The following is a 57,064-nucleotide window of genomic DNA, read 5'->3' on the forward strand; positions in this document are numbered from 1 at the left end:
GATCTGACCCTTTGATCTGACCCTTTGATCTGACCCTTTGATCTGACCCTTTGATCTGACCCTTTGATCTGACCCTTTGATCTGACCCTTTGATCTGACCCTTTGATCTGACCCTTTGATCTGACCCCTGGGTCAGAACAAAGGGTCAGATCAGACGGGGGGATCAGGCGGCCTGGGATTGGTCGAGCGCCTTCTGGATCAGCAGCTCGACACTGAGCAGGTCGGGCACGATCGCCGGGTCGTCGTTGAGCATCACCCTGGCGTGCACGCCCAGCGGCAGCTCCTTGATGTCGTGTTGCGCCACCAGGGCCGGAGCCGAGACCGTGACCAGGCGCGGGAAGCCCTGCGAGAGCACCGCGAAATAGGGCATTTTCGGATTGCCGCCCAATGCTTTCAGCACGGCGACCTTGGCGCCCATGTGGCCATCCTCGGCAACCCCGTCGGCCAGGCGTGCGAACGAGACCAGTGGCAGGCGCCAGCCGCGCCAGCGGACGCGGCCCATCAACCAATCGGGCGCGTCGGCCACCGGCTCGGGCTCGGAGAAGGTGATGACTTCGGCGACGCTGGCATTGGGCAGCAACAGGCGGCCGCCGGTGACCGAGATCATGACGCCTCGGATGTCGCGCTGGGTGTTCATGCGTTTGCGTCCTCCAACGCCGGGCTCAGGCCCAGGCTTGCTTGATCCGCTCCGGCAACTCGGCCGGGGCGGCGGCGACCGCACCTTCGGCGATCACCGCCTGGGCCGCCGCCGGGTCGAAACAGGTGCCCGGATCCTGCGCCCAGACCCGGGCGCCGGACTTGCGCTTGGCCAGCACCGCCGGCACCAGGGCCGGATCGGCACCGCTCAGCACCACGATCCCGCTGTGCTCGGCCGGCAGCGCGGCAACCACCGCCGCCAGTTCTCCGCCCTGGGTGAAACGGGCGCCGGATTCGTCGGCACGCAGCCCGACCCCCGGGGGAAGCACCGCCACCCGGCCCTGCAGGGCCAGCTTGCCCGCCTCGGCCAGATCCACGGGCCAGGCGCTGGCCTTGGAAAGCTGGCCGACCAGACGATCGTGCTTGCCGGTGTCCAGGTGCTGGTACAGCAGCACCGGCAGGGGCAGTTCGGCCGGGAGGCGGGAGAGCAGTTGCCGCACCGCGTCGGGGCCGCCCAGGCCGGCGATCACCAGCAGCACGCCTCGCGGCACGTCCTTGCTCCAGCTCGGAGCGGAGGATTCGCCTTCCAGCGGTACCAGGGACAGGTCTCCGAACAGGGATTTGCCGGTCGCGGCGGCGGGCGCGGCCGGCGATGACTCCGGCTCGGCGAGCGACAGGCCGACCGGGTCGGTGGGCGCGGCGACGCCGGCCGGGCCTTCCGGCGAGAGCCGGAGCGGGCCCTGACCGGGCGGCGCGAGATCGGGAGCCGGCCGGTCGAAGTCGGGCTCGGGCAGCGCCTGCCGCCCTTCCCCGGCGGCCTCGAAGGCTTCGAGCTGGGCCGCCAGCGCTGCCACATCCTCGTCCACCAGGCTATCGCCGGCAGCGGCGTCGTCGCTGGCGAAACGGGAGAAATCGACCGGGCCTTCCGGAATCTCCAGGTCGGCGAGCAGCGGCTCGTCGCCGGCCGACGCAGGCTCGGGCTCCTCCGCCACGACCAGGCGCGCGCCTTCCTCCGGCAACGCAGACAGATCCATGTCGAGTTCGATCTCGCCGACATCTTCCGCGCCGGCCACTGCCTCGTCCGACGTGCCGAAATCGGCCTCGATGCGCCCCAAGGCCTGCTCCAGATCGCCCAGGTCGATGTCCAGGCCGGATTCGGGCTCTGCCGGGGCGGCAGTCGCAGCCGGCGCATCCGGCACCTCCGCCGCTGCCAGCGAAGGTTCGCTGGGCACCCACTCGGCCAACTCCGCCGATTCGGCCAGATGGTCCTCGAAACGGGCGTCGGCCATTTCCTCGGCAGGACTGCGCGGCGCGCCCGGCTCGGGCGCCAGGTTGGCCTCGGGCACCGCATCGGCGCCGCCCGGCGGTGGCGGCAACACGTCGCCGCCGACCAGCTTGGCCGCCAGATGACGGGCCCAGCGCGCCAGGTCCCACCCGTCCAGCTGTCGAGTGACCTCGGCGTCGTCGTACATCACCTCGATGCCCGGTGTCGCCAACAGGGCGTCGAATCGCTCGAGTGCCTCCTCGACGGCCGGTTCCAGGCTGACCAGCACCACCGAGGGCCGACAGCCGGAGACGGTATCCGGATCGAGCTCGCCCGGATCGCCCTCGGCCACCAGTTCCGCGCCGAGGTCGGCCAAGGCCCGGCGCAACTGGTCGCGGGCATCGCCCGGTCTGGCCAGCAGGGCGACGCGGACCGCCGGCTCAGCCATTGACCGGCTCCATGCCCAGCATCTCGAACACGTTCCGCATCAGTTCGACTTCCTGGTAGGGCTTGCCCAGGTAGCGGTTGACGCCGATGTCGAAGGCGCGCTGGCGGTGCTTCTCGCCGGTGCGCGAGGTGATCATGATGATCGGCACGTCCTTCAGGCGGGCATCCGAGCGCATGTTCTGGGCCAGCTCGTAGCCGTCCATGCGCGGCATCTCGATGTCCAGCAGCATCAGGTCCGGAATGCGCTCGGCCATCTTCTCGATGGCATCCACGCCGTCCTTGGCGGTCATGACCTCGAAATTGTGGCGTTCGAGCACACGGCCGGTGACCTTGCGCATGGTGATCGAATCGTCCACCACCATCACCACCGGCACGCGCCGCGCCGCCGGCGCCGCGACCGGGGCGGCTTCGGCCTTCTCGCGCTCCAGGCTGGCCTGACGCCGCACCAGCGGCGCCACGTCCAGGATGACCACCACCCGGCCGTCGCCCATGATGGTGGCGCCGAAGATGCCCGGAATCGAGTTGACCTGCGGGCCGACCGGCTTGACGACGATTTCCCGGCTGCCCAGCACCTGGTCCACGCAGATGGCGGCACGCAGGTCGCCGGAACGGGCCAGCAGCAGGGGCATCTGCAGGCTGTCCTGGGCCTTGGCCGGGGCATGGCCGATCAGCCGGCCCAGGTCGTGGATGGCATAGGACTCGCCGGCGTAGGTGAAGCTCGGGTTCTCGCCGGCCAGCTGCTTCTCCAGCTCGGCCCGGCCGATGCGGCCGACGCCCTGCACCGAGGCAATCGGCACCGCGAAGCTGGTGTCGCCGATCTTGACGAACACCGCCTGGGTCACCGCCAGGGTGAACGGCAGGCGGATGGTGAAGACCGTACCCTTGCCGGCCTGCGACTCGATGCCGAGCGTACCGCCGAGCTGGCGGATCTCGGCGTAGACCACGTCCATGCCGACGCCGCGGCCGGCGAGCCGACTGACCGAGGCGGCAGTGGAGAAGCCGGACTCGAGGATGTAGCCGTACAGCGTCTGGTCGGTGACCTCGGCGCCGGCCTTGAGCAGGCCGCGCTCGATGGCCTTCCTGCGGATCGCCTCCTTGTCCAGGCCGCGGCCGTCATCGCTGATGCGCAACACCACTTCCGAACCTTCGCGCAGCACCTGGATCCGGACCGTGCCCTCCTCGGGCTTGCCGGCCTTGCGCCGCTCGGCCGGTGCCTCCAGTCCATGCGCGACCGCATTGCGCAGCATGTGCTCCAGCGGTGCGGTCATGCGATCCAGGACGTTGCGGTCCATTTCGCCGCTGGCGCCGTCCACCTTGAGGTTGACCTGCTTGCGGGTCTCGCTGCCGGCCTGGCGCAGCACGCGGCGCAGACGCGGCACCAGCGCGTCGAAGGGCACCATGCGCGTACGCATGAGGCCTTCCTGCAGGTCGGAGCTGACCCGCGACTGCTGCAGCAGCAGGGTTTCGTACTGGCGGACCAGGTCCTCGAGCGAGCCCTGCAGGCTGGCCAGGTCGGCCGCCGACTCGGCCAGCGAACGCGACAGCTGCTGCTGGGTGGTGAACCGGTCCAGCTCGAGCGGGTCGAACTCCTCGTTGCCCTGCTCGCCCTCGCGCTGGTAACGGGCGATGATCTGCGCCTCGGTCTCGATGTCGAGCTTGCGGACCTGCTCGCGCAGGCGGGTGGTCAGCTGGCCCAACTCGCCGAGGTTGCCGCGGAAGGCGCCGAGCTGCTGCTCGAGGCGGGCGCGGTAAATGGCGACTTCGCCGGCGTAGTTGACCAGGCGGTCGAGCAGATCGGCACGGATGCGCACCTGCTCCTGCGGCGCGCGCACGCCGGCGCCCTCCTCTTCCTCGCCGAGGTCCTCGATCGGCGCCGAGAGCGGGGTCAGGCCGGTCGTCGAAGGCACCGGCCGGACCACCGGCGTCTCGACCGAGGGGGCCGCCGGCACCGGCCTGGGCTCGGCTGGCTTTTCCGCAGCCTTTGCCGGTCCGGTCGCAGGCGCCGGCACTGCCGGCTCGGGAATGGAGTCGAGCGGTTGCCCCTTGGCCAGTGCGTCTATCCGGGCGATCAGCCGCGCCGGCAGGCCGATGGCGCGACGCTGACCGACCCGAGTGACCATGCCATGCAGGCGATCGAAGGCGTGCTCGAGCACGCTGACGCCGGTCGGGTCGAGCTGACGCCGGCCCTCGGCCACGGCCTCCAGCAACGACTCCATGGCGTGGCCCAGCTCGCCGACGGCAAAAATGCCGGCCATGCGGGCACCGCCCTTGAGGGTATGCAGGTCACGCTGCAGGGCAACGATGCGCTCGAGATCAGCAGGGGCGTCACGCAGGCCCGCCAGCAGCCCGTCGGAGTGATCGAGCAGGTCCGCGGACTCTTCCAGGAAAATGTCCAGCAGATCCTCGTCGATGTCGGCGGTGTCCAGCGGCGCGTCCGGATCGGCAGGGTCCTGGGCATCGTCGGCCATGGCCGGCAGGGATTCCTCGAGCCCGAGGTCGGCCTCCTCGGCTTCGGCGGCGGCGGCTTCGGCGGCGGCGGCTTCGGCGGCGGCGGCTTCGGCGGCCGCGGCTTCGGCAGCCGCGGCTTCGGCGGCGGCAGCTTCGGCGGCGGCAGCTTCGGCGGCAGCGGCTTCGGCGGCAGCGGCAGCGGCAGCGGCTTCGGCGGCAGCGGCTTCGGCGGCAGCGGCTTCGGCGGCGGCGGCTTCGGCGGCCGCGGCTTTGGCAGCCGCGGCTTCGGCAGCGGCGGCTTCGGCGGCAGCGGCTTCGGCGGCAGCGGCTTCGGCGGCGGCAGCTTCGGCGGCGGCAGCTTCGGCGGCGGCAGCTTCGGCAGCGGCAGCTTCGGCAGCGGCAGCTTCGGCAGCGGCGGCTTCGGCGGCAGCGGCTTCGGCGGCAGCGGCTTCGGCGGCAGCGGCTTGCATGGCCGCCTCGGCAGCCGCCATCTCGTCCGCGGAAACACCTGCTTCTTCGGTGCCAGAGAGCGAGAACGCCGGCTCTTCAGGCTCTTCCTGCAGGAACGCCTCGAGGGAAAGATGCTCGGGCTCGGGCTGGTCGGCCGGCATCTCGCCCGCAGCCTCCTTCTGCTCGCCGGGCCCGTCGCCGGACAAGTCCAGCATCGCCTCGTCGGGAAGCTCGCCGTCTGCCGGCGCGAACGACGACGGCTCCTCCGCCGACGCGGCCGGAAGGTCCATGCCCGTGCCGGCGGAATCGTCCTCGAACACCGGCAGAGCCGACAGGTCGGGCGCCTCCAGGATGACCGGCGTCGGCATCACCTCCGGTTCGGCGGGCTCTTCCGGCGCCACCGGCATCACCGGCGCCGTCGGCTCCGGCAGGCTGTCGCGAAGAGCCGCGATGCGCGCGGCCAGATCGGCGTAGCTGGCCAGGGGCGCCCGCTGCTCGAGGGCGGCAATGGCCTCGCGGATGGCGTCGGCCGCCTCGCGCACCACCGCCACACCCGCGTCCCCGGGTGGCCGGCGGGCAGCGAGTGAGCGCTTGATGAAGCCCTCGAGGGGCGCGGTCACCTCGCTGAGCACGGTCACCTCGGTCATGGCGAACGCGCCGTTCATGGTATGCACGGCGCGCAGCAAGGGGTCGGTGACCGGCTGCGGCTCGGGGATGCAACTCGCCAGCCAGGCATCCAGGGTTTCCAGATGGCCGGCGACTTCGGGCTTGAGAATCTCGAACAGGACCGGGTCTATGGCGAAGTCCACATCGCCCTCGGCCGGCTCGGCCACCGACGCCTCCGTCCGTGCCTCTGCCGGGGGTGCCGGCGCGGCATCCGCCGGCGCCGCCACCGGCTCGAGCGCCGCCGGCGACTCCACTTCGGTCTCGGCCCGGGACACCACAGGCACCGCCGCCCCGCTGGCGGCTACGGGCGGCTGATAATCCGCTTCCTCGCCGGCGGCGATGCGGTCGGCAACCGCCTCGATACCGGCCAGATCGGCGTACACGGTCTCGCCCTGAAGCGCGGCACGCAGCAGCGGCAGCGTGTTGAAGGCGTGCTCGATCAGGCCGACCACCGCCGGACTGGCCGGGCGGGTGCCGTCGAGCACCCGATTGAGCATGTTCTCCACCTTCCAGCTGAACTCACCCAGGGTCTTGGCGCCCACCAGGCGCCCGCTGCCCTTGAGCGTGTGGAAAACCCGACGGATCGGCCGCAGGCGCTCGAGATCCTCTGGCCTGGTCCGCCACGCCGGCAGCAGCTGCTCGAGATTGCCGATCTCCTCCTGGAACTCCTCCAGGAAGACGTCGCGTATCTCGTCGTCGATGTCGCTGCCGCCATCGAAACCCGGGATCGCCGGCAACCCCGGCACCGGAGCGGGCGCATCGGTGCCGGCGGAAGCGGAGACCACCTCGTCCACGGGCTGGGATCCGGCAGCGGCCGGTTCGGCCGGTTCGGCCACCTGCGGCCCGGCCTCGGGCAGCGCCTGCAGCACCTCGGCGTCCAGCGGGATGCCCAGGTCGGGCATGGCTTCCGCGGCCGGCGCCGGTTCGGGCGCCCTGGCATCCGCCTCGCCGGCTTCGGCGGGCGCCGGCTCGGCAGGGGCTGCAGGTGCGGGCACCGCCGCGGTCGCTGCGCCGGCGCTGGGAATCGCCGCCGCGGGGCTGGCCGGCAAGGCTTCCTCCGGCGGCAAGGGCCAGTAGCCCAAGGCCTCCAGGTTCTGCCGTGCGACCTCCAGGATCTGTTCCCGACGCGGCCGCCGGTCGCGCACCGCCTCCAGGAAATACTCCAGTCCGGCCAGGGCATCGGCCAGCCGGTCCATCTGCTGTCCATTGGGCACGCGGTGACGGCGCAGCAGTTCGTTTTCGGTGAACCGGCGCACCGCTGTCAGGTATTCGGGCGCCTCCTGCATTTCCAGGATGCGCAGGGCGCCGGCGACCTCCTCGAGCAGGCGCGGCACATCGTTGAGCTGGGCATGGTCCCAGTGCGTCTCGACGAATGCGACGAAACACTGACGAGCCTGGGCGAAGTTGGCGATGGCCTCCTTCACCAGCACCTCCAGCACCTTGCGGGCCTCGCTGCCGGGAAGCATCGGCTCGGCGGCGGTCGTCGCCCCGGCCCCGGGCTCGGCCTCGGTCTCGGCTTCGCCCAGGCGGCTCACCTGGTCGTCCAGCGAGGCCTCGACGTAGAGCAGGGCGCCGGCGATGTCGAGCAGGCTGGCCTCGTCGGCCTGCTTCTGCCCGGAGACGATGGCGTGGATGGCGTTCCGCTGGTCCTGGACCACCCGGCGCGGCATGCCCAGGCCGAGCATGCCCAGGGTGTCGGCAACGCGGTCCAGGGCCTCGACCTGGTCGGACAGGCTGGCCGCCGCGGCCTCGGGCGTGCGCAGATGCAGGTCGAGCGCATCCTTGACCCGCAACAGGTCTTCCTTGATCGCGGCGGCGACCGTGGACAGCAGGGCGCGGTTGCGGCCGGTCAGGCTGCCGCGGGCGTGGGCCAGTTCCGACTCGCTGGGCAGGTAGTCACCCAGGCCGAAGACCGCCCGGATCTCGCCGATGCGGCCATGGTCGGTGGGCGCATGCGCCACGTAATAAAGCAGCTGCCGGGTCAGCTCCAGCGGCGGTTCGGAGCGGAAGGCGGCATCGCCGCCCTCGGCCAGGCGCTTGATCTCGCGCTCGACCTTGGCCAGGGCCTGCTTGAGCGGCTTGCCTGCCTCGAACGCGCCCTTGGCCAGGGCGTCGAGCGTGCCGGCCGCGACCCAGAACAGGCGGCGCGCGTGTTCGGCGCCGGTGATCGGCACCAGCTGCTCGCAGACATCGGTCAGGTCGCGGATGGTGTTGGCGCTGTTGTCGTCCTTCAGCCAGCGCAGCAACGCCGACTGGAAGAGGCCGCGCAGGGTCTCGGCGCGACGGCGCAACTGCTCCGGCGGCAAGGGCTCGGCGGGGCCGGCTGCCGAGGGTGGCAAGGGCCGGGACAGGTCCGGCGAGAACAGCACCGCCTCGGACAGCCCCTTCTCGCCGCGCACCTCCCGCAGTTCGTTGAGCAGCGGCAGCAGGACGATCGGAATGTCCCGATGGCCGCTCTGCAGGCGCTCCAGGTAGTCGGGCAACTGCACGATGCCGCGCATGAGGGCCGCGTAGCCGGCCTCCCGATCAGCCACCTGGCCGTCCACCAGGGCCTTGGCCAGTTGCTCCATCTCCTCGGCCACCATCGCCGCGCCGTACAGCTCGACCATGCGCAGGGTGCCCTGCACCTGGTGCAGGAAGGTGGCGCAGGCCTTGAGCTGGCCGGGGTCCTCGCCCTCCTCGACGTAGGCCTCGAGGGCCTGCCGGGCCTGGCGGAGCGTCTCGTCCAGCTCCGGCTTGACCCAGGTGAGGGTGGTGAAATCGATGTCTTCGTTCAGCCTCATGCCGAGGTCCCGTCAGGGCAGGTGCTCCGGGGGAAAGCCGCCTGCCGGATGTGTGCCAGGGGCGAACCGCAACCGGACATCAGCCCGGCAGCTTGAAGTCCGCGACCGAGCGGCGCAGGTCCGCCGCCAGCTGGGCCAGGTTTCCGATCGACTCGGCGGTCTGGTTGGCGCCCTGCGAGGTCTGCGTGGTGATCTCCTGAATCACGCTCATGGTGGCGGTGATGTTGGTCGCCGCGGTGGACTGCTGGCGCGCCGCCTGGGAGATGTTCTGGATGAGGTCGGCCAGGTCGTTGGACACCTTCTCGATCTCGCCCAGGGCCAGGCCGGCATCCTCTGCCAGGCGGGCACCGGCCACCACCTCGGCGGTGGTCTGCTCCATCGAGCTGACCGCCTCGTTGGTGTCGGACTGAATGGTCTGCACCAGCGCCTCGATTCGCTTGGTGGCGTTCGAGGCACGCTCCGCGAGTCGCTGCACTTCGTCCGCCACCACCGCGAAGCCGCGGCCCGCCTCGCCCGCCGATGCCGCCTGGATGGCGGCGTTCAGCGCCAGGATGTTCGTCTGTTCGGAAATGTCGTTGATCAGTTCCACGATCGAGCCGATTTCCTGCGAGCTTTCGCCAAGGCGCTTGATTCGCTTCGAGGTCTCCTGGATCTGGTCACGGATGTTGTCCATGCCCTGGATGGTCTGCCGCACCACCTCGGCGCCCTTGGCGGCGATCTGCACCGAGCGCTGGGCCACGTCGGCCGATTCGGCGGAGTTCTTCGAGACCTCGTCGATGGACGAGGCGATTTCGTTGATCTGGGCCGAGGCGCTGGTGATCTGCTGGGCCTGATGCTCGGCGGCCTCGGCCAGGTGCATGGCGGTGGCCTGCGTCTCCTGGGCCGATGCGGCCACCTGCACGGCGGTCTCGTTGATCGTGCCCACCAGTCGGCGCAGCTCGTCCACCGTGAAGTTGATCGAGTCTGCGATCGCACCGGTGATGTCCTCGGTCACCGTCGCCTTCACCGTCAGGTCGCCTTCGGCCAGGGCGCCCATTTCGTCCAGCAGGCGCAGGATCGCCTCCTGGTTGCGCTGGTTGAGCTCCTGGGTGGTGGCCAGTCGCTTGCGCTGGTCGCGGAAGATGGTCACCAGCAGGAAGAACAGGCCGACGATGGCGCCGACGCCGCCACCGATGGCGAAGTAGTTGTTCGGAAACAGGCGCTGGTAGTTGATGGTGTCGAAGCTGGAGAACAGGGCCTGGGCGTTCTCGAGCAGGACGTTGGATTCCTCGGAGATCCGGTTGGCCGCCTCCTGCACCTCGGCGAGGTTGGCGGAGGCGCCAAGCACGATGTCCAGGTCGGCCTGGGCCTCGGCGTACAATTGCTCCACCGCCGCCAGCGCCTGCTGGCCGGCCTCGGTGGTGATGCGGTTCACGCCCAGTTCGGCGTTGCCCTCCTTGAAGCCCTGCAGCACCTGCGCGAACACGGTGGCGTCGCGGGCCAGCGCATCGGCCGCCGAAACGGTGTTCTGGCCGCCGGCGACGATTTCCGTGACGCGGCGGGACATGCGGTCGGCCAGCACGATCTGGCGGTTGGCGATCGAGATCTGCGAAGCCGGGGCATTGGCATTGGACAGGGCGCGCACCACCTCGTCGAGCTGGAAGGACAGGCGCGGCACGCGGGCGGTGAACTGGGCCGCCGTGTCGGCCAGGTTCAGCACCTCTTCTTCCGAAGCGGTGATGCGCTCGGCGGCCTCGGCCATCGGGTTCCAGGTGTCGGTGACCTTCTCCAGGGCGCTGGCGACGCCGCGGGCGTTCGGGTCGCCCTCATAGCCGACCACGCCCTCGGTGGCGCTGCCGCTGCGCAACGCGTTGACGATGGCGTCTATGCGGGCCTTGGTGGCCTTGAACTCGGCGAAGGCATCGGCGTTGCCGTCCACCGCTTCCTGGGTGTACTTCGCCAGCTGCTGCGAGAGCACCTGCAGGTCCGCGGTCAGTCCTCGGGCGTTGTTCTCCTGGGCGTTCAGGTAGGCCGCGTAGATGAAGTTCGCGCCGAACAGGACCAGCGAGGCGATCAGCACGAACGCCCAGAATCGCAGGCCGAAGTTCGTGAGCTTGTCGGTGACGGAACGCGAATTGGTGCTCATGGCTTGACCTCGACCCCTGGTTTGAAGACTTGCAGTTGCAGGTTGTTCGTTATGGCGGCCACCGTCATGCGGTGGCCTGGCGGAATTCCGGGGTGCGCGTCAGCAACGACATGCTGAACACGCCCCAGGTGTGGTCGGCCTGGGCATAGGCCCGGTCGACGAAATGTCCATAGCGCCCCTCGCCCAGGCTTTCCGGGCGGTCGGCGCGGTGGGAATCGTTGAAGGTGCGCTGGCCGAACAGCTCGTCGATGGTGACCGCGACGTTGCCGCCCGACTGGCGCACGACCAGCACGCGCTGGCCCTCGTGCACGACCGTGCGCTCGCCCTCGAGGAACTGCTTGAGGTCCACCACCGGCAGCAGGTTGCCGCGAACGTTGGCCACGCCCAGCATCCAGGGCTGCGCGCCCGGCACCGGCGTCACCGGCGGCAGCGGCAGTATCTCCACCACCTCGTCGAAGGAGGCCACCAGCCGGCGCTGGCCCAGCCTGAAACCGACCCCGCGCCAGTGGCCGGGCGCCTCCACCATCTCCGGCCGGCCGGCCTCGTGCGCCAGAGACCGCTGCTCGTAATCGAGCAGAATCTCGAATGGACTGGCGCGCTTGGCGGTCTGCTGCGGCTTGGACATGGCGTGGTTCAGGCCCCCGGCACGTACTTGCGGATGGCCGAGAGCAGCTCATCGCGGGTGAAGGGCTTGGTCAGGTACTGCTCGGAGCCGACGATGCGGCCGCGCGCCTTGTCGAACAAACCGTCCTTGGACGAGAGCATGATCACCGGCGTCTGCTTGAACATCTGGTTGTTCTTGATCAGCGCGCAGGTCTGATAGCCGTCCAGGCGCGGCATCATGATGTCCACGAAGACGATCTGGGGCTGGTGGTCGGCGATCTTGGCGAGGGCCTCGAACCCGTCCGTGGCCGTCACGACATCGCAGCCCTCCTTCTTGAGGAGGGTCTCGGCGGTGCGGCGGATGGTCTTGGAATCGTCAATGACCATGACCCGCAAGCCGGCCAGTTGGTTCTCGTCCATCGGTTTCCCCGTATCCAAGCGCTTTCCCTGCCCTCGCGGCGCCGTTCGGGCAGCCGCAATGGCTAGCTTATATCCCAGCCGCGACCAATCGTGTCAAGCAATTCCCGCGCCAGGCCCGGGCCGCGCGCGGCCGCCGGAACGCCCTGATAGTCTAGTCGCCCCCGGACATGGAGACGATGGCGGCGATGGCACTCGACGTTGCCGTGGTGATGGACCCGATCGAGAAGATCAAGGTCGCCAAGGACACGAGCTTCGCCATGATGCTCGAAGCCCAGCGGCGCGGCCATCGCCTGCATTACGTGCTGCCCGGCGGACTGTACCTGCAGGATGCCCGGCCGATGGCCCGGCTGGCCCCGGTCGAGGTGCGGGACCGCCATGAGGACTGGTTCACGCTGGGCCCGGCCCGGGACTTGCCCCTGGCCGCCCTGGATGTCGTGCTGATGCGCACCGATCCGCCGGTGGACGGCAACTACCTGCACGACACACATATATTGAGCATGGCCCGGGCCGAGGGCGTGCTGGTGGTGAACGACCCGCAGGGCCTGCGCGACCTGAACGAGAAGCTGGCCGCGCTGCTTTTCCCCCAGTGCTGCCCGCCGACGGTGGTCTCGCGCGATCCGGCCCGGTTGCGGGCCTTCGTCGCAGAACAAGGCGAGGCCGTGCTCAAGACCCTGGACGGCATGGGCGGGCGCTCGGTGTTCCGGGCCGCCCGCGGCGACCCGAACCTGAACGTGATCCTGGAAACCCTGACCGGGGGCGGCCGGCACCTGGCCCTGGCCCAGCGCTACCTGCCGGAGATCCGCGAGGGCGACAAGCGCATCCTGATGGTGGACGGCGAGCCGGTCCCCTATTGCCTGGCACGGGTGCCGCAGGGCGACGAGTTCCGCGGCAACCTGGCCGCCGGCGGCCGCGGCGAGGGCCGCCCCCTGAGCGACCGCGACCGCTGGATCGCCGCCCAGGTCGGCCCCGAGCTCAGGCGCCGGGGCATGCTGTTCGTGGGCCTGGACGTGATCGGCGACTGGCTGACGGAGGTGAACGTCACCAGCCCGACCTGCGTGCGCGAGCTGGACGCCCAGTTCGGCCTGAACATCGCCGGCCTGCTGTTCGAGGCCATCGAGGCCCGACGGGCCGGCGGGAGCGGAGCCTGAGCCCATGGCCACGCCGGCCCCGGTGATCGGCCCGGGCGAACGCCTGGGCGCCACCCTCACCCTGTCGGCGGCGCTGTTCGGGGTGCTGATCCTGGGCGTCGGCTTCGCCCGCGAGGCGGCAGCGCCCATCCTGCCCACCCTGGACGTGATCCTGACCGAGACCCGGAGCGAGAAGGCGCCCGACGACCCCGATTTCCTGGCCCAGGCCCGGAACCAGGGCGGCGGCGAGAGCGAATGGCCGGAGCGGCCACGCGAGGAACAGTTGGCCCCGGTCCCCAAGCCCGATGCCGGCCTGAGCCCGCACCCCATGGTCGCCCAGGCCCCGCCGCCCGAGCCGGTGCCGGTGCCGCGGCTGCTGTCCACCGTCGGCCCCAGTCCGCAGACCCTGGCCATGCCCGAAGACCAGCGCGAGACCGAGCCGCTGCCCTTGCCCTCAGGCCGCGAACTGGTGGAACAGAGCCTGGAGATGGCACGGCTGGCTGCGGAGATCGAACGTCGCCAGGCCCTGCTGGCCAAGCGGCCCCGGCGCAAGTTCGTTTCGGCCAGCACCCGCGAGTACGAGTACGCCGCCTACCTGCGCGCCTGGGTCGGCAGGGTCGAACGGGTGGGGAACCTGAACTATCCGGAAGAGGCACGTCGGCGCGCCCTGTCCGGCCGACTGGTGATGACCGTGGCGGTGCGCCGCGACGGCAGTGTCGAATCCATCCTGATCAACCGCAGCTCCGGTCTCGGCGTGCTGGACCGGGCCGCCCAGGAGATCGTCCGCCTGGCCGAGCCTTTCCCACCGCTGCCGGAAACGGCCGAGAATGTGGACGTGCTGCACATCACCCGCACCTGGCAGTTCAGCAGCGGCAACGTCACCAGCGAATGAGCGGGCGGGCCGGCGTGGCCGTCCCGGACGTCCAGGCCGAGGGCAGGACCGGCTCCGGACCCCGGCGGCTTCAGCCGCCCAGCAGCGCGTCCAGCACCGCCATCCGCACCGGCAGGCCGTTGGCCACCTGGCGCAGGATCAGCGACTGCGGGCCGTCGGCCACCTCGCCGGCGATCTCGACGCCGCGGTTCATCGGCCCCGGATGCATCACCACCGCGTCCGGCCGGGCCCTGGCCAGCCGCTCCGGGCTGAGACCGTAGTCGCGGTAGTAGTCCTCGAGCGAGGGCACCAGGCCCTCCTCCATGCGCTCGCGCTGCAGCCGCAGCATCATGGCCACGTCCACGCCGGCCACGGCCTCGTCCAGGTCGTGGAAGACGCGGCAACCGCGCAACACCTCGGGACCGGGCAGCAGCGTGGCCGGACCGCAGACCCGGATCTCGCCGCAGCCCAGCGCCCGCAACGCATGCAGGTTCGAGCGGGCCACCCGCGAATGCCGGACATCGCCACAGATCAGCACCTTCAGGGCGGAGAAGTCGCGACCCTTGGCCTGGCGCAGGCTCAGCATGTCCAGCAGGGCCTGGGTCGGGTGGGCGGCGCGGCCGTCGCCGGCATTGACAAGACGGGTGTCCGGCCGCACCCCGGCCGCCAGCTCGGCCACGGCGCCCTCGCTGGCGTGACGCACCACGAACAGGTCCACGCCCATGGCCTCGAGCGTCTTCACCGTGTCGAGGGCGCTCTCGCCCTTTTTCGTGGAGGAGGTGGCGAGGTCGAAGTTCAGCAGATCGGCACCGAGCCGGAGGGCGGCCAGGCTGAAGCTGGCCCGGGTCCGGGTGGAGGTTTCGAAGAACAGGGTGCAGACGGTCCGGCCGGCGTGCCGCCCGCGCAGTCCCGTACCGCCATGGGCGTACGGCAGCATGGCCTCGGCCCGGTCCAGCAGGTCCTCGATGACCGCGGCCGGCAGGCCGTCGAGGCTCAGCAGGTGGCGCAGGCGGCCGTCGGCATCGAACTGGAAGTCAGGGGCCATCGTCTGGGTCTTCGGCAAGGGAGTGTCGGGCTTGGGGTTCCCCCAGCCAGCGCTCGAGGATGATCACCGCGGCCAGGGCATCGAGTTTGTCCACATCGCGGCGGCGGCGGGCGCCGGCGGCCCGGCCGGCGGCGAAACGCCGGGCCGCCTCCACCGAACTGCGCCGTTCGTCCACCTGTTGCACCGGCAGGCCGTATCGGCGGGCCAGCTCGCGGGCGAAGCCGCGCGCGCGCTGGCGGGCCGGCTGATCGCCGCCGTCCAGGGTGACCGGGTCGCCGACCACCAGGGCATCCGGGCGCCACTCGCCCAGCCAGCGCTCCAGCCGCGGCCAGTCCGGGCCGGCTGCATACACGTCCAGCACACCCAGTTCCCGGGCGCTGCCGGAGACGGTATTGCCGACCGCCACGCCGATCCGGCGGGCACCGACGTCGAAACCGAGCACGGTGACGGGCGGGCTCATGCGTGGCCGGCGTAGTCGGCCATCCGTGCCATGTCCACCCCCACTGCCCGGGCCGCCGCCTGCCAGCGCTGTTCCAGCGGAGTCGCGAACAGCAGCGCGTGATCGGCGGGGACGGTCAGCCAGCTGTTCTGCGCCAGCTCCTGTTCCAGCTGGCCGGCCCCCCAGCCCGCATACCCCAGCGCGACCAGGGCACGGACCGGCCCTTGGCCGCGGACCATGGCCTCGAGGATGTCGCGCGAGGTGGTCACCGCCAGGCCATCGCCGAAACGCAGGGTCGAGGCCCAGGGGCGGGGGTCGTCATGCAGCACGAAACCGCGCTCTGGCTGCACGGGCCCGCCGGCCAGCACCGGCACCGCGGCCAGGGATTCGCCGGCCCCCTTGATGCCCAGCTGGTCCAGCAGCTCGCCCAGGCGAAAGTCGGCCGGCCGGTTGAGCACGATGCCCATCGCACCCTCCTGGTCGTGTTGGCAGAGCAGGGTCACCGTGCGCTCGAAATTCGGGTCGTCGAGCGCCGGCATGGCGACCAGCAGGGTATTGGCCAGGGAAACGCTTTCGGGCATGGCGGGATTGTAGCGCCGGGACCGAAGCGGCGGAAAAAACGAAGGCGCGGGGCCTGCCCGCGCCTCGCCCACATCCGTTCTGGGTCCTCACTTGACTTCCGACAGCTCCACACCATCCAGGCCCTGGCTGAGGGTGCGGGCGTCGCCGCCCTGGGCCAGCTTGATCTTCAGGCGCACTTCGTTGGCCGAGTCGGCGAAACGCAAGGCGTCCTCGTAGCTGATCTCGCCAGCCTGGTACAGCTCGAACAGCGCCTGGTCGAAAGTCTTCATGCCCAGGTTCGTGGATTCCTTCATCACGTCCTTGAGCTTGTGGATCTCGCCGTCGCGGATGTAGTCCTGCACCAGCGGCGTGCCAAGCAGGATTTCCATCGCCACCCGCCGGGCCTTGCCGTCCGGGGTCGGGATCAGCTGCTGCGCGACCACGCCCTTGAGGTTCATGGACAGGTCCATCAGCAACTGCGGACGACGATCTTCCGGGAAGAAGTTGATGATGCGGTCGAGCGCCTGGTTGGCGTTGTTGGCATGCAGGGTGCACAGCACCAGGTGGCCGGTTTCGGCGAAGGCGATGGCGTGGTCCATGCCCTCGCGGGTACGCACCTCGCCGATCATGATCACGTCGGGCGCCTGGCGCAGGGTGTTCTTCAGCGCCGCCTCCCAGCTGTCGGTGTCGATGCCGACCTCGCGCTGGGTGATGATGCAGCCCTCGTGCTTGTGCACGAATTCGATCGGGTCTTCGATGGTGATGATGTGGCCGGAGCTGTTCTGGTTGCGGTAGCCGATCATCGCCGCCAGCGAGGTGGATTTGCCGGTGCCGGTGGCGCCGACGAAGATGATGATGCCGCGCTTGGTCATCGCCAGGGTCTTGATGATCGGCGGCAGGTTCAGTTCTTCGACGGTCGGGATGCGGGTTTCGATACGGCGTAGCACCATGCCGACCTGGTTGCGCTGGTAGAAGCAGCTGACGCGGAAGCGGCCGACGCCGGACACGCCGATGGCGAAGTTGCACTCGTGGGTCTTCTCGAACTCTTCGCGTTGCGAGGGGTTCATCACGTTCAGCACGAGATCGCGCGACTGCTGTGGCGTCAGCGGGTTCTGGGTGATCGGCGTCAGCTTGCCGTTCACCTTCATCGAGGGCGGGACGCCAGCCGTGATGAACAGGTCCGACGCCTTCTTGTGCGCCATCAGCTTGAGGAAGGAGGTGAAGTCGATGCTGCTCATGCTTGCTCCTGTACAGCGTCCGGCTGCCCGGCCGCATTGACCCGGTGGCGTCCTGCCAGCCCCCTACCGGCCTTGGCGCGTCACTCGAACAGTTTCTTTTCCTTCGCGTACTCGCGGGCCTGCATCTTGGTGACCAGGCCGCGCTTGACCAGATCCTGCAGGCACTGGTCGAGCGTCTGCATGCCGTGCGCCTGGCCGGTCTGGATGGCCGAGTACATCTGCGCGACCTTGTCCTCGCGGATCAGGTTACGGATGGCCGGCGTCGCCACCATGATCTCGTGCGCCGCGATACGGCCGCCGCCGACCTTCTTCAGCAGCGACTGGGAGATGACCGCACGCAGCGACTCCGACAGCATCGAGCGAACCATCGGCTTCTCGCCGGCCGGGAACACGTCGATGATGCGGTCGATGGTCTTGGCCGCCGAGGAGGTGTGCAGGGTGGCGAACACCAGGTGGCCGGTCTCGGCGGCGGTCAGGGCCAGGCGGATGGTTTCCAGGTCGCGCATCTCGCCGACCAGGATGTAGTCCGGGTCCTCACGCAGGGCCGAACGCAGCGCCTCGTTGAAGCCGTGGGTGTCGCGGTGCACCTCGCGCTGGTTGACCAGGCACTTCTGCGAGGTGTGCACGAATTCGATCGGATCCTCGACGGTGAGGATGTGGCCGAACTCGTTCTTGTTGATGTGGTCGATCATCGCCGCCAGCGTGGTCGACTTGCCCGAACCGGTCGGGCCGGTCACCAGGATCAGGCCCTGCGGCTGCTGGATCAGTTCGGCGAAGACCTTGGGCGCGGCCAGCTCCTCCAGCGAGAGGATCTGGCTGGGAATGGTACGGAACACGGCGCCGGCGCCGCGGTTCTGGTTGAAGGCGTTGACGCGGAAGCGGGCCAGGCCGGGGATCTCGAAGGAGAAGTCGACCTCGAGGAATTCCTCGTAGTCGCGCCGCTGCTTGTCCGACATGATGTCGTAGACCAGCGCGTGCACCTGCTTGTGGTCCAGCGCCGGGATGTTGATGCGGCGGACGTCGCCGTCCACCCGGATCATCGGCGGCAGGCCGGCCGAGAGGTGCAGGTCGGAGGCCTTGTTCTTGACCGAGAAGGCCAACAGTTCGGCGATGTCCATGCGATGTCCCCCTGGCGGTACTGCAACGTTGGATTGACGGATGGCCCTGCGCGCGTCCCCGGGGCAGTATAGCGCCATCCACGGAAGTCAGAACCCTCGATGGAATCGCTGGCCCGGACCCTTAACGGCGTCTTGCAAAGCATTGAAAACGCGGCATTGCTGGCCGGCCGGCCAGGGGGCGTCCGGCTGCTGGCGGTGTCCAAGACCCGGCCGCCGGAGGCGGTGCGGGCCCTGGCCCGGGCCGGGCAGCGGGCCTTCGGCGAGAACTACGTCCAGGAGGGCCTGGCCAAGATCCGCGCCCTGGCCGACCTGGACCTGGAATGGCACCTCATCGGCCATCTGCAATCCAACAAGGCGGCGCTGGCCTCCCGACACTTCGACTGGGTGCAATCCGTGGACCGGCTCAAGCTGGTGGCGGCGCTGGATCGGGCCCGGCCACCGGAACGGCCGCCCCTGAACGTGCTCATCCAGGTCAACGTGGAGGGCGAGGCCGGCAAGTCCGGCTGCCGTCCGGAAGACGTGCCGGCCCTGGCCGGGGCGGTGGCGGCCGCCGCGCGCCTGCGGCTGCGCGGCCTGATGGCCATCCCCGAGCCGCACCCGGACCCGGAGCGGCGCCGGGCCGCTTTCCGCGCGCTGCGCCGGCTGCAGGATTCCCTGGCCGCCCGCCATCCCGATGTGGACACGCTGTCCATGGGCATGAGCGACGATTACGCCCTGGCCATCGCCGAGGGCGCGACCCTGGTGCGGATCGGCACCGCCCTGTTCGGCCCGCGCGGCCGCTGACCACGGAGACCCGGACATGGACAACGGATCGATCGCTTTCGTCGGCGGCGGCAACATGGCCCGCGCCCTGATCGGCGGACTGGTCGCGCGGGGGCGCGCCGGCGCTTCCATCCAGGTGGCCGAGCCCGTTCCCGCCCTGCGCGAGGCCCTCGCCGCCGACTTCGGCGTCGGGACCCATGAAACCGCTTCCGAAGCCGCTGCCCTGGCCGGGACCTGGGTGCTGGCGGTCAAGCCGCAGGTGATGCGCGCGGTCTGCGAATCACTGGCGCCGCTGGCGCAGGCGCGCCGGCCGCTGGTGCTGTCCATCGCCGCCGGCATCACCAGCGGGCAGCTCGATCGCTGGCTGGGCGGCGATCAGGCGGTGGTGCGGGCCATGCCCAACACGCCGGCCCTGCTCGGTGCCGGCGCCACCGGCCTGTACGCAAACGGACGCGTGGACCATGCCGGCCGCGCGCTGGCCGAAGCCCTGATGCAAAGTTGCGGCCTGGTCTGCTGGATCCCCGAAGAAGCGCTGATGGACGCGGTCACGGCGGTGTCGGGCAGTGGGCCGGCCTATGTCTTCCTGCTGGCCGAGGCCATGCACGCAGCGGCGCAGGCCCAGGGGCTGGCGCCGGACACCGCGCGCCTGCTGGTGCTGCAGACCTTGCTGGGCGCAGCGCGGATGCTGTCGGAATCCGGCGAGGACGCTGCCACGCTGCGCAGGCGGGTGACCTCGCCCGGCGGTACCACCCAGGCGGCCGTCGAGACCTTCGAGGCCGGCGGCCTGCGCTCCCTGGTCGACGCCGCCGTCGCCGCCGCCGTCCGGCGCGGGCGCGAGCTCTCCGCCGACGGATGACATGGGCGCGGCGCGGCGCGATGATGGCGTCCCGAACCAGAGAGGAGTCCCGGCCATGCGTCGTTCGCCCTTCTCCCTGTTGACCGGCCTGCTGCTGGCCCTGGGCCTGGCGCCTGCCGTGGCCCAGAACCTGGTGCAGTCCGGCGAAATCACCCTGCACTACAACGCCGTACCCAGCACCAGCCTGACACCCGACGTGGCGCGCCGGTACGGCATCACCCGTTCGGCCAATCGCATCCTGGTGAACATTGCCCTTCGTCAGGGCGTGCCGGGCGCCGACCTGGCCGTGCCGGCGCAGGTCACCGTCGCCGCCACCAATCTCAACGGCCAGCGCATGGACCTGCGTGTGCGCGAGGTGCGCGAGGGCGAGGCGATCTACTACCTGGCCGAGGCCCGCGTGGTCGGCCGCGACACCCTGAGGTTCGAAGTGGTGGCGAGGCCGGAAGGCGGCGAACCGATCCGGGTGGAGTTCCGCCAGGACTTCTTCCCCGAGTGAATCCGGAAACCGCCGGACGGCCCGAGGTCCAGCTCGGCGCCGGCAGGCCCGGGCCGCGCCGGCGGCGGGCACTTGGCGGGATTCATTGGCGCATGCCGGCGCCGCGGGCCCACTCCCGGATGCGGGCGGCAAGCTCGCGAACCCCGTCGGTGAGCGCGGCGGGGCCGGGCTGCAGGATGAGGGACGACTTGATCTCGTACAGATGGCCGGTGCGCACGGCCGGCACCGCCTCCCAGCCGGGACGGGCGGCCACCCGGTCGGGCCGGAACTTCTTGCCGCACCACGAGCCGAACACGATCTCCGGCGCCCGGGCGATGATCGGGTCGTCGTCGGCCAGTATCCGGTCTTTCGCCAGCGGCTCGGCGGCAAGCTCCGGAAATATGTCGTCGCCGCCGGCGACGCGCACCAGCTCGGCCACCCAGCGGATGCCGCTGATGCGCGGCTCGTCCCATTCCTCGAAGTAAACGCGCGGGCGACGCGGCAGGGTTGCCGCCCGCGCGGCGATGTCCTCGAGGCCGCGCTCGAGCTCGCCCGCCCAGGCCGCGGCTCGCGCACCGGCTCCGACCAGCGCGCCGAGCCGGCGAATGTAGTCGAGGATGCCGGCGACGCTGCGGTGGTTGCTGATCCAGACCTCGACGCCACGCCGGACCAGCTCGGCGGCAATGTCGGCCTGGATGTCGGAGAAGCCGACCACGAAGTCGGGCCGCAGCGCGAGGATGCGCTCGATCTTCGCCGAGGTGAAGGCACTGACCTTGGGCTTTTCCCGGCGTGCCTGTGCCGGCCGCACCGTGAACCCGCTGATGCCGACGATGCGCTCCTGTTCGCCCAGGGCGTACAGGACTTCGGTCGGCTCCTCGGTCAGGCAGACGATGCGGCGCGGGCCGGTGCTCACGGGTACAGCATCCGTTTGGCCCACCGGCCTTCCCGGCGGGCGTATACCTGCCTTTCGTGCAGGCGGAAGGGCGCGCCGTACCAGAACTCGATCATCTCCGGCACCACCCGGAAACCGGACCAGTGCGGCGGCCGCGGCACCTCGCCGCCGGCGAACTCGCGCTCGTAGTCGGCGTAGCGGGCCTCGAAAGTGGCGCGCGAGTCCAGCGGCTGCGACTGCAACGAGGCCCAGGCGCCGAGCTGGCTCTCGCGCGGGCGGGTGGCGAAGTAGGCGTCGGCCTCGGCGGCCGTGACCGGCTCGACCGTACCCTCGATGCGGACCTGCACCTGCTGCCGCACTTGCTTCCACAGGAACAGCAGGGCCGCCTGCGGATTGGCGGCCAGCTGCCGCCCCTTGCGGCTGTCGAAGTTGGTGTAGAAGACGAAGCCGCGCTCGTCCCAGGCCTTCAGCAGCACCGCCCGTGCCGAGGGGCGACCCTTGCCGTCGGCGGTCGCCAGGACCATGGCGGTGGGTTCAGGCTCGGCCGAGGCTCTGGCCTCTTCCAGCAAGCCGCCGAACGTGTTCAAGGCTTCCCGGTACAACGCATCCATGGCTACTCGTCCTTGGGGAATGCCGCTATTGTCGCGCCGATGACGCCCTCCCCGCATCCTTCCGTCGGTCACCGCCCGGAGTTCGTGGCCGAACGCCTGGACGAGGCCCTGGCACTGTCCGGGCCGGTACCGGTCTACGGGCTGACCGGCCTGCAGGGCACCGGCAAGTCCACGCTGGCCGCCGACATGGTCCGGACCGGGCGGGCGCGCGGCCTGAACGTGGTGGCGCTGTCGGTGGACGATTTCTACCTGGGCCGGCGGGAACGCCTGGCCCTGGGCCGCTGCGTGCATCCCCTGCTGGCCACCCGGGGGCCGCCGGGCAGCCACGACCTGGACCTGGCCTGCGAGGTGCTGGACGGCCTGCGCGCCGGCGCCCGTGTGCGCTTGCCACGCTTCGACAAGATCGCCGACCGCCGGCTGCCGCCCTCACGCTGGCCATTGTCGCCACCGTCGCCAGCGCTGGTGGTGTTCGAGGGCTGGTTCCACAAGGTGCCGCCCGAGGACGATGCCGCGCTCGCCGAGCCGCTGAACGCGCTGGAGCGCCTGGAGGACCCGGACGGCAGCTGGCGCCGCTACTGCAACGATGCCCTCGGCAGGTACGCAAGGCTGTGGGCCAGGCTGGACTGGCTGACCTGGCTGCGCGGCCCCGGCTTCGAGGTGGTGCCGCGCTGGCGCTGGCAGCAGGAACGGACCCTGCAGGCCGCCCATCCCGGCCGCCGTGCCATGACCCGGCCCGAGGTCGAACGCTTCGTGCTGTTCTTCGAGCGGGTCAGCCGGCAGGCCATGCGCACGCTGCCGGCCCTGGCCGACCGGACCATCGCGCTGGACGCCGAGCGCCGGCCGCTCAGCTGACGACGAAGCTCACCCGCATGTTGACCCGCCATTCGGCGATCGAGCCGTCGTCGTCGGTGACGATCTTGATCTCGTTCACCCAGGCGCCCTTGATGCCCTTGACGGTCTTGGCGACCTTCTTCAATCCGGACTGCGCGGCATCTTCGATGCTCTTCTTCGAGGACGCCGACACTTCGATCACCTTGGTGACGGTGGAGTTGGCCATGTCCCTGCTCCGGTGACGCCGCCGGACAGCGGCCCGCAGCACTATACGCCGGGCAGCGGGCGCCGGCGGGCCGGTGCTAGCATCGCCGTCATGAATCCCGCCCCCAATCTCGTCCTGGTCGGCCCCATGGGCGCCGGCAAGACCTCGGTCGGCAAGCGCCTGGCCGAACGCCTGGGCCTGCGGTTCGTGGACTGCGACCAGCGCCTGGAGCAGCTCACCGGCGCGGCGGTGCCGGTGATCTTCGATTGCGAGGGCGAAGCCGGCTTCCGCCGGCGCGAAAGCGCGCTGATCGCCGAACTGATGCGCGAGCGCGGCTTGCTGGTCGCCACCGGCGGCGGTGCCGTGCTGGCGGCGGAGAACCGTGCCCTGCTGAGCGCCCGCGGTTTCGTCGTGCATCTGGCGACCGGCGTGGACCAGCAGCTCGAGCGCCTGGCCCGGGATCGGCAGCGACCGTTGCTGAACGCACCCGACCGGCGCGCCCGTCTCCAGGCCCTGGCAGCGCAGCGCGACCCGCTCTATGCCGAGGTCGCCGACCTGGTCTTCGCCTCCGACGGCTTGGCGGTGGCCGCCGCCGCCGACCGGCTCGCGACCCTGCTGGCCCGGCACTGGCAACGCGGGGAGGCGGCGTGACGCCGGCACGCAGGGTCCATGTCGCCCTGGGCGAACGCGGTTACGACATCCTTATCGGCCGCGGCCTGCTCGACGACGCCGAAGGTCTGTGCGCGCTCGTGCCCGGCCGGCACGTGCTCGTGCTCAGCGACGAAAACGTCGCCCCGCACTACCTGTTGAAGCTGGAGGCGGCGCTGGCCGGCAAGGCCCTGCGCGCCTGCGTGCTGCCCGCCGGCGAGCGGGAAAAGAACCTGGGCCGCTTTGCGGAGCTGATGTCCGCGCTGGCCAGCCTGGGCGCCAGCCGCGATGCAACGGTGATCGCGCTGGGCGGAGGCGTGGTCGGCGACCTGGCCGGGTTCGCGGCAGCCTGCTGGATGCGCGGCGTGCGCTTCGTGCAATTGCCCACCACCCTGCTGGCCATGGTGGACAGCGCGGTCGGCGGCAAGACCGCGGTGGACCTGCCCGAGGGCAAGAACCTGGTCGGCGCCTTCCACCAGCCGGCGGCGGTGCTGGCCGATCTGGCCACGCTGGACACGCTGCCCCCGCGCCAGCTGCGTGCCGGCCTGGCCGAGGTGGTGAAGTACGGAGCGATCGCCGATGCCGGTTTCTTCGCCTGGCTGGAGACGCAGGCGCCGGCACTGCTGGCCCGCGAACCTGCGGCGCTGGCCGAAGCGGTGGCACGCAGTTGCGGGCACAAGGCAGGCATCGTCGCCCGCGACGAGACCGAGCAGGGCGAGCGGATGCTGCTCAACTTCGGCCACACCTTCGGGCACGCGATCGAAACCGCCCAGGCTTACGGTGGACTGTTGCACGGGGAGGCAGTGGCGGTCGGGATGGTGCTGGCGGCGAGGCTGTCCACGCGCCTGGGCCTGGCGCCCGGGGCCGATGCCACGCGGCTGCAGGCGCTGCTGTCGTCCTTCGGCTTGCCGGTTGCCGTGCCCGCCGGTCTCTTGCCGGAGACGCTGCTCTCGCACATGCGGCTGGACAAGAAGGCGATCTCCGGGCGGCTGCGGCTGGTGCTCTGGCGTGGCGTCGGCCGTGCCGAAGTCTTCGCCGACGTGGCCCCTGACGCTGTGCTTGCGGTCCTCGTTTCCTGAGCGCTGCTCGCGGTTGCGCAGCAGACGCGCCCCGGCGGCCCCAGCGACGGCCGGTGCGCCGCCGGGCCAACCCGCCGCCAGGAGCCCCACCCGAGGCCCGGCACTCCACCTCCCCAAGAATCCGCCCGTCGCGCCCAGCCCGCGTTGTAGAATGCGGGGCTCATGCGCCTGTTCCTGCAGCAGAAGCCCCAGGGCACCGAAGCCCCCCGCTACGTCCAGCTGATCCTGCAGCAGGATCTGCTCGGCGGCTGGACCCTGCTGCGTGAAAGCGGCCAACTGGGCGGCAAGGCGCAACTGCGCCGCGAGCAGTACCTGGAACGCGCCGCCGCCCTGGCCGCCTTCGAAAAGGCCCGCGACGTGCAGCTGCGTCGCGGCTACCAGGTGATGTTCGCCCAGGGCGCCGACGCGCCCCGCTGACCCGAGGACGACCGTGGACCTTCGCAACGACCGCTTCCTGCGCGCCCTGCGCCGCCAGCCCGTGGACCGCAGCCCGGTGTGGCTGATGCGCCAGGCCGGCCGCTACCTGCCCGAGTACCGGGAGACACGCCGCCGGGCCGGCAGCTTCCTGGCCATGGCCAAGAATCCGGAGCTGGCCTGCGAGGTCACGCTGCAGCCGTTGCGCCGCTTCGAGCTGGACGCGGCCATCCTGTTTTCCGACATCCTGACCGTGCCCGACGCCATGGGCCTGGGCCTGTACTTCGTCGAGGGCGAAGGCCCGAAGTTCGAGCGACCGGTGCGCAGCGAGGCCGATATCGCCCGGCTGGCCGTACCGGACATGCAGGAGAAGCTCGGCTACGTCACCGACGCGGTGCGCCTGATCCGTCGCGAGCTGGACGGCGCCGTGCCGCTGATCGGTTTCTCGGGCAGCCCCTGGACCCTGGCCTGCTACATGGTCGAGGGCGGCGGCAGCGACAACCACGGCCGGGTCAAGGCCCTGGCCCTGGAAAACCCGAAAGCCATGCACCGATTGCTGGCCGTGGTCACCGACGCGGTGATCGCCTACCTGGACGCGCAGCGCCGGGCCGGTGCCCAGGCCCTGCAGGTGTTCGACACCTGGGGCGGCGTGCTGGCGCCGCACCTGTACCGCGAGTTCTCCCTGCCCTACCTCACGCGGATCGCCGCCGAACTGCCGCGCGGCGACGGGGCGCAGGCCGCGCCGCTGATCCTGTTCGGCAAGGGCAACGCGCCTTATCTCGAGGCCCTGGCCGGCAGCGGCGCCGAGGCGATCGGCATGGACTGGACGGTGTCGCTGGGCGAGGCCCGGCGCCGCACCGGCGGCAAGGTCGCACTGCAGGGCAACCTCGACCCGGCCACGCTGTACGCCTCACCGGAGGCGATCCGCGCCGAGGTCGTCCGCGCCCTGGACGACTACGCCGCCGCCAATGGCGGCTCGCGCGACGGCCACGTCTTCAACCTCGGGCACGGCATGAGCCCGGACATGGACCCCGATCGCGTCCGCATTCTCGTCGACACCGTGCACGCGCACTCCGCGCGCTGAAACGCGGGCGGAACGGAGGACACGGAGGAGGAATTGCCGACGCGGAGTCACCCCGCGTTTCCCGTGCCGTCGCTGCCGCGGGCCCAGCGGCGGACGGCGTCGCGAAGATCGTCGCCGGTGACGGGCTTGCGCAGGAAACCGGCCATGCCGGCGTCGCCGGCGGCCTGCCCGGCCTCGGTTCGGGCGGTCAGCGCCACCCGCGGGGTGTCGTCGCCACGCGCGCGCAGCAGCCGCGACAGCGCCAGGCCGTCCATGCCGGGCAGGTCCAGGTCCAGCAGCACCAGACTGAAGCCGCCGCCTTCCAGCTCGGCCAGTGCCGCCAGGCCGTGCGGTACATGGATGACCTCATGGCCGGCCGTGCGCAGCAGCTCGCAGACCACTGTCGCCACCACCTCGTCATCCTCCACCAGCAGCACCCGGCGGGCCGTGCCGGGCGACTCCGGTCCCTGCGCCTGGGCCGGCGCCTCGGCCTCGGGCAGGGGCAGCAGCACCTCGAAGCAGGCCCCATGGCCGGGCTCGCTGTAGACCAGGATGCGCCCGCCCATGGCGATCGCCAGCTCCTGGCTGATCGCCAGGCCCAGGCCGCTGCCGCCCGAGGGTGCCCGGGAACCGCCACCCTGCTCGAAACGGCGGAACAGCCTCGCCCGTTGTGCCGGCGCCAGGCCAGGGCCTGTGTCGCGCATCTCGGCGCGCAGGCCGCCGCCGGGCGCGGCCGACAGCTGCAGGCTCACGCCGCCGTGGTCGCAGAACTTCACCGCGTTGTGCCCCAGGTTCAGCAGGATCTGCCGGACCCGCATGGCGTCGCCCAGCCACCAGACCGGCGTGCCGGCCGGCACCTGCAGGCGGAAGGCGAGCCCCTTGGCCCGCGCCAGCGGCGCCAGCAGGCCGGCAACGTCCTCGGCCAGCGCATGCAGGTCGAACGGCGCCCGCTCGAGACTCAAGCGGCCGGCCTCGATACGGGCCAGGTCCAGCGAGTCGTTCACCAGGCGCAGCAGGTGCCTTCCGGCGGCCTGCAGGGCTTCCAGCCGCTCACGCTGGCGGGGGCTCAGGGGCTCGGCCTGCAACAGTTCGGCCATGCCCAGGACGCCGGTCAGCGGCGTGCGGATCTCGTGCCCGAGCATGGCCAGGAAACGGCTCTTGGCTTCGGAATGGCGCTCGGCTTCCCGCCGGCGCCGGTGCGCGGCGCGCCAGATCTCGCGCCGGCGTTGACGGCGGCGCCACACCGAGCCGCCGAACCCAAGCAGGCCGACGCCGCCCAGCACCGCCAGCACCAGCGCTTCCCGACTGTGCCACCAGGCCGGCTCCACCAGCACGGTCACCGTCGGTCCGTCCCGCCACCTCGTCGAGCCGGCCGGGGCGGCGGCGGATGTCAGCCGGTAGCGCCCCGGCGGCAGCGGCGGAAACACCCGCTCGCCCTGCGGGCCCAGCAGCACCGGCCCGGCATCCAGCCCCTCCAGTTGCACCCGGTAACGATGTCCGGACGGGTCGCCGTAGGAAAGGCGATGCAGGCGCAGACCCAGCAGCGTGTCCTCCGGTCCCAGCGACAGCAGGCCAAGACCGGCCGGCGTGGAGACCAGGCGCTCGCCGTGACGGTAGGAAAGCTCCAGGCGCAGCGGCGCCGGAACCCGCGGCGCCGAAGCCAGTCGTCGCGGCGAAATCAGCACCAGGCCCTCGGCGCCGGGCAGGACGGCCAGTCCGGCACCGTGGAGCCAGCGCGGGGCGAGCGGATGCAGGGGCATCGGCAGGCCGTCGGCGGCGGCCAGTGGCCGGAGATCGCCGGCGTCGTCGGCGGGGAACCACAGGCCACGCATGCCGGTCAGCCAGGGCCTGCCCTGTTCGTCCAGGGCCAGGCCGGCCCGCCCGAGATCCGGCATGTCCGGCCCGGCCGGCAAGGGGCGCCAGGGTGCCAGGCCGTCCCCTGTCCAGCCCGCCTGCCACAGGCGGGCGCCGTCGAACGCCAGCAGGCGGTCCGGGCCGGCGGCCAAGGCCAGCGCTTCCGGCCCGGCGTCGCCGGGCACGCGCCGCCACCGGCCCGCATCGGCCCGCCAGCGCCACAGGGCTGCGTCCGTCAGTGCCCAGGGCTGGCCGTCCGGGCCGGCGAACAGTCGCTCCACCGGCATTGGCGGGGACAAGGGACTGGGGCCGGCATCGGTATCGGCATGCAGCCGCCAGACCCGGCCGTCGGCCGCGAGCAGCCAGATCGCCTCGGCTCCGGGCAGGATCGTGGTCGAGTCCGGCACCTTCCAGGCACGGGCCGGGCCCGTCGCCGGCACATGCCACAGGCGGTTTCCTCGCAGCAGCCACGGCCGCCCCTCGGCGTCGGCCTCCAGCAGGCGGATCGGCTCGCCGGTCCGCTCCGGAGGCAGGGCTTGCCTTTGCCAGTGCGCCCGGCCTGCGCCCAGGCGCAAGTGCCACAGGCATGGACCGGCCGCGACCCAAAGCGCATCCGCCGATGCCGTCGCCACGCCCGTCGGCCTGGCATCGCAAGCCTCCGCCGCGGGCAGGGGCAGGCCACCGACGCCGCGCCAGGCCGGGGGCAGCCGGAACGCGCCATGATCGGCACTGCCGATCCAGACACCGCCCTCGCCATCCAGGGCCAGGGCGGTGACGGCCCCCGACAACTGCGGATGCGCCGACCAGTCGCGCCAATCGGCACCGGGGTCCCGTCCGCGCAGCCCGCCTGGCCCGCCGATCCACAGCGCTCCGAGCAGGTCGCGAACCCGCGGCTGGGCGCGCGGGCCGCGGGGTTCCGCCTGCCCCGACGCGGCCGGCGTGAACCGGCGCCGGTCCGCAGACAGCCAGCCCGGCCCGGCGTCGTCGAACTCGAGCCACAGCCGGCCATCCGCCTCCAGGCGCATCGCCCGCAGCTCGTTGCCGGGAAGGGCGTCACGGCCCCGCCGCCACATCTGCAGGCGGGTACCGTCGTGCCGCGCCAGCCCGTCGTCGGTGGCGACCCACATGTAAGCCTCGTGGTCGCGCAGGATCGCCCTTACCCGGTTCGAGGGCAGGCCCTGGCCGGTACCGATTTCCTGCAGGCGCGGCCACGCCGACGCCGGCATCGCCTGTGCCGACGCCGACAGCAGCCACAGGCCCAGGATCGCGCCGGCCAGCGCGGGAACGCCCATGTATCCTCTCCTCGACAGCGGCCTAGACTAGCCGCCGGGCCCCGCGGCGACAGTAGGAATTCCGATGACGCATACGCGCCTCCATGCCAGCCTGGCGCTGGCCGCCTGCCTGGCGACCGGACCTGTCGCGGCCGGCGAAACCGAGACCTTCGCCCTGGACCCCGTGCATACCCGGGTGCTGTTCCGGGTGGATCATGCCGGTTTCTCCCGCGCGCTCGGCACCTTCTCCGGCGCGACCGGCGAACTGGCCTTCGACCCGGACGACTGGCGAGGCGCCCGACTGGAGGTCGAGTTGCCGCTGGCAAGCCTGGACCTGGGCGATGCCGACTGGAACCGGCGCGTGCTCGGCCGCGGCTTCCTCGACGCCGGCCGGCATCCGGTGGCGCGCTTTCGCTCGACCCGCGTCGAGCCGACCGGCCCGGACGGCGCCCTCGTGCACGGCGAACTCGAATTGCGCGGGCAACGCCGGCCGATGGTGCTGGACGTTCGGCTCAACGCCCTGGAAAGGCACCCGATCACCTTCCGCCGCACCGCCGGTTTTTCCGCCAGCGCCCGCCTGGATCGCCGGGACTTCGGCATGGTGTCCTGGCCGAACGTGGTCGGACACGAGGTCGAACTCTGGATAGAGGCCGAAGCGATCCGCGCGCGCGGGACCGGCGAACCGGCCGGGCCCGGGCCGGCCCGGCCGGCCGGTGCCGGCCCCGGCGCGGACGCCGGGATGCCCGACCATCCCGACACCGACACCGACACGGAGCCCGGCGATGCCGATCAGAAACCTTCCTGAGCGCTGGGGCGGCCCCAGCATCGTCCTGCACTGGCTGAGCCTGATCCTGGTGCTGGCTCTGGCGATCATCGGCCTGCTGATGTCCGAGCTGCCCAACTCCGCCTTCAAGGTGCAGGTGTACGCCCTGCACAAGAGCCTGGGCCTGAGCGTACTCGGGCTGACCGCCGTCCGCCTGCTGTGGCGCCTGGCCGCCGGATCGCCCGGGCCGGTGCCGGGCACCCCGCGTTGGATGCACGCCGCGGCCCAGGCCACGCATGGCGCGCTCTACGCGCTGCTCCTGCTGATGCCGCTGAGCGGCTGGCTGTACAACTCCGCCTCAGGCTTCCCGCTGAAGTTTTTCGGCTGGTTCGACGTCCCGGCCCTCAGCGGCCGCGACCCGCAGCTCAAGGCCTTCGCGCATGAGGCGCACGAATGGCTGTTCATCGCCCTGGCGGTGCTGGTCACCGTACATGCGGCTGCCGCCCTGTACCACCATTACCGGCGCCGAGACGCCACCCTGGCGCGCATGCTGCCGCTGGCGAAGCCGCCGGCGGAAGGCGACGGCGGGAGGAACTGAGCATGCGCCTGCCCGCGAGCCTGGTCCGGTCCGGACTCCTTGCGCTCTGCCTGGCGCCGGGCCCGGCGCCGGCGGCCGATTACGTCGCCACCGGCGACGCCCGCCTGGACTTCTCCTCGAGCTACGAAGGCGAGGCCTTCGAGGGCCGTTTCCGCCGGTTCGAGGCCCGTATCGCCTTCGACCCGGATGCGCCGCAGTCCTGCCGCTTCGAGGTGCGGATCGCCCTGGCCAGCGCCGACACCGGCCTGCCCGAGCGCGACGACATGCTGATGGAGCGAGAGTTCTTCGACGTGGGCAGGCAGCCGATGGCGTACTACCGGGCCGACCGCTGCCGGGCCCTGCCCGATGGCGGCTTCGTCGCCGAGGGCCGCCTGGGCCTGCGCGGCGTCGAGCGGCCCGTGCCGCTGTGCTTCCGCTGGATTCCGGGGGAGTCGCCCGTGCTCGAGGGCGAAGCCGGGGTGGACCGCCTGGCCTTCGGCGTCGGCACCGGCGACTGGGCCGATACCGACCTGATCCCGGCCGAAGTCGCCATCCGCACCCGCGTTCCGCTGCGCCGCGCCGGGGACTGACCGGAGCGCCGCGCTTCGGCGGCGGCGATCGCCGGTGGCCCGCCGACGGCCGCCGCCGGGCGGCCGCGATTCAGCACTCGATGACGTTGACGGCCAGGCCGCCGCGCGAGGTTTCCTTGTACTTGTCCTGCATGTCGCGGCCGGTATCGCGCATGGTCTTGATGACCTTGTCCAGCGAGACCTTGTGCTTGCCGTCGCCGCGCAGGGCCATGCGCGCGGCGTTGATGGCCTTGACCGCGCCCATGGCATTGCGCTCGATGCAGGGAATCTGCACCAGGCCGCCGATCGGGTCGCAGGTCAGGCCGAGGTTGTGCTCCATGCCGATCTCGGCGGCGTTTTCGACCTGGCCAGGCGTGCCTCCCAGGGCCGCCACCAGTCCGCCGGCGGCCATCGAGCAGGCCACGCCGACCTCGCCCTGGCAACCGACCTCGGCGCCGGAGATCGAGGCGTTTTCCTTGTAGAGGATGCCGATGGCGGCGGCCGTCAGCAGGAAATCGAACACGCCCTGCTCGCCGGCGCCGGGGCAGAAGCGGTCGTAGTAATGCAATACCGCCGGGATGATGCCGGCCGCGCCGTTGGTGGGCGCGGTGACCACGCGACCGCCGGCGGCGTTCTCCTCGTTCACCGCCAGGGCGTAGAGGTTCACCCAGTCGAGCACCGTCAGCGGGTCGCGCATCGCCGCCTCGGGCCGGGCCGACAGCTCGGCGTACAGGGTCGGCGCGCGCCGCGGCACGTGCAGGCCGCCGGGCAGCGTGCCCTTCTCGCGGATGCCGCGCTGCACGCAGTCCTGCATTGCCTTCCAGATCGTGCGCAGGCCCTCGCGGATCTCCTGCTCGCTGCGCCAGGCCTGCTCGTTGGCGTACATCAGGGCGGCGATGCTCAGCCCGGATTCCTGACAGCGACGCAGCAGTTCGTCGCCGCTGTGGAAGGGATGCGGCAGCTCGGTGGTGTCGGCGACGATGCGATCCTCGGCGGCCTCGTCCTGGTTGACCACGAAACCGCCGCCGACCGAGTAGTAATCGCGGGTGGCGATCACCTCGCCGGCCTGGTCGTAGGCGCTGAAGCGCATGCCGTTGGTATGGAAGGGCAGCTTCTGCCGCTTGTTCATGATCAGGTCGTGCTTCTCGTCGAAGCCGATCTCGTGACGGCCGAGCAGGCGGATGCGCTTCTGCGCGCGGATGCGTTCCATCGCCTCCGGAATGAGGTCGGGGTCGATGCGGTCGGGCCAGTGGCCCTCCAGGCCCATCATCACCGCCTTGTCGGTGCCGTGGCCGCGCCCGGTGAGGGCCAGCGACCCGAAGACCTCGGCGCGCACCCGCGCCACCTTCGGCATGTGGCCGGGCTCGTCGAGCCAGCGCGAGACGAAACGGGCGGCGGCGCGCATCGGCCCCACGGTGTGCGAGGACGATGGCCCGATGCCGATCTTGAACAGGTCGAACAGGCTGACGGCCATGCTGCGGCTTCCATGCGGATCGCCGCTATTCTATGCCCGCCGGCCGCGTCCGGCCGGTCCGCCGGCATGGCGTCCGTTCACGTTTCCGAAACCATGCGCCTGACCCTGATCCAGCGCGACGATTGCCAGCTCTGCGACCGGGCCTGGGAAGTGCTGGCCGCCGCCGGCGTGCCCGACTTCGATCCGCTCTGGATAGACGGCGACCTCGGCCTGCAAGCCCGTTACGGCAGCCGCATTCCGGTCCTGCGCCGCGAGGACACCGGCGCCGAGCTCGACTGGCCTTTCGACCCCGCCGCCGTGCGCGCCTTCCTGTCCTGATCCACATCCTCTCCATCCGCGGCGAGCGACCGCACCGATGCTGCAGCGCGGAAGCAGCCTGCGTCACGGAATCGCACACGAAAGCTTGCGATGCCCGGAAACCGGGCGTAATAGTCGGGGCGAATGCCGACGGAGCCCGATGTGGCCGCCCTGCGCACCGTCCTGACATCCGTGCTGACGCTGGCGCTGCTGGCCGCCGCCGGCCCCGCCCCCGCGCTGGATCCGGACAAGGCCTTCCATCACTACGTCCGCAACCGCTGGAGCATCGAGGAGGGCCTGCCGCAGATCAGCGCCCTGACCATCGCCCAGGACCGGCTGGGTTATCTCTGGGTCGGCACCCAGGCCGGGCTGGCTCGTTTCGACGGCGTCCGCTTCCTCACCTACAACCCGGAAAACACGCCCGGCCTGGCCGGCATCTGGATCCATGCGCTGCATGTGGACGCGGACAACCGCGTCTGGATCGCCACCTATCGCGGCCTGAGCGTGTACGAGGACGGCCGTTTCGAAACGGTCGCCGTCGAAGGGCGGGACGGTACGCCCATGGACACCCGCGCCCTGGCCGTGCTGGCGGACGGCCGCCTGGCGGTGGCCGGCCAGGAAGGCGTCTACGTCGTGGAGGGCGATGCCGGCAAGCGTCGCCTGCGCCTGCTGCATCCCCTGCCGCGCCCGGCCTACAGCCTGCTGCAGCGCGGCGACGGCCTGTGGGTGGGCAGTCTGGGACAGGCCTACCGCATCGAGGGGCAGTGGGTCGGCGTGCTGCCGCTGCCCGAGAACGCCGGCGACGCGGTGGTGACGCAACTGGCGGAGGCGCAGGGAAGGGTGTGGGCGGGCACCAGCGCCGGCCTGTTCCATCGCGAGGGCAATGCCTGGAAGCGGCATGAAAGCGGTGAACCGCTGGCACGGGCGCCGATCGAAGACATCTTCGAGGACGGCGACGGCAATCTGTGGGTCGCCATGACCAGCGGTCTGGCCCGGCTGCAGGCCGGTCGCCTGCGCGAGCTGGTGGGCGACCAGGATCCGGCTGCCTCGGCGGTCCGGGCCATCTTCGAGGACCGCGAGGGCAATCTCTGGCTGGGCGGCCAGTGGGAGGGCATCACCCGCCTCTGGAACGGCTGGACCCGCCGCTACAGCACCCGCGACGGCCTGCAGCACCCGATGCTCTGGTCGGTGGCGCGCGGCCCGGACGGCAGGCTCTGGGTCGGCACCAACGATGGCCTGGCCGTGATGGAGGGCGGGCGTTTCCGCGAGGTGGTCGCCGGCGAGGACCTGCCCCACCCGAATGCCTACACGCTGCTGATCGAGGACGAGGTGGTGTGGATCGGCACCCGCCGCGGCGCCGTCCGCCTGCGCGGCGATCGTCTGGAACGTACGCCGGAGCTGGCGCCGCTGGGCGGCCTGCAGGTCAACGGCATCGTCCGTGACCGGCTCAACCGTCTGTGGTTCATGACCTCCGGCGGGCTGTTCCAGTGGTCGGCGGACGGCATGCGGCACTACGACTCCCGCCACGGCCTGCGCTCGCCGTTCGTCCGCCTGATGCACGAGACCCGTTCCGGTCGCCTGCTGCTGGGAACCCAGACCGGCCTGTACGAAATGAATGAAGGGCAACTGCTGCCGCTGGGCGAAGACAAGGGCCTGCAAGCCAACCTCGACATCACCGCCATCCACGAACTGCCGGATGGGCGTCTCGTGGTCGGCACGCTGTCCGAGGAGCTCTACCTGTTCGACGGCGCACGCTGGCACCGGTTCGGCAAGGACAGCGGCCTGCCGGTGAACTCGCCCTTTTTCATCAGTCACTCGCCGGACGGCTGGCTGTGGGTGGCCGGCATCCGCGGCATCTATCGGGTACCGCTCGACGACCTGACGGACATGGCGGCTGGGCGGCGCGAGCAGGTCCGCGGGCAGATGCTGCTCAACGAACGGGGCGACCGCCGCGGCGGCCAACAGGGCTTCTGCTGCAACGGCGCCGGCAATGCCAAGGGCCTGCACCTGGGCGACGAGCTGTGGCTGCCCACACGCGACGGCCTCGTGGCCATGAGCACCCGCGACATCCACACCAACGCGGTGCCGCCGCGCACCGTCGTCGAGCGGGTGCGGGTGGGCGATCGCTGGCGCCTGGCCGACCCGCGCGAGGACTGGCAACTGCCGCTGGGCCAGCGCGACCTGGCCTTCGAGTTCACCGTGCTCAGCCTGCAGGAGCCGCGCAGTGTCGAAATGCGCTACCGGCTGGTCGGCTACGACGAGGACTGGCGCGAGCTGGAGGATCCGACCCGGCGCCAGGCCGGCTACACCAACCTGCCGCCGGGCGCCTACGTGTTCGAAGTGATCGGCGCCAACAATGCCGGCGTCTGGGCCGATTCGCCGGCCCAGATCGGCTTCGTCATACCGCCGTACTTCCACGAGACCGGCCTGTTCCGGCTGCTGCTGGCCGCCTTGCTGGCCAGCCTGGTCTATGCCGGTTACCGGCGCCAGCGCGAAGCCCTGGAAAAGCTGGTGCGGCAACGTACCGACGCGCTGCAGGCCGCCAACCTGCGCCTGGAGGAAGCCAGCCAGACCGACCCGCTCACCGGCCTGCGCAATCGCCGCTACCTGACCAACCAGATTCCCGCCGACATCGCCTTCTACGAACGCGAGGTGCTGCGGCGCGAGCCCGACGAGGTGATGTTGTTCGCGCTGGTGGACATCGACCATTTCAAGGCCGTCAACGACACGCATGGCCACCATGCCGGCGACCGGGTGCTGCAGCAGTTCGCCCAGGTGCTGTCCAGTCTGGTGCGCAGCGGCGACTACATCGCCCGCTGGGGAGGCGAGGAGTTCCTGGTGGTCTTCCGGCCCATGCCCGGCCGGCATCTGCCGGTCCTGGGCGAGCGGATCCGGACCGCCATCGCCAACCACCGCTTCGAGATCGGCCTGCCCGAACCGTTGCGCTTGACCTGCTCGATCGGCCTGGTCGAGTGCCCGCTGTTCCGGGAAAGCCGTGGCAGCCTGGGCTGGGAGCAGATGGTGGAGCTGGCCGACCGGGCGCTGTACTACGTCAAGACCCACGGCCGCAACGGCTGGGCGGCGTACCGGCCGCTGCCGGGCAGCAGTCCGGAAGTGCTGATGCAGGCCCTGCGCGGCGACCATGAACGCCTGCTGGAATCGGGACGGATGCGGCTGCTGAGCTCCGGCGCCCCGGGCGAGCGGGCAGAGGCCTAGGCGGTCGGTGACCGGCGCGCCTATGCTTCCCCTCATGCGCGACCGGGCCCGACCGATCTGGACGTCCGTCCTGCTGCTGGCGCTGTACATCGCGGCCGGCGGCTATTCCACCCAGATGATGGGCGGGCCGGGCGAGGTGGTGCTGTTCTGGCCTGCGGCGGGCATCGGCCTGGCGGCGGTGGTCCGGTACGGACTGCGCTGGGCGCCGCTGGTGCCGCTGGGCGTGCTGGGCGTGCACCTGCTGTTCGACCCGGTGCCGATGCTGTTCCTGGCCTACTCGATGGCGGCGAACCTGCTGGGCGTGCTGGCCGGGGCGGCCTTGATCCTGCGAGGCCCCGCCCCGGAACCGATGAGCGTGCGTTTCGGCCTGCGCGGCGTGGCCGGCGGCGGGGTGATGTCGGCGGTCAGCGCCCTGGTCGGCACCACCGGCATGGTGCATGCCGGCATGCTGCCGCCCGGCGACTGGCCCTGGGCCGCGGGCCGCTGGCTGCTGGCCGACCTGCTGGGGGTGACCAGCATCGCCCCGGCCGTGCTGCTGGCCAGCCTGCCGGCCTCACGCCGCGGCCGCCTGCCGTCCGGCGACTACGCCCCGGAGGGCGAGCGCCTGGCCTGGAATGTCGCCCTGGCCGCCAGTTTCCTGCTGATGGGCTGGGGCGCCAGCCTCGGCGGCTACTACGCCCTCGGCCTGGTGGCGCTGCCCCTGGCGGTGCTGGTCTGGAGCGCGATCCGGTTCACGCCGCTGCACACGGCCATGGGCATCGCCGTGACCATGTTGCTGGTCTCGGCGGTGGCCGGCTTCGGCCTGGCCGGCTTTCCGCCGCCACAGGCGCCGGTGGACGGGCTGAACCTGCTCGGCTTCCTGATCGTGGTGTCGGTGCTGCCGATGACGCTCTCGGTGGCCATGTACCAGCAACGCAGCGCCAGTCATCGCCTGCAGCAGCGCGCCGACACCGATGCCTTGACCGGGCTGGCCAGCCGCGACGCCTTCGAACGGCGGGTGAAGGCGGCCCTGGCGGACGTGTCGGCGCCGCCGATGGCCCTGGCCTACCTGGACCTGGACCACCTCAAGCTGATCAACGACACCGCCAGCCATGCCGCCGGTGACGAACTGATCAGGGGCGTGGCCGGCCTGCTGGAGGCCCACCGCCACCCCGACGACCTGCTGGCCCGCACCGGCGGCGACGAGTTCGCGCTGCTGCTGCGCAACTGCGCGCCGATGGTCGCCGAAGACCGCGTGCGGGTATTGCTGCGGGCCATCGAGGGTTACCGGCAGGGCTGGGGTCGGCAAATGCTGGCCACCACCGCCAGCGCCGGCGTGGTTGCCTTCCTGCCCGGCCAGGCCGAGTACGCGCAATTGCTCTCCCAGGCCGACGCCGCCTGTTTCACCGCCAAGGAGCAGGGCGGCAACCGGGTTTGCATGGCGCGCCCGGATGCCGGCGACCTGCTCGACCGCACCGCCGCCATGCGCTGGGTGGTGCGGCTGCGCGAGTCGCTGGAGCACAAGGCGCTGGCCTTGCATTGCCAGAGCATCGTGCCGCTGCAGCCCGGTCTCGAGAGCGGTCGCCACTTCGAGGTGCTGCTGCGCATCCGCGACCCGCACAGCGGCGAGGAACTGATGCCGGGCCGCTTCATGCCGGCCGCCGAACGCTTCCACCTGGGCACGCGCATCGACCGCGAAGTGCTGGCCATGACCCTGGACTGGCTGGACGCCCACCCCGGCCAGGCGGAATCCGTTTCGACCTGCTGCATCAACCTGTCCGGTGACGCGCTGGCCGACGAGGGTTTCCTGGCCTTCGTCGCCGAACGGCTGCGGCGCAGCCGCTTCCCGGGCGGAAAGCTGTGCTTCGAGGTCACCGAAACCAGCGCGGTGCGCGACCTCGCCCGGGCGCAACGTTTCATCGGCCAACTGCGCTCGCTCGGCTGCCGCTTCGCGCTGGACGACTTCGGCGCCGGCTTCTGCTCGTTCAATTACCTGCGCTCGCTGGACGTGGACTACTTCAAGATAGACGGCAGCTTCGTCCGCGACATGGACAGCTCGCCCATGGCCGAGGCGGTGGTGCGCTCGATCAACGAGATCGCCCACGTACTGGACAAGCGCAGCATCGCCGAGCACACCGAAAGCGAGCGCCAGCGCCGCGCCCTGGCCGCGATGGGCGTGGACTACGCCCAGGGACATGCCCTGGACCGGCCGGCGCCGATCGCCGACTACTTCGCCCGGCCCTTTCCGGAGCCGGCGCGGTGAAGCCGCTGCTGCCGCTGCTGGCGCTGCTGGCGGCGACCGCGTCGGCGCCGTCGTGCGCGGCCGACTGGGCCCGGCTGGAGCTGAGCAGGCAGGGCAGCCAGTGGCAGGTGCTCGTCCGCAACCTGGCGGCGGGACCGGTGGAAGTGCAGGTGCAGGCCGATGGCCTGGAGGACCTGGCGGCCGACCCGCCCTTGCCGCAGCGACGGGTACTGGCGGCCGGCACCGGCGAGGTCCTGACCATCCTGGTGGCGACCGGCCCGGCGCCGCGGCACCGGCTGCGCTTGCTGGCCGTGCCCGGGCCGCCGCACGCGCAGGCCCGCGACGTCGTCTACTCGCTGCCGGTGGAAGAGTCCGCCTTCCGCCTGGGCCAGGGTTTCCACGGCGGTTTCAGCCACGATGATCCGGCCAACCGCTACGCCGTGGACCTGGAAGTGGCCGAAGGCACCGCCGTGCTGGCGGCGCGCGGCGGCGTGGTGATGGAGGCCGTCGGCGGCTTTCGCGAAGGCGGCGCGGACCCGGGCCTGGCCGACCGCGCCAATCTGGTACGGGTGCTGCACGAGGACGGCTCCATGGCGCTTTACGCGCATCTGCGCGAAGGCGGCGTCGCGGTCCGGCCCGGCCAGCAGGTGCACCTGGGTCAGGTGCTCGGCTACACCGGCAACACCGGCTTCTCCAGCGGCCCGCACCTGCACTTCGCGGTGCAGGTGAACACGGGCATGCGCCTGGAGTCCGTCCCCTTCCGGATGATCGGGCCGGACGGCCTGCTGCCGCTGGGCCGCTAGCCTCAGAAGGCGTAACGCAGGATCAGCTGGTAGACCGGGCCGGCCGATTCGGTTTCCAGTTCGTACTCGTCGTAGTCGCGCGCCAGCTGGTCGGCGGCATTGTCGAACTTGTGGAAAACCTCGTCCTTGCTGGCGTCCAGGAGATTGGAACCGGTCAGGCGCATGGACAGGCGCTCGCCGAAGCGCTTCTCGACGAAGACCTCGAGGTCGGCGCCGTAACGGGTGCTCACCTCCTCGGTCAGGATCCGGAACTGCGCCTCGCCCTGCTTGCGGTAGCTGGCGCCGAAGGAAACGCCGGCTCCGGGCAGGTCCTGGATGAAGCCGACGTTGTAGACGTAACGCGGCTGGTTGTTGAAGCGGCGCTTTCCGAATTCGTCCTCGGTCTCGCTGTCCATCCAGCTGTAGTTGAGGAAGACGCCGGTGTCGGGCAGGTTCAAGGCGGTCAGCGGCGCGGACAGGTCCAGCTCGACGCCCCAGACCTTGCCGCCACCAGTGTTCATGACCGTGTAGACGAAGCTGTCGGGATCGAACACCGGATAACCAGGGTCGCCCTCGACCGCCCCCGGGTTCTCGTCGAGGAACTCCTCCAGTTCGTCGGCATAGTCGTCCAGGGCGGTAGCGCTGGCTTCGCCGGTGTTCACCAGTTCGATCAGGTCATCCACCTTGCGGTAGAACAGGTTGACGCCGACCACGCCGCGCCGGCCGAGCCGGCGCTCGAAACCGAGGTCCAAGCCCCAGGCCGTTTCCGGGTCGAGAGCCGGATTGCCACGGAAGTCGTTGTCCTCGTACTCCTCCTCCAGGGTCAACGGCAGCACCTGGTCGAAACCCGGCCGGCGCACGCTGCGGCCCAGGGAAAGGTTGATGCGATCGTCCTCGCTCAGGTTCCAGCGCAGGCTGGCGGAAGGCAGCAAGGTACCGTAGTCGTTGCCGGCCGCCTCGCCGTCCGCCCGGACATCCACCTCGGTGCGCTCGTAGCGCAGGCCGGCCTGCCATTCCAGGGTTTGGCCGGCACCGGTGAACATCAGATAGGGGTCGAGCCGCCGCTCGTCTATGCGGCTGCTGCGCAAATCGAAGTCCTGGTAGGGCGGCAGCGGTTCGCCCTCGACGTCGGTGTCCACCTCGCTGACGGCCAGATCGGTGTCGCGGCGCTTGTCCATGAGGTCCAGGCCGAACTCCATGTCGGCGCCGCCGATATCGCGCGCGTGCGCCAGCTTCAGGCTAAGCTCGGTGTCGTCCACGTCGGTCAGCGTACGCACGCCTTCGAACTCGTCGAAGCTGGGCGGGGTGTCGTCATCGTCGTAGCCGACTTCTTCCTCGGTGTCGAAGATCTCGTCCCGGAAGGTGGCATAGCCCAGTTCGACCTCGCTGCGGCCACCAGCCATGTCCCACCGGTAGCCCATTGCCAGGGACAGGTTGCGCTGGTCAATGTCCACCACCTGGTCGTTCACCGACAGCAGGTTGTCGCGACTTGCCGAGGAAGGGTCGTTGTACTCGATCGAGTTCTCGGTCTGGGTGCGGTCGGTGAGGACGTAAAGCCCTTCGAGGCGAAGCCGGCCGTTGCCGATGTCGCGATTCCAGGAAAGGTTGGCGGAGTAATCGGTGCCGTCGCGAACGTCGGTCTGGTCTTCCCGGTCGGTGAAATCGCCGTCCGGGCTTTCGAAGCGGGTGCTGAATTTGGCCTTGGGGTTGTAGCGCCCCTGCACGTTGACGCCGCCCAGCAGCCGGCCGCCGGCGAATTCGCCCGAGGCGACCGCGCCGTAAGTCGGCTTCAGCTCGCCGTCGTCGAAACGCAAGGCGCCGGCGCGGACGTAGGCGCCGTCGAACTCGTAGGAGTCGCGCAGGATGATGTTGAGGGCGCCGGCGATGGCGTCGCCGGAGCGGTTGGCGGACGGCGCCCGGACGATCTCGATGCGCTCGACCAGCTCGGCCGGAATGCGGTCCACGAAGAAGCTGCGGTCCACGCCTGCGCCGGGTACCTTGCGGCCGTTGATCAGCACCTGGGTGTAGGCCGGCGCCAGGCCGCGCAGCTGGGCGCCGTCGTACTCCAGCACGTCGGAGACGAAGGCCACCGAGGGCACCCGCTTGAGCATGTCGCCCACGGTCAGGGGCTCGAAACGCTGGAAATACTCCAGGTCGTAGCTCAGGGTCGGCACGATGTCCTCGGCCCGGTCGCGGTAGCTGATCTCGCCCTGGACGACGATCACGTCCAGCTCGCGGGCGCTGTCCGGCGACGCCGGTGCCGCCAGTTGCTGCGCCAGTGCCGGCGCGATCGTCAGTGGCGCGGCCAGCGCCTGGGCCAGGGCAAGCGCGAGTGCATGCTTCTTCATCGTGGCGTTCCAGTGGAATGAGCCCCGGTGTTGTATGGCCGCGCCATGTCCGGAAGGTGACAGCGGCGCTGTCATTTCCCTGTCGCCTGGCGCGGCTACAAGGCTCGTTTCCGCCACGTTTCGCCACCGTTGCAAGGAGCCGCACGTGCACACGCGACCGCTTTCCGCCGCCCTCGTCCTGTTGCTGGCCGCCTGCTCGGCGGCGCCGGAACCGGAGCCGACACCGCCGCCCGCGCCGGCCGCCGCCCAGCGGGAGCCCGACGAGCTGGCCGAAACCGATCCGCTGCTGAGCGAAGCCGGTCTTGCCCACGCGACCATTGCCGAAGCCTTCGTCAGTGCCGCCACGCCCGAGGACAACGTGGATTCGCCGGCGGCCTGGCGCGGCCCCGACGGCCGGACCTGGGTGATCGCCACCGCCAAGGAAGGCAAAGCCGGACTGATCGTCTACGACGGCGACAGCGGCGAGCGCCTGCGCGGTGTCGGCGGCACGGGCGATGGCGAGGGCGAGTTCCTGCGTCCGAACGGCATCGCCGTGGCCGGCGATCGCCTGCTGGTGGTCGAGCGCGACAATCGGCGCGTGCAGGTCCTGGCCCTGCCCGGTTTCGAAACCCTGGCGAGCTTCGGCCGCGACCAGCTGCGCCGGCCCTACGGTGTCTGGGTCCGGGCGCCGGGTGCGGACACGCTCGACGTGCTGGTCACCGACGCCTACATGGCCGGCGAAGACGAACACGGCGATGAGATCGTGCCGCCGCTGGCCGAACTGGACCGGCGCGTGCAGCGCTACCGTGTCCGTTTCGGCGACGGCGGCGCGACGGTCGAACACCTGGGCCACTTCGGCGCCGTCTCGGCCGCCGACGCCATCCGCATTCCGGAATCGCTGTGGGGCGACGAGGTCCACGACCGGCTGCTGATCGCCGAAGAGGACATCCGGGTCGGCACGGCTCTGCGCGAGTACACGCTGGACGGCCAATCGCGCGGCCGCACGCACGGCCTCGGCCTGTTCAGGGCCCAGGCCGAGGGCATCGCGCTCTGGGCCTGTCCCGACGGCAGCGGTTACTGGCTGGCCACCGACCAGTTCAAGGACCGCAGCCTGTTCCATGTCTTCGACCGGCGCAGCCTGGAACACCTGGGCGCCTTCGCCGGCGAAACCACCGCCAACACCGACGGCGTCTGGCTGCACCAGGCCGGCACCGGCCGCTTTCCCAAGGGCGTGTTCTACGCGGTGCACGACGACATGGCCCTGGCCGCCTTCGACTGGCGCGACATCGCTGCCGCCCTGGGTCTGCGCGAGGACTGCGGGTGATCAGCGCAGACAACGCAGCAGGTCGTCCAGCAGGGCGGCGGCGGTGACACCGGCGCCGGCGCCCGGACCCTGGATCTGCAAGGGCCGCTCGCGATAGCGGCAGCTCCAGATCGCCACCCGGTTGTCGTTGCCGCGGCCCAGGGCCAGGGCGTCGTCGGCCGCCAGCGCCTCCAGGCCGGCCCGGGCGCCGCGCTCGTCCAGCCGCGCCACGTAGCGCAACACCCTGCCGGCGCAGCGGGCCAGGATCAGCAGCTTGCGCCGCACGTCCTCGCCGGTCAGGTCCACACGCGGATCGGGCTCGGCATATCCGCGCGCCACCGCCTCGCGCACTCGCGCCGAGAAGGCATCGCGGCCATCGTAGCCGTCCAGCAACCAGGCCAGGGTGCCCGAGAGCACGCCGGCGATGCCGGCGATGCGGTCGCCGCCGGCGCGCAGTTCGCGCAGGCAACGCAGCAGCGGCAGGCCGGCGCCGACCGTGGCGGCGTCGCCATAGAAGCCGCCGGCGGCGACGCGTTGCTGGATCTCCCGGGCCCGGGCCAGCGGTCCGCCCAAGGCCAGCTTGTTGGCGCTGACCACGGCCAGGCCCTGGCGCAGCCAGCGCGGGTGCCAGGCAGCGAGATCCTCGCTGGCGGTGGCGTCCACGACGATGTCGCCCGGCGCCGGCGCGAACGGCAGCCAGCCGCTGCCATCGTGCGGTTCGCCCTGCTGCAGGCGCGCCAGCGCCTCGGCCGGGGCGATGCCGTCCGGGCTGCCGACGCGGCGGCGCGAGTTGGCCAGCCAGCACAGGCGCAACCGCGGCTCGTCCAGGCCGGCCAGCCGCTCGAGCAGGGCCCGGCCGACGGTGCCGGCGCCGAACAGGGCGATGCGCCGGGGCGGACCGGGTCGGATCTTCGGCAGCGCGCTCATGCCGGCACCGCCGGGGTCGCCTGCACGGCGCGCTCGAGGGCGGCCGACAGATCCGCCTCGAGGTCTTCCAGCGCCTCGATGCCCACCGACAGGCGCAACAGCCCGTCGCCGATGCCGGCCAGGCGGCGGGCTTGGGCCGACATCGCCGCGTGGGTCATGCTGGCCGGATGCGCCACCAGGCTTTCCACACCGCCCAGGGACTCGGCCAGGGTGAAGTGGCGCAGGCCGCTCACGAACGCCCGTACCGCCGCCACGCCGCCCTGCAGTTCGAACGACACCATGGCCCCGAAACCGCGCTGCTGCCGGGCCGCCAGCGCATGGCCGGGATGCGTGGCCAGGCCCGGGTAATGCACGGCCGCCACCGCCGGGTGCCCGACCAGGCGCTCGGCCAGGGCGGCGGCGTTCTCCTGGTGCACACGCAGGCGCGCGTCCAGGGTGCGCAGGCCGCGCAGGGTGAGGAAGCTGTCGAAAGGCGCCCCGGTCAGGCCAAGGGCGTTGGCCCACCAGGCCAACTCGTCCGCCAGCACCGCGTCGCGGGCTAGCAGCGCGCCGCCGACCACATCGCTGTGGCCGTTGATGTACTTGGTGGTGGAGTGCAGCACCAGGTCGGCACCGAACGACAAGGGCCGCTGCAGCGCCGGCGAGAGAAAGGTGTTGTCCACCAGCACGAGGGCGCCGCGGGCATGCGCCGCCTGCACGATGCCGGCGATGTCGGCGATGCGCAGCAGCGGGTTGGACGGGGTTTCCACCCACACCAGGCGCGCCGGCCGCGACAGCGCCGCCGCCAGCGATTCCGGCCGGCCCAGGTCGGCCAGCTCCAGGTCGAAGCGGCCCTTGCGCGCCAGCGCGTCGAACAGGCGCCAGCTGCCGCCGTAGGCATCGTGATTGGCCACCAGGCGCTCGCCCGGCCGCAGCAAGGCCTCCAGCGCCAGGCTCACCGCCGCCATGCCGCTGGCGGTGACCACTCCGCCGGCGGCGCCCTCCAGTTCGGCCAGGGCGGCGGCGAGCAGGTCGCGGGTAGGGTTGCCGCTGCGGCTGTAGTCGTAGCGCCGTTTGCCCTCGAGGCCGGCGAAGCTGAAGGTGCTGGACAGCACCAGCGGCGGCGTCACCGCGCCGAAGGCGCTGTCGCAATCGATGCCGGCGCGCACGGCGACAGTGGCGGGACCGGGACGGCTCATGCCTTCGCCTCCCCCGACAGCGCCCGCGCCAGCACGGCGGAGATGGCGGCGTCCTCCTTCAGGAAGGCATCGTGACCGTATCGCGAGCGCAGCACCTGCAGCCTGGCCGGTCCTGGCAGGGCCTCCACCAGCGCCTGCAGGTCGGACAGCGGTACCAGCCGGTCCTGCTGAACTCCGACCACGGTCACCGGCACCCGTACCTCGCGCGGATCCACCCGATGCAGGTCGATGGATTCGGACAGACGCAGGAAGGCGGTGCTGGGGAACCTGGCGGCGTAGGCGTCGCCGCGGGCCTGCAGGTAGGCCTCCGCGGCGACCCGCGCCCGGCCCTCGCGAATCACCGGCGGCCGGTCGAAACGCTCGGCGAACTCCTCGGGCGTGCGGTACGCCAGCATCGCCAGCTGTCGCGCCAGCGACAAGGCCTGGCCGGCGGCGGCCTGGTCGCGGCCCAGGGCCAGCACCCGCCGCTGCAGTGCCCGCCAGGCGCTGGCATACGGGTGCGGCCGGTGCGCGCCGCTGATCGCCACCAGCTCGCCCAGGCGCGGACCGTGGCGGGCGGCGAACTGCAGGCCGACCATGGCGCCGTAGGAAGCGCCGATGAAGGCGCGGATGCGTGGCGCAGCCAGCGCGTCCAGGGCAGCCGCGACGGCGTCGGCCTGGTCGGCGCTGTCGAGCGGCACGTCGAGCGCGCCGTCGGCGCCCAGCCAGTCCAGGCTCAGCACCCGCCAGCGCAGCGTGTCCACCGCCTTGCCGGGCCCGACCTGGGCCTGCCACCAGCCCGGAGACGGATCGCCGGCATGCGCGGCCAGGTGCCGGCCGGCGGAGATGCCGCCGGCCACCACCAGCCAGGGCGCGCCGGGCCGACCCAGGCATTGGCCGCGCAGCACCACCTGGCGCGGACCGGCGTGGCGCAGCGGCAGGCGCAGGGCCAGGCTGAAACGCCGCGACGGGACGTCGCCGGAAGCGGGAACGGGGGGCTCGGCCGGTTCGGCCGAGGGATGCAGGCTCAGACTCATCGCAGGGCTCCTCGTGGTCGGCAGGGGCCCCAACGAGGTTCCGCGGCGAAAGCCGTGTCGCGCGTCCCGACCGCCGGCGGGAACCTCACGACCCATCTTCCGGTAGCCCGAAGGCCGCCGCAGGAATTGGCACCTTCAGGGGGCTTGCGCCCGCCTGGGTTGCCCCGGCGTCATCGGGCCCATCCCTCAGCCGGTCTCGATGGGATTGCGGAGCGGACTTTGCCGGGCACCTGCGGTGCCTGTCAATCCTTTCATGCGAATGAAGCGATGGATACGTCGCCGCATGGAGGCGGGCTGGCGATGCGGGCGCGTGGCTGCGCATACTCCGGCGCCATGAATCCGATCATCCGACTCTCCGCTCTCACCCTGTCCCTGGGTCTCGGCCTGGGCCTGGCCGCTTGCGGCAGCCTCCGGGACCCTTCCTCCAAGCCCCTGCCCAAGGTCTTCGGTGCCACTGCGGTGGCGGTACCCGAGGGCTTCGTCACCGCGCCCCGGCCCGGCGACGAAATCGATTCGGTGGCGCTCTGGCGCCGGCCCGACGGCGGCAGCTGGGTGATCGCCACCGCCAAGAAAAGCCATACCCTGGTGGTCTACGACGGTGACGACGGCTCGCTGGTGAAGGTGGTGGGACGACGCGGCCGCGGCGTCGGCGAATACGAGCGACCCAACGGCATCGCCGTGCACGACGATCTGGTGTTCGTGGTCGAGCGCGACAACCACCGGGTGCAGGTGCAGCGCCTGCCGGACTTCGCGCCGGTGGCGATCATCGGCCGGGAGCAGCTGCGCAGTCCCTACGGCCTCTGGCTCAACCCGCTGCCGGACGGCCGGCTGGAAATGCTGGTGACCGACAGCTTCATGGCCGACTACCGCACCGAAACCCTGCCGCCCCTGCACGAGCTGGACCAACGGGTGAAGCGCTACCAGCTGGATCCGCGCGCCGACGGGCTGGCGCCGGAATACCTGGGCCATTTCGGCGATACCACCGAGGCCGGCGCGCTGCGCATGGTCGAATCCATCGCCGGCGATCCGCTGCACGACCGGCTGCTGATCGCCGAGGAAGACCTGCGCGTGGGCACCACCCTGCGGGTGTACGACCTGGCCGGCCGCTACAGCGGCCGCGACATCCCGTCCGAGCGCTTCACCGCCCAGGCCGAGGGCGTGGCGCTGTGGGCCTGCCCGGACGGCCGCGGTTATTGGATCGCCACCGACCAGAATTCCGATCTCACCGTCTTCCACGTGTTCGACCGGCGCGAGCTGGGCTACCTGGGCAGCTTCACCGGCCGGGACGTGGCCATGACCGACGGCATCTGGCTGCACCAGGCCGGAACCCGCGCCTTCCCGGACGGCGTGCTGTACGCCGCCCACAACGACGAGGGCGTGGCTGCCTTCGACTGGCGCGAAATCGCCCGGGCACTCGACCTGTCGCCGCGCTGCCGCTGATCTGACCCTTTGATCTGACCCTTTGATCTGACCCTTTGATCTGACCCCTTGATCTGACCCCAAGGGGGAAAGGCTGACCTTGGCGTCAGGTTGATGACGATCGCCGGAAATCAGTTCGGTCCGGACACTGGCCCGGACCGGAACCGGAGATCCGCCAATGGCCAGGCCCACCAGGTTCACGCTGCCCGGGTTGCCACATCACATCGTCCAGCGCGCCCATCGCCGCGAGCCCTGCTTCTTCGAGGACGCCGACCGCGAGTGCTACCTCTGCCTGCTGCGCGAGCATGCGGAAAAGCAGGATTGCCAGATCCACGCCTACGTGCTGATGACCAACCATGTCCACCTGCTGGTCACACCACGGCAGGAAGGCGGGGTGGGCAAGATGATGCAGGGCATTGGCCGTACTTTCGTCCGCAAGATCAATGCGCGCCTGGAGCGGAACGGCACCCTGTGGGAGGGGCGATACCGGGCCTGCATCGTCGGGGACGAGCGCTACCTGCTGGCCTGCTACCGCTACATCGAGCTCAATCCCGTGCGGGCCGGCATGGTGCAAGCGCCTGGCCAGTACCGGTGGTCGAGCTATCGCGGCAATGCCCTGGGGCAGCCGGACCCCCTTCTGAGCCCGCATGCCGCCTTCCTCGCCCTGGGCACGGAGGCGATGGCCCGACGGAAGGCCTACCAAGCCCTGGTTCGGGAACAGATTCCGCACCAGCACCTGGAGCGCATCCGCCGCCACATCCGTACCCAGAGGCCGCTGGATCATGGCGGGCGAAGCGACCCTGCGGCTCCGGACCCGCAGGGCTCGCGGCCACGGGGCTGAATCGCGCCGGCTTGAGCCGGGCCAGCCGGTTGGTGGGGCGTGTGTGGCACTCAGCGGTGCCGGCGGTGGCGGGGTCAGAACAAAGGGTCAGAACAAAGGGTCAGATCGGGGGTGGGCGCCGGTTTTCGCCAGCGGGGGTAGAGTCTTCGCCCATGGGCCGACATCCGCAGGCGGTACGCATCGATGCCGCCGGACCATCGCCGGCGGGCGAGCCCCGCCCGCTCCGCCGCCGCCGATGGCTGCGGCGGCTGCTGATGCTGCCGGTCTGGTTCGTGCTGCTGACGCTGCTGCAGGTATTGCCGTTGCGCTGGATCGACCCGCCCACCAGCGCTTTCATGTTGGCGCGCCAGCTCGAGGGCATCGGCGACGAGGGTTTCCGGCTGCGCCAGCAGTGGCGCGACTGGGAGGAGATTTCGCCGCAGTTGCCCATTGCCCTGGTGGCGGCCGAGGACCAGAAGTTTCCGGAGCATCGCGGCTTCGACCTCGAGGCCATAGATCGCGCCCTCGAGCACAACGCCCGCGGCGGCCGCCTGCGTGGCGGCAGCACCATCAGCCAGCAGGTGGCCAAGAACCTGTACCTGTGGAAGGGCGGCGGCTATTTCCGCAAGGCGCTGGAGGCCTGGTACACGCTGCTGATCGAGCTGACCTGGCCGAAGCGGCGCATTCTGGAGGTGTACGCCAACATCGCCGAATTCGGCGACGGCATCTACGGCGCCGAGGCCGCGGCCCAGGCCTTCTTCGGCAAGCCGGCCCGTGCGCTTACCGCTGCCGAGAGCGCCCGGCTGGCGGCGGTGCTGCCCAATCCACGCCGTTACGACGCCGCCCGCCCCGGGCCCTATGTGCAGCGGCGGGCGCGCTGGATCCAAGCCCAGGTTCGGCAGTTGGGCGGCCCGGCCTACCTGGAGGGCGAATCGTCGGCAGGCGGCTGAGGTGGACGGCGGTTCGGCAAGGCGACGGGCGTCAGCCGGATCGCCCGGTTAGACTTCGCGCCATGCCGCGTACCGAATTACTGACCGTCGTCATCGCCGCCCACAACGAGGAGGCGGCGCTTCCCCTGTTGCATCCGCGCCTGATGAAGGTGCTCGATGGCCTGGACCTGGAGGCGAGCGTCCTCTATGTGGACGACGGCAGCCGCGACGGCACCTGGGAACTGCTTCGTTCCTTCGCCGACGCCGACCCGCGGGTCGGCGTGCTCCGGCTGGCGCGCAATTTCGGCAAGGAGGCGGCCCTGACCGCCGGGCTCGACCAGGTGGACGCCGATGCCGCCGTCGTGCTCGATGCCGACGGCCAGGATCCGCCGGAGCTGATCCCGGAACTGGTGGCGCGCTGGCGCGAGGGCTGGGAGGTGGTGTACGGAACCCGGATGAGTCGGGACGGCGAGAGTTGGCTCAAGCGGTTCACCGCGGCGGCGTTCTACCGGGTGATGGACCGCCTGTCGGATACCGCGGTGCCGCGCGATACCGGCGATTTTCGCCTGATGTCGCGACCGGTGCTCGAGGCGCTGCGGCAGCTGCGCGAGCGGCAGCGGTTCATGAAAGGCCTGTTCGCCTGGGTCGGTTTCCGCCAGCTGGCGTTTCCATACGCGCGCGAGCCGCGCCTGGCGGGCGGCAGCAAGTTCAACTACTGGCGGCTGTGGAATCTGGCCCTGGAGGGAATCACCAGTTTCTCCACCGTGCCGCTGCGCCTGGCCACCTACGTGGGCGTGCTGACGGCGCTGCTGGCCTTCGTGTGGGGGCTGTGGATCGTGGTCCGCACGCTTGCCTGGGGCGATCCGGTGCAGGGCTGGCCGACCATGATGACGGTGATCCTGTTCCTGGGCGGCCTGCAGCTGGTGGCGCTGGGCATCATCGGCGAATATCTGGGGCGGCTGTATCTGGAGGCCAAGCAGCGCCCGCTCTACCTGGTGGCGGAAATGCGGCTGCCGGCGCAGGCCAACCCCCTTCCCCACGTCTGAAGCCCGGGGCCTGGCGACAGGTGCAGGCGTCGCCGGTCGGGTCTATGATCGGCGCAGGTTCGGCGGAGGGCAGGACATGCGCAACGTGAACCAGATACTCCAGGCCAAGGGTGGGCGGCTGGTGACCGTACCGCAGGAAGCGCCGGTGCTGGAGGTGATCCGGCTGATGGCCGAGAACCACATCGGCAGCGTGCTGGTGATGCAGGGCGAAGAACTGGTGGGCATCGCCACCGAGCGCGACTACGCCCGCAAGGTGATCCTGCAGGGCCGTTCATCGGCGGACACGCCGGTGGCGCAGATCATGACCCGCCAAGTGGTGACCGTATCGCCCACCGACACAGCGCAGACCTGCATGGAGCTGATGACCAACCGGCGTATCCGGCATCTGCCGGTGGTGGAGAACGGCCGGGTGCTGGGCATCGTCTCCATCGGCGATCTGGTCAAGGCGGTCATCGAGGACCAGCAGGAAGAAATCGCCCAGCTGCAGCAGTACATCACCAGCTGAGCGCCGCCTGAGCTGATCTGACCCTTTGATCTGACCCTTTGATCTGACCCTTTGATCTGACCCTTTGATCTGACCCTTTGATCTGACCCTTTGATCTGACCCTTTGATCTGACCCCAGGGTCGCAACAAAGGGTCAGATCAAGGGGCCGAGGGATTGGGCGTGTTCGCGGGTGGCGGCGAACTCGAGGTCCGGCCAGCGCTCCATGGTCAGCTGCAGGTTCACCCGGGTCGGCGCCAGGTACACCAGCTGGCCGGCGGCGTCCAGGGCAAGGTTCGTGGCATTCTTTTCACGGAATTCCTCCAGCTTCTTCGGCGTGCCGCCTTTTACCCAGCGTGCCGTCGCCACCTGCACCGGCTCGAAGCTGGCGTCCACCCCGTACTCGTCCTTGAGCCGGTAGGCCACCACGTCGAACTGCAGCATGCCGACCGCGCCCAGGACCAGGTCGTTGCTCATCAGTGGCCGGAAGAACTGGGTCGCGCCTTCCTCGGAAAGCTGCGCCAGGCCCTTCTGCAGCTGCTTGAGCTTGAGCGGGTCGCGCAGCCGGGCGCGCCGGAACAGTTCGGGGGCGAAGTTCGGGATGCCGGTGAAGAACAGCGGTTCGCCGGCGCTGAAGGTATCGCCGATGGAAATCGTGCCGTGGTTGTGCAGGCCGATCACGTCGCCCGGCCAGGCCGCCTCGGCGATCTCGCGGTCGGAGGCCATGAAGGTGAGCGCGTTGGCCAGCTTCACCTCCTTGCCGGTGCGCACATGCAAGGCCTTCATGCCGCTTTCGTAGCGGCCCGAGCAGATCCGCAGGAAGGCCACCCGGTCACGATGCTGCGGGTCCATGTTGGCCTGGATCTTGAACACGAACCCCGAGAAGTTTTCCTCTTCCGGCATGACCTCGCGGGTGGTGGTGGCACGCGGGCGTGGCGCCGGTGCGTGTTCGACGAAGAAGTCCAGCAGCGGCTGTACGCCGAAGTTGTTGACAGCCGAACCGAAGAAGACAGGCGTTTGCCTGCCGGCCAGGTAGGCGGCCTTGTCGAAGGGATGCGAGGCGCCTTGCACCAGCTCCAGCTCGTCGCGCAGGTCCGCCAGCATCTGCGCGCCGATGCGCTTCTCCAGCTCCGGGTCGTCCAGCGAGGCGAAGATGGTGCTGTCCTGACGGGTGAAATTGCGCCCGCTTTCGTATAGGTGCACTTCGCCGCTGAGTAGATGCACCACGCCCTTGAGTCGCTGGCCCATGCCGATCGGCCAGGTCACCGGCGCGCACTGGATGCCGAGCACGCGCTCGATCTCGTCCAGCAGCTCGATCGGCTCCTTGCCTTCGCGGTCGAGCTTGTTGATGAAGGTCATGATGGGGGTGTCGCGCATGCGGCAGACCTCCATCAGCTTGATGGTGCGCTCCTCGACGCCCTTGGCGACGTCGATCACCATCAGCGCGCTGTCCACGGCGGTGAGCACGCGGTAGGTGTCCTCGCCGAAGTCGGCGTGGCCCGGCGTGTCCAGCAGATTGACGATGCGGCCCTCATAGGGGAACTGCATCACCGAGGAAGTGACCGAGATGCCGCGCTCCTTCTCCAGCGCCATCCAGTCCGAGGTGGCGTGCCGCGCCGCCTTGCGGCCTTTGACCGAGCCGGCCATCTGGATGGCGCCGCCGAACAGCAGCAGCTTCTCGGTCAGGGTGGTCTTGCCGGCGTCGGGATGCGAGATGATCGCGAAGGTGCGCCGGCGATGGGTTTCGCGCAGGTGCTCGGACATGGGTGGGCCGCGGTCGGGCCGCGACGGTTGCGAGAAGGGGCGCGGATTATACGTCCCCTCGACCCCTGTTCTGACCCTTTGATCTGACCCTTTGATCTGACCCTTTGATCTGACCCTTTGATCTGACCCTTTGATCTGACCCTTTGATCTGACCCCAGGGTCGCAACAAAGGGTCAGATCAGAAATCTGGGCCCGGCGGCTAGAATCACCGCATGGAAATGTCCCTCGAGAACGATTGCCTGACCCGCTTCCTCTTGGAGCGCTCCGGCGTGCGCGGCGTGCTGGTTCACCTGGACGCCACCTGGCGGGAGATCGCCGGCCGCGCGCCCTATCCGCCGCCGGTGGCGGCCCGCCTGGGCGAAACCTGCGCGGCCACCGCCCTGTTCACCGGCCACGCCAAGGTGGACGGGCGCCTGAGCGTGCAGATGCGCGGCACCGGCTGCCTGCGCACCCTGTTCGCCGAGTGCACCGCCGCCGGCACCCTGCGCGGCATCGCCCGGCACGCCGAGCCCGTGCCCGACCACCTGGGCCCGCGCGACTTCGGCGAGGGTTCGGTATTGGCCATCACCATCGAATCCACCCCGCCCGGCGCCCGTGAAACGACCCGCTACCAGGGGCTGGTGGGCCTGGACGCCGACACCCTGGCCGGGGCCTTCGAGGGCTACTTCCAGCAGTCCGAACAGCTGCCGACCCGGGTCCTGCTGGCCGGCCTGGGCCCGCGCGCAGCCGGCCTGATGCTGCAACTGCTGCCGGCCGACGCCGGCCGGGCCGGCGATGCCGACGGCTGGACGCGCTGCAGCGCCCTGTTCGACACCCTGGGGCCGGCCGAGCTGGCGGCACTGCCGGTGCGCGAGCTGCTCTGGCGCCTGTTCCACGAAGAGGGGGTGCGGGTGCTGGATCAGCGGCCCTTGCGATTCGCCTGCTCCTGCTCGCGCGAGCGGGTGGCCGAGATGCTCCGCAGCCTGGGCCGGGACGAGGCCGAACAGGCGCTGCAGGACGGCCAGGTGGATGTGCACTGCGAGTTCTGCGGCCAGGCCTACCACTTCGACGCCGCGCAGATCGGGGCCCTGTTCAGCCAGGCCCCCACCGCGCCGGGCCCAACCGCCTTGCAATGATGCCGGGTCGAACTCCCGCCCCCGATCCCGACCCCGATCCCGACTCCGACCCCGATCTCGACCCTGATCCCGGCCCCGCCCCGGCCCCGCCCCGGCCCCGACCCCGGCCCCGACCCCGGCCCCGACCCCGGCCCCGATCCCGGCCCCAATCCCGCCCCCGGAACCCGGTCCTACCGCCGCCCGGAGGCCGCTCCGCTTCCCCTGACCCTGCTTCCGCAAGCAGTTAATTTCTTGTAAAATCGCGGCTGCCTGACCCCCCGCGGGAACTTCCCGCGCAGGCCAGGCTCCAACCGGAGCCCTCCACAGGAACGCCCGATGAACCCCCTGCTTCGCGCCATCGCCGCTACTCTGCTCGCCCTCGCGGCGGCGGCAGCCGCGGCGCAGACGCCGCCGCCGCTGGTGGTGCCCGAGCAGGCATCCGACGATCCGTTTTCCGCCGCCCTGCCCCTGGTCAACCAGGACAACGGCCGCGTGGAAGCTTTCCTGCTGCTGGACGAGGCCCGCCCCACGCCGGCCACCGGCGGCCTGCAGCGCCTGTTGGGCCGCGACCGCAGCCCCAGCTTCGGCGCCGGTCTGGCCATTCCCCTGGACAACGGCCGCCGCGCCAGTGCCAGCCTGAGCCTGGAAACCAACCCCACCCTGGGCCTGCTGTGCGAATCCAGCGCCCTGGCCCGCCGGGTCGGCAACCTGGCCCGGCACTGCCTGGCCAGCACGCTCAGCCCCGGCCAGAACCTCGTCCTGCCCACGCCGCAGCCGCAGCAGCCCGGCCTGCGTGCCGAGGCTCGCCTGGACGGCCAGCGCGGCTCCCTGATCGCCAGCCTGGGCCTGCGCCAGCTCGATCTGGACGGGCCGCTGATGCTGCCCGGCACCCTCACCGGCGAAGCGCCGCTCAACCTCTCGCTGCTGCCCGCCGGCGCCCAGTTCGAGCAACAGGACATCGGCCTGGAAGGCCAACTGCATTTCGGCGATTCGGTCTGGGTGAGCATCGGCGGCACCCTCGCCCGCGCCCGCATCGTGCCGGCCGCGGCCCTGCCCGGTGGCCTGGTACCGCAGTGGGATACCGGCACCCTCACGCTCGGCGGCGGCGTCGGCAACTTCGGCGGCGAGATCGTCGGCCGCGTGGTCGAGGTGCCCGGCATGGACGGCCACTACCGCAACCTCGGCCTGGGCCTGACCTGGCGCGCGCCCTGGAAGGCCCGCCTGAGCGTCGGCGCCGAAAACCTCTACTCCAGCGGCAACAACCCCTTCGTCAGCGACGAAGACGAGGACACCAGCCGGGTGCCCTACATCCGCTACGAGCAGGATCTCTGAGGCCAGACGCCCCGAACGGGGACAGAACAGCTTCAAGAATCATCAAAGGCGCTCGTCCGCCACGCCCTCCGGCAGGACGTGCTTGATGTCGTAGAACACGGCTTCGCGCCTGGCCAGCGCACGCAGCGCCGCCGCGTCCAGTTCGCGGAAACACGAATGCGCCACCGCCAGCACCACCGCGTCGTAGGCACCCTCATCCGGCCGCTCCACCAACCGGAGTCCCAGCTCCGCCTCCGCCTCGGCCGCATCGGCCCAAGGGTCGTGGACATCCACCTTCGCGTTCGCCGCCTCCAACTCGCGCACCAGGTCGACGACCCGCGTATTGCGCAGGTCCGGACAGTCCTCCTTGAAGGTCAGTCCCAGCACCAGCACGCGCGAGTCCACCACGTTGATCCGCTTGCGCGCCATCAGGGCCATCACCCGGTGCGCCACGTAGATGCCCATTCGGCTGTTGATGCGGCGCGCGGCCAACATCAACTCGGGGTGATAGCCAAGCACGCTGGCCTTGTGGGTCAGGTAGTAGGGATCCACGCCGATGCAATGGCCACCGACCAGCCCGGGCCGGAACGGCAGAAAATTCCATTTCGAGCCCGCCGCCGCCAGCACGTCGCGAGTGTCCACGCCCATCTTGTTGAAGATCATCGCCAGCTCGTTGACCAGGGCGATGTTGACGTCGCGCTGGGTGTTCTCGATGACCTTCGCGGCTTCCGCCACCTTGATCGAGGGCGCGGGGTGGGTGCCGGCCCGGATGATGCGCCGGTACAAGGCGTCCACGAATGCGGCTGTTTCCGGATTGGACCCCGAAGTCACCTTCACGATGTTTTCGAGCGTGTGCTCCCGATCCCCGGGGTTGATCCGCTCCGGGCTGTAGCCGCAGTGAAAATCGCTGTTGTAACGGAGGCCGGAGGCTTGCTCCAGCACCGGCACGCAGACTTCTTCGGTGGTGCCGGGATAGACCGTGGATTCGTAGATCACGACATCGCCGCGCTTGAGGGCACGCCCTACCGTCTCGCTGGCGGCGCGGAGGGGGCCCAGGTTCGGTTGATTCGCCTCGTCCACCGGCGTAGGCACAGTGATGATGAAGACGTCGCAGGCGGCCAGGTCGGCAGGATCGCCGCTCAGCCTGAGCCGGCAGGCGGCGGCGAACCGGTCGGCGTCGGCTTCCCCGGTGTCGTCGCGACCGGCGCGAAGGGATTCCAGCCGTCGCGCATCGATGTCGAAACCCAGGGTGTCGTGCTCGCGACCGAATGCCAAAGCCAGCGGCAAGCCGACATATCCCAGGCCGATGATGGCGATCCGCGCGTCCTCGGGCTTGCGCATTCGTCCTCCGCTCACCGCCCGTACACGTCCTCGAACCGGACGATGTCGTCCTCGCCCAGGTAGCTGCCCGACTGCACCTCGATCAGCTCCAGCGGCACCTTGCCCGGGTTCTCCAGCCGGTGCTTGCTGCCCAGGGGGATGTAGGTGCTCTGGTTCTCGCTGAGCATGAATACCTTGTCGTCGCAGGTGACCCGGGCGGTGCCGCTGACCACGATCCAGTGTTCGGCGCGGTGGTGATGCATCTGCAGGCTGAGCGCCGCGCCCGGCTTCACCACGATGCGCTTGACCTGGAAGCGCTCGCCGCTGTCCACGCTGTCGTAGCTGCCCCAGGGCCGGTAGACCTTGCGGTGGATGCCGGCCTGCGGCCGGCCCTCGGCCTTGAGCCGGGCGACGATGTCCTTGACCTCCTGCACGCGTTCGCGCCGGGCCACCAGCACGGCGTCGTCGGTGTCCACCACGATCACGTCCTCCAGCCCGAGCATGGCCACCAGCCGGCGGCCGCCCCAGGCCAGGGTGTTGCGGCAGCCCATGGCCACCACGTCGCCGTGGTGGGCGTTGCCCTCGCCGTCCTGGTCGGCGATCGCCCACAGCGCCGACCAGGAGCCGACGTCGCTCCAGCCCACGTCCATCGGCAGCACGGCGGCGCGGTCGGTCTTCTCCATCACCGCGTAATCGATCGAGTTGGCCGGGCAGGCGACGAAGGGCTCGCGTGCCAGGCGCAGGAAATCGGCGTCGCGGCGGGCACCTTCGAAGGCCGCCTGCACCGCGCTCAGCATCTCCGGCGCATGCCGGCCCAGCTCGTCCAGGTAGACCGAGGCACGGAACAGGAACATCCCCGCGTTCCAGTAGTAGCCGCCGGCGGCCAGGTAGGCGCGGGCGGTGTCCAGGTCGGGTTTCTCGACGAAGCGGTCCACCGGCCGCACGCCTTCGCCCTGGCCGGCCTGGATGTAGCCGTAGCCGGTTTCCGGGCCGGTGGGCACGATGCCGAAGGTGACCAGGCGGCCCG

48 protein-coding genes and 1 riboswitch (1 of these 49 cut by a window edge) are annotated in these 57,064 nt (G+C 70.7%); of the genes, 25 read left to right on the forward strand and 23 right to left on the reverse strand.

Annotated features, from left to right (window positions below; translation table 11 throughout):
- Positions 1-163 precede the first annotated feature (163 nt).
- The 6 genes from F0415_RS04340 to pilG form a co-directional block, all read right to left on the reverse strand.
- Positions 164-637 (reverse strand): chemotaxis protein CheW, encoded by a 474-nt coding sequence (locus F0415_RS04340; RefSeq protein WP_149859978.1) that lies wholly within the window; start codon positions 635-637, stop codon positions 164-166.
- 25 nt (positions 638-662) lie between these two features.
- Entirely contained in the window at positions 663-2,348 is a 1,686-nt protein-coding gene (locus tag F0415_RS04345) for a chemotaxis protein CheB (RefSeq protein WP_149859979.1), read from the reverse strand.
- Positions 2,341-8,694, reverse strand: coding sequence for a FimL-related protein (locus F0415_RS04350; protein ID WP_149859980.1), 6,354 nt, complete (start codon positions 8,692-8,694; stop codon positions 2,341-2,343). Before F0415_RS04350 ends, F0415_RS04345 begins: the two co-directional genes overlap by 8 nt.
- A gap of 79 nt (positions 8,695-8,773) precedes the next feature.
- On the reverse strand, positions 8,774-10,819 hold the full coding sequence (locus F0415_RS04355; protein WP_149859981.1) for a methyl-accepting chemotaxis protein: 2,046 nt from the start codon (positions 10,817-10,819) through the stop codon (positions 8,774-8,776).
- Between the two features lie 64 nt (positions 10,820-10,883).
- Positions 10,884-11,444, reverse strand: a complete 561-nt coding sequence (locus F0415_RS04360) for a chemotaxis protein CheW (protein WP_149859982.1) — start codon at positions 11,442-11,444, stop codon at positions 10,884-10,886.
- 8 nt (positions 11,445-11,452) lie between these two features.
- Complete coding sequence (gene pilG, locus F0415_RS04365) at positions 11,453-11,842, reverse strand: twitching motility response regulator PilG (protein WP_149859983.1); 390 nt, start codon at positions 11,840-11,842, stop codon at positions 11,453-11,455.
- A 185-nt stretch (positions 11,843-12,027) separates the two neighbouring features.
- On the opposite strand from pilG, the gene gshB reads away from it, so the two are divergent.
- Positions 12,028-12,990: a glutathione synthase gene (gene gshB, locus F0415_RS04370; RefSeq protein WP_149859984.1), complete on the forward strand. Its 963-nt coding sequence runs from the start codon at positions 12,028-12,030 to the stop codon at positions 12,988-12,990.
- Between the two features lie 4 nt (positions 12,991-12,994).
- Positions 12,995-13,861: an energy transducer TonB gene (locus F0415_RS04375; RefSeq protein ID WP_149859985.1), complete on the forward strand. Its 867-nt coding sequence runs from the start codon at positions 12,995-12,997 to the stop codon at positions 13,859-13,861.
- Positions 13,862-13,931: 70 nt separating this feature from the next.
- On the opposite strand, the gene F0415_RS04380 is transcribed toward F0415_RS04375, so the two are convergent.
- From F0415_RS04380 to F0415_RS04400, 5 genes are all read right to left on the reverse strand, one after another.
- Positions 13,932-14,885 (reverse strand): aspartate carbamoyltransferase catalytic subunit, encoded by a 954-nt coding sequence (locus F0415_RS04380; protein ID WP_149859986.1) that lies wholly within the window; start codon positions 14,883-14,885, stop codon positions 13,932-13,934.
- Entirely contained in the window at positions 14,875-15,345 is a 471-nt protein-coding gene (gene ruvX, locus F0415_RS04385) for a Holliday junction resolvase RuvX (protein ID WP_149859987.1), read from the reverse strand. The genes F0415_RS04380 and ruvX overlap by 11 nt, the downstream gene beginning before the upstream one ends.
- Entirely contained in the window at positions 15,342-15,905 is a 564-nt protein-coding gene (locus F0415_RS04390) for a YqgE/AlgH family protein (protein ID WP_149859988.1), read from the reverse strand. Before F0415_RS04390 ends, ruvX begins: the two co-directional genes overlap by 4 nt.
- A gap of 87 nt (positions 15,906-15,992) precedes the next feature.
- Positions 15,993-17,123 (reverse strand): PilT/PilU family type 4a pilus ATPase, encoded by a 1,131-nt coding sequence (locus F0415_RS04395; RefSeq protein ID WP_149859989.1) that lies wholly within the window; start codon positions 17,121-17,123, stop codon positions 15,993-15,995.
- An 80-nt stretch (positions 17,124-17,203) separates the two neighbouring features.
- A complete protein-coding gene (locus tag F0415_RS04400; protein ID WP_149859990.1) occupies positions 17,204-18,241 on the reverse strand; it encodes a type IV pilus twitching motility protein PilT in 1,038 nt (345 codons plus the stop codon).
- A gap of 99 nt (positions 18,242-18,340) precedes the next feature.
- Between F0415_RS04400 and F0415_RS04405 the strand changes: the two genes are divergently transcribed.
- The 3 genes from F0415_RS04405 to F0415_RS04415 are packed head-to-tail and all read left to right on the forward strand — an operon-like array spanning position 18,341 to position 20,355.
- Complete coding sequence (locus tag F0415_RS04405; protein ID WP_149859991.1) at positions 18,341-19,024, forward strand: YggS family pyridoxal phosphate-dependent enzyme; 684 nt, start codon at positions 18,341-18,343, stop codon at positions 19,022-19,024.
- Positions 19,025-19,040: 16 nt separating this feature from the next.
- Positions 19,041-19,859 carry a pyrroline-5-carboxylate reductase gene (gene proC / locus F0415_RS04410; protein WP_149859992.1) on the forward strand — a complete coding sequence of 273 codons (819 nt, stop codon included), beginning with the start codon at positions 19,041-19,043 and terminating at the stop codon, positions 19,857-19,859.
- A gap of 55 nt (positions 19,860-19,914) precedes the next feature.
- A complete protein-coding gene (locus F0415_RS04415; RefSeq protein ID WP_188310284.1) occupies positions 19,915-20,355 on the forward strand; it encodes a DUF4426 domain-containing protein in 441 nt (146 codons plus the stop codon).
- 82 nt (positions 20,356-20,437) lie between these two features.
- Here F0415_RS04415 and F0415_RS04420 read toward each other — a convergent pair whose 3' ends face one another.
- Together F0415_RS04420 and pdxH are read right to left on the reverse strand one after the other, a co-directional pair.
- A complete protein-coding gene (locus F0415_RS04420) occupies positions 20,438-21,247 on the reverse strand; it encodes an ABC transporter substrate-binding protein (RefSeq protein ID WP_149859994.1) in 810 nt (269 codons plus the stop codon).
- Complete coding sequence (gene pdxH, locus F0415_RS04425) at positions 21,244-21,837, reverse strand: pyridoxamine 5'-phosphate oxidase (RefSeq protein ID WP_149859995.1); 594 nt, start codon at positions 21,835-21,837, stop codon at positions 21,244-21,246. The genes F0415_RS04420 and pdxH overlap by 4 nt, the downstream gene beginning before the upstream one ends.
- Positions 21,838-21,876: 39 nt before the next feature.
- On the opposite strand from pdxH, the gene F0415_RS04430 reads away from it, so the two are divergent.
- Positions 21,877-22,689 (forward strand): kinase, encoded by an 813-nt coding sequence (locus F0415_RS04430; protein WP_149859996.1) that lies wholly within the window; start codon positions 21,877-21,879, stop codon positions 22,687-22,689.
- Here the strand turns inward: F0415_RS04430 and F0415_RS04435 are convergent.
- Positions 22,682-22,894: a dodecin family protein gene (locus tag F0415_RS04435; RefSeq protein WP_149859997.1), complete on the reverse strand. Its 213-nt coding sequence runs from the start codon at positions 22,892-22,894 to the stop codon at positions 22,682-22,684. The genes F0415_RS04430 and F0415_RS04435 overlap by 8 nt on opposite strands.
- A 90-nt stretch (positions 22,895-22,984) precedes the next feature.
- On the opposite strand from F0415_RS04435, the gene F0415_RS04440 reads away from it, so the two are divergent.
- The 4 genes from F0415_RS04440 (at position 22,985) to hemE (ending at position 26,098) form a co-directional block, all read left to right on the forward strand.
- Positions 22,985-23,524: a shikimate kinase gene (locus F0415_RS04440; protein ID WP_149859998.1), complete on the forward strand. Its 540-nt coding sequence runs from the start codon at positions 22,985-22,987 to the stop codon at positions 23,522-23,524.
- Positions 23,521-24,600, forward strand: coding sequence for a 3-dehydroquinate synthase (aroB, locus tag F0415_RS04445; protein WP_149859999.1), 1,080 nt, complete (start codon positions 23,521-23,523; stop codon positions 24,598-24,600). Before F0415_RS04440 ends, aroB begins: the two co-directional genes overlap by 4 nt.
- Before the next feature lie 162 nt (positions 24,601-24,762).
- The gene (locus F0415_RS04450; RefSeq protein ID WP_149860000.1) at positions 24,763-25,017 is read left to right on the forward strand and encodes a WGR domain-containing protein; all 255 of its coding nucleotides are present in this window, start codon (positions 24,763-24,765) and stop codon (positions 25,015-25,017) included.
- A gap of 13 nt (positions 25,018-25,030) precedes the next feature.
- Positions 25,031-26,098, forward strand: a complete 1,068-nt coding sequence (gene hemE, locus F0415_RS04455; protein ID WP_149860001.1) for a uroporphyrinogen decarboxylase — start codon at positions 25,031-25,033, stop codon at positions 26,096-26,098.
- A gap of 47 nt (positions 26,099-26,145) precedes the next feature.
- On the opposite strand, the gene F0415_RS04460 is transcribed toward hemE, so the two are convergent.
- Positions 26,146-29,223: a hybrid sensor histidine kinase/response regulator gene (locus F0415_RS04460; RefSeq protein ID WP_149860002.1), complete on the reverse strand. Its 3,078-nt coding sequence runs from the start codon at positions 29,221-29,223 to the stop codon at positions 26,146-26,148.
- 64 nt (positions 29,224-29,287) lie between these two features.
- Here F0415_RS04460 and F0415_RS04465 point away from each other — a divergent pair, with 64 nt between their 5' ends.
- Genes F0415_RS04465 through F0415_RS04475 form a run of 3 tightly spaced genes read left to right on the forward strand, consistent with a single transcriptional unit; the run spans position 29,288 to position 31,132 of the window.
- Complete coding sequence (locus tag F0415_RS04465; protein ID WP_149860003.1) at positions 29,288-30,007, forward strand: YceI family protein; 720 nt, start codon at positions 29,288-29,290, stop codon at positions 30,005-30,007.
- The gene (locus F0415_RS04470; protein ID WP_149860004.1) at positions 29,985-30,563 is read left to right on the forward strand and encodes a cytochrome b; all 579 of its coding nucleotides are present in this window, start codon (positions 29,985-29,987) and stop codon (positions 30,561-30,563) included. Before F0415_RS04465 ends, F0415_RS04470 begins: the two co-directional genes overlap by 23 nt.
- Positions 30,564-30,565: 2 nt before the next feature.
- Positions 30,566-31,132, forward strand: coding sequence for a YceI family protein (locus F0415_RS04475; RefSeq protein ID WP_149860005.1), 567 nt, complete (start codon positions 30,566-30,568; stop codon positions 31,130-31,132).
- A 70-nt stretch (positions 31,133-31,202) separates the two neighbouring features.
- On the opposite strand, the gene F0415_RS04480 is transcribed toward F0415_RS04475, so the two are convergent.
- Complete coding sequence (locus tag F0415_RS04480) at positions 31,203-32,585, reverse strand: L-serine ammonia-lyase (RefSeq protein ID WP_149860006.1); 1,383 nt, start codon at positions 32,583-32,585, stop codon at positions 31,203-31,205.
- A gap of 93 nt (positions 32,586-32,678) precedes the next feature.
- Between F0415_RS04480 and F0415_RS04485 the strand changes: the two genes are divergently transcribed.
- The 4 genes from F0415_RS04485 to F0415_RS04500 all read left to right on the forward strand — a co-directional run bounded on the left by F0415_RS04485 (position 32,679) and on the right by F0415_RS04500 (position 39,122).
- On the forward strand, positions 32,679-32,903 hold the full coding sequence (locus tag F0415_RS04485) for a glutaredoxin family protein (RefSeq protein ID WP_149860007.1): 225 nt from the start codon (positions 32,679-32,681) through the stop codon (positions 32,901-32,903).
- A gap of 141 nt (positions 32,904-33,044) precedes the next feature.
- Positions 33,045-36,098 carry a ligand-binding sensor domain-containing diguanylate cyclase gene (locus F0415_RS04490; protein WP_188310285.1) on the forward strand — a complete coding sequence of 1,018 codons (3,054 nt, stop codon included), beginning with the start codon at positions 33,045-33,047 and terminating at the stop codon, positions 36,096-36,098.
- A 22-nt stretch (positions 36,099-36,120) separates the two neighbouring features.
- A complete protein-coding gene (locus tag F0415_RS04495) occupies positions 36,121-38,340 on the forward strand; it encodes a putative bifunctional diguanylate cyclase/phosphodiesterase (RefSeq protein ID WP_149860009.1) in 2,220 nt (739 codons plus the stop codon).
- On the forward strand, positions 38,337-39,122 hold the full coding sequence (locus tag F0415_RS04500) for a M23 family metallopeptidase (RefSeq protein ID WP_149860010.1): 786 nt from the start codon (positions 38,337-38,339) through the stop codon (positions 39,120-39,122). Before F0415_RS04495 ends, F0415_RS04500 begins: the two co-directional genes overlap by 4 nt.
- A gap of 2 nt (positions 39,123-39,124) precedes the next feature.
- Here the strand turns inward: F0415_RS04500 and F0415_RS04505 are convergent, their stop codons facing one another.
- A complete protein-coding gene (locus tag F0415_RS04505) occupies positions 39,125-41,449 on the reverse strand; it encodes a TonB-dependent receptor plug domain-containing protein (protein WP_149860011.1) in 2,325 nt (774 codons plus the stop codon).
- 145 nt (positions 41,450-41,594) lie between these two features.
- Here F0415_RS04505 and F0415_RS04510 point away from each other — a divergent pair, with 145 nt between their 5' ends.
- Positions 41,595-42,752: a phytase gene (locus tag F0415_RS04510; RefSeq protein ID WP_246149876.1), complete on the forward strand. Its 1,158-nt coding sequence runs from the start codon at positions 41,595-41,597 to the stop codon at positions 42,750-42,752.
- Here F0415_RS04510 and F0415_RS04515 read toward each other — a convergent pair whose 3' ends face one another.
- From F0415_RS04515 to metX, 3 genes are read right to left on the reverse strand one after another with little or no spacing between them, the layout of a single operon-like run.
- Positions 42,753-43,658 carry a homoserine dehydrogenase gene (locus tag F0415_RS04515; protein ID WP_149860013.1) on the reverse strand — a complete coding sequence of 302 codons (906 nt, stop codon included), beginning with the start codon at positions 43,656-43,658 and terminating at the stop codon, positions 42,753-42,755.
- Entirely contained in the window at positions 43,655-44,836 is a 1,182-nt protein-coding gene (gene metB, locus F0415_RS04520; RefSeq protein ID WP_149860014.1) for a cystathionine gamma-synthase, read from the reverse strand. The genes F0415_RS04515 and metB overlap by 4 nt, the downstream gene beginning before the upstream one ends.
- On the reverse strand, positions 44,833-45,846 hold the full coding sequence (metX, locus tag F0415_RS04525; protein ID WP_425457827.1) for a homoserine O-succinyltransferase MetX: 1,014 nt from the start codon (positions 45,844-45,846) through the stop codon (positions 44,833-44,835). Before metX ends, metB begins: the two co-directional genes overlap by 4 nt.
- A gap of 95 nt (positions 45,847-45,941) precedes the next feature.
- A riboswitch (SAM riboswitch) is annotated at positions 45,942-46,058 on the reverse strand.
- A gap of 127 nt (positions 46,059-46,185) precedes the next feature.
- Between metX and F0415_RS04530 the strand changes: the two genes are divergently transcribed.
- The 5 genes from F0415_RS04530 (at position 46,186) to F0415_RS04550 (ending at position 50,571) form a co-directional block, all read left to right on the forward strand.
- Positions 46,186-47,292 carry a phytase gene (locus F0415_RS04530; RefSeq protein ID WP_149860016.1) on the forward strand — a complete coding sequence of 369 codons (1,107 nt, stop codon included), beginning with the start codon at positions 46,186-46,188 and terminating at the stop codon, positions 47,290-47,292.
- Between the two features lie 157 nt (positions 47,293-47,449).
- A complete protein-coding gene (locus tag F0415_RS04535) occupies positions 47,450-48,112 on the forward strand; it encodes an REP-associated tyrosine transposase (RefSeq protein ID WP_246149878.1) in 663 nt (220 codons plus the stop codon).
- A gap of 254 nt (positions 48,113-48,366) precedes the next feature.
- Entirely contained in the window at positions 48,367-49,041 is a 675-nt protein-coding gene (gene mtgA, locus F0415_RS04540) for a monofunctional biosynthetic peptidoglycan transglycosylase (protein WP_246149894.1), read from the forward strand.
- Between the two features lie 62 nt (positions 49,042-49,103).
- Positions 49,104-50,066 (forward strand): glycosyltransferase family 2 protein, encoded by a 963-nt coding sequence (locus F0415_RS04545; protein ID WP_149860018.1) that lies wholly within the window; start codon positions 49,104-49,106, stop codon positions 50,064-50,066.
- A gap of 76 nt (positions 50,067-50,142) precedes the next feature.
- A complete protein-coding gene (locus F0415_RS04550; protein ID WP_149860019.1) occupies positions 50,143-50,571 on the forward strand; it encodes a CBS domain-containing protein in 429 nt (142 codons plus the stop codon).
- A 133-nt stretch (positions 50,572-50,704) separates the two neighbouring features.
- Here the strand turns inward: F0415_RS04550 and F0415_RS04555 are convergent, their stop codons facing one another.
- Positions 50,705-52,312, reverse strand: coding sequence for a peptide chain release factor 3 (locus F0415_RS04555; RefSeq protein ID WP_149860020.1), 1,608 nt, complete (start codon positions 52,310-52,312; stop codon positions 50,705-50,707).
- A 218-nt stretch (positions 52,313-52,530) separates the two neighbouring features.
- Between F0415_RS04555 and hslO the strand changes: the two genes are divergently transcribed.
- A complete protein-coding gene (gene hslO, locus F0415_RS04560; protein ID WP_149860289.1) occupies positions 52,531-53,427 on the forward strand; it encodes an Hsp33 family molecular chaperone HslO in 897 nt (298 codons plus the stop codon).
- A 315-nt stretch (positions 53,428-53,742) separates the two neighbouring features.
- Positions 53,743-54,738: an XOO1806 family protein gene (locus tag F0415_RS04570; RefSeq protein ID WP_149860021.1), complete on the forward strand. Its 996-nt coding sequence runs from the start codon at positions 53,743-53,745 to the stop codon at positions 54,736-54,738.
- 42 nt (positions 54,739-54,780) lie between these two features.
- Here F0415_RS04570 and F0415_RS04575 read toward each other — a convergent pair whose 3' ends face one another.
- Positions 54,781-56,073, reverse strand: coding sequence for a nucleotide sugar dehydrogenase (locus tag F0415_RS04575; RefSeq protein WP_425457819.1), 1,293 nt, complete (start codon positions 56,071-56,073; stop codon positions 54,781-54,783).
- Positions 56,070-57,064: the 3' portion of a mannose-1-phosphate guanylyltransferase/mannose-6-phosphate isomerase gene (locus F0415_RS04580; protein WP_149860023.1), read on the reverse strand. It continues 412 nt past the right edge of the window; 995 of the gene's 1,407 nt are visible here — the last part of the coding sequence; the start codon falls outside the window, past its right edge; its stop codon occupies positions 56,070-56,072. Before F0415_RS04580 ends, F0415_RS04575 begins: the two co-directional genes overlap by 4 nt.

The sequence above is a fragment of the Arenimonas fontis genome (assembly GCF_008386465.1).
Lineage (GTDB): Bacteria > Pseudomonadota > Gammaproteobacteria > Xanthomonadales > Xanthomonadaceae > Arenimonas > Arenimonas fontis.

Bases quoted from the DNA above. Each gene is read 5' to 3' on its own strand.
- F0415_RS04555 (WP_149860020.1), bottom strand. From the start codon at position 52,312: ATGTCCGAGCACCTGCGCGAAACCCATCGCCGGCGCACCTTCGCGATC.
- F0415_RS04530 (WP_149860016.1), top strand. From the start codon at position 46,186: ATGAATCCGATCATCCGACTCTCCGCTCTCACCCTGTCCCTGGGTCTC.
- pdxH (WP_149859995.1), bottom strand. From the start codon at position 21,837: ATGGATGCGTTGTACCGGGAAGCCTTGAACACGTTCGGCGGCTTGCTG.
- F0415_RS04450 (WP_149860000.1), top strand. From the start codon at position 24,763: ATGCGCCTGTTCCTGCAGCAGAAGCCCCAGGGCACCGAAGCCCCCCGC.
- F0415_RS04440 (WP_149859998.1), top strand. From the start codon at position 22,985: ATGAATCCCGCCCCCAATCTCGTCCTGGTCGGCCCCATGGGCGCCGGC.
- F0415_RS04570 (WP_149860021.1), top strand. From the start codon at position 53,743: ATGAACCCCCTGCTTCGCGCCATCGCCGCTACTCTGCTCGCCCTCGCG.
- F0415_RS04380 (WP_149859986.1), bottom strand. From the start codon at position 14,885: ATGGCCCCTGACTTCCAGTTCGATGCCGACGGCCGCCTGCGCCACCTG.
- F0415_RS04545 (WP_149860018.1), top strand. From the start codon at position 49,104: ATGCCGCGTACCGAATTACTGACCGTCGTCATCGCCGCCCACAACGAG.
- F0415_RS04355 (WP_149859981.1), bottom strand. From the start codon at position 10,819: ATGAGCACCAATTCGCGTTCCGTCACCGACAAGCTCACGAACTTCGGC.
- F0415_RS04495 (WP_149860009.1), top strand. From the start codon at position 36,121: ATGCTTCCCCTCATGCGCGACCGGGCCCGACCGATCTGGACGTCCGTC.
- F0415_RS04415 (WP_188310284.1), top strand. From the start codon at position 19,915: ATGCGTCGTTCGCCCTTCTCCCTGTTGACCGGCCTGCTGCTGGCCCTG.
- F0415_RS04395 (WP_149859989.1), bottom strand. From the start codon at position 17,123: ATGAGCAGCATCGACTTCACCTCCTTCCTCAAGCTGATGGCGCACAAG.
- F0415_RS04390 (WP_149859988.1), bottom strand. From the start codon at position 15,905: ATGCCCGAAAGCGTTTCCCTGGCCAATACCCTGCTGGTCGCCATGCCG.
- mtgA (WP_246149894.1), top strand. From the start codon at position 48,367: ATGCTGCCGGTCTGGTTCGTGCTGCTGACGCTGCTGCAGGTATTGCCG.
- ruvX (WP_149859987.1), bottom strand. From the start codon at position 15,345: ATGAGCCCGCCCGTCACCGTGCTCGGTTTCGACGTCGGTGCCCGCCGG.
- F0415_RS04475 (WP_149860005.1), top strand. From the start codon at position 30,566: ATGCGCCTGCCCGCGAGCCTGGTCCGGTCCGGACTCCTTGCGCTCTGC.
- proC (WP_149859992.1), top strand. From the start codon at position 19,041: ATGGACAACGGATCGATCGCTTTCGTCGGCGGCGGCAACATGGCCCGC.
- F0415_RS04535 (WP_246149878.1), top strand. From the start codon at position 47,450: ATGGCCAGGCCCACCAGGTTCACGCTGCCCGGGTTGCCACATCACATC.
- F0415_RS04470 (WP_149860004.1), top strand. From the start codon at position 29,985: ATGCCGATCAGAAACCTTCCTGAGCGCTGGGGCGGCCCCAGCATCGTC.
- F0415_RS04405 (WP_149859991.1), top strand. From the start codon at position 18,341: ATGGAATCGCTGGCCCGGACCCTTAACGGCGTCTTGCAAAGCATTGAA.
- F0415_RS04430 (WP_149859996.1), top strand. From the start codon at position 21,877: ATGACGCCCTCCCCGCATCCTTCCGTCGGTCACCGCCCGGAGTTCGTG.
- metB (WP_149860014.1), bottom strand. From the start codon at position 44,836: ATGAGCCGTCCCGGTCCCGCCACTGTCGCCGTGCGCGCCGGCATCGAT.
- hslO (WP_149860289.1), top strand. From the start codon at position 52,531: ATGTCCCTCGAGAACGATTGCCTGACCCGCTTCCTCTTGGAGCGCTCC.
- F0415_RS04345 (WP_149859979.1), bottom strand. From the start codon at position 2,348: ATGGCTGAGCCGGCGGTCCGCGTCGCCCTGCTGGCCAGACCGGGCGAT.
- pilG (WP_149859983.1), bottom strand. From the start codon at position 11,842: ATGGACGAGAACCAACTGGCCGGCTTGCGGGTCATGGTCATTGACGAT.
- F0415_RS04465 (WP_149860003.1), top strand. From the start codon at position 29,288: ATGACGCATACGCGCCTCCATGCCAGCCTGGCGCTGGCCGCCTGCCTG.
- F0415_RS04360 (WP_149859982.1), bottom strand. From the start codon at position 11,444: ATGTCCAAGCCGCAGCAGACCGCCAAGCGCGCCAGTCCATTCGAGATT.
- F0415_RS04375 (WP_149859985.1), top strand. From the start codon at position 12,995: ATGGCCACGCCGGCCCCGGTGATCGGCCCGGGCGAACGCCTGGGCGCC.
- F0415_RS04485 (WP_149860007.1), top strand. From the start codon at position 32,679: ATGCGCCTGACCCTGATCCAGCGCGACGATTGCCAGCTCTGCGACCGG.
- F0415_RS04340 (WP_149859978.1), bottom strand. From the start codon at position 637: ATGAACACCCAGCGCGACATCCGAGGCGTCATGATCTCGGTCACCGGC.
- gshB (WP_149859984.1), top strand. From the start codon at position 12,028: ATGGCACTCGACGTTGCCGTGGTGATGGACCCGATCGAGAAGATCAAG.
- F0415_RS04400 (WP_149859990.1), bottom strand. From the start codon at position 18,241: ATGGACATCGCCGAACTGTTGGCCTTCTCGGTCAAGAACAAGGCCTCC.
- F0415_RS04350 (WP_149859980.1), bottom strand. From the start codon at position 8,694: ATGAGGCTGAACGAAGACATCGATTTCACCACCCTCACCTGGGTCAAG.
- F0415_RS04550 (WP_149860019.1), top strand. From the start codon at position 50,143: ATGCGCAACGTGAACCAGATACTCCAGGCCAAGGGTGGGCGGCTGGTG.
- F0415_RS04515 (WP_149860013.1), bottom strand. From the start codon at position 43,658: ATGAGCGCGCTGCCGAAGATCCGACCCGGTCCGCCCCGGCGCATCGCC.
- F0415_RS04435 (WP_149859997.1), bottom strand. From the start codon at position 22,894: ATGGCCAACTCCACCGTCACCAAGGTGATCGAAGTGTCGGCGTCCTCG.
- F0415_RS04505 (WP_149860011.1), bottom strand. From the start codon at position 41,449: ATGAAGAAGCATGCACTCGCGCTTGCCCTGGCCCAGGCGCTGGCCGCG.
- F0415_RS04480 (WP_149860006.1), bottom strand. From the start codon at position 32,585: ATGGCCGTCAGCCTGTTCGACCTGTTCAAGATCGGCATCGGGCCATCG.
- F0415_RS04460 (WP_149860002.1), bottom strand. From the start codon at position 29,223: ATGGGCGTTCCCGCGCTGGCCGGCGCGATCCTGGGCCTGTGGCTGCTG.